Source organism: Streptomyces pinistramenti, from assembly GCF_020564935.1.
In the GTDB taxonomy this organism is placed as follows: domain Bacteria; phylum Actinomycetota; class Actinomycetes; order Streptomycetales; family Streptomycetaceae; genus Streptomyces; species Streptomyces pinistramenti.
Window position 1 is genome coordinate 1 of record NZ_JAJCXB010000046.1, and the last position, 57,288, is coordinate 57,288.

56 protein-coding genes (1 of these 56 only partly in view) are annotated in these 57,288 nt (G+C 71.6%); 46 read left to right on the forward strand and 10 right to left on the reverse strand.

All coding sequences use genetic code 11. From position 1 onward, the window contains the following. Positions 1-46: 46 nt before the first annotated feature. Positions 47-763, reverse strand: coding sequence for an IclR family transcriptional regulator NdgR (ndgR, locus tag LIU39_RS25785; protein WP_227049296.1), 717 nt, complete (start codon positions 761-763; stop codon positions 47-49). 171 nt (positions 764-934) lie between these two features. On the opposite strand from ndgR, the gene leuC reads away from it, so the two are divergent. The 5 genes from leuC to LIU39_RS25810 all read left to right on the forward strand — a co-directional run bounded on the left by leuC (position 935) and on the right by LIU39_RS25810 (position 4,516). Further along, the gene (leuC, locus tag LIU39_RS25790) at positions 935-2,371 is read left to right on the forward strand and encodes a 3-isopropylmalate dehydratase large subunit (protein WP_227049297.1); all 1,437 of its coding nucleotides are present in this window, start codon (positions 935-937) and stop codon (positions 2,369-2,371) included. A 2-nt stretch (positions 2,372-2,373) separates the two neighbouring features. Next, positions 2,374-2,967 (forward strand): 3-isopropylmalate dehydratase small subunit, encoded by a 594-nt coding sequence (gene leuD, locus LIU39_RS25795; protein WP_227049298.1) that lies wholly within the window; start codon positions 2,374-2,376, stop codon positions 2,965-2,967. 135 nt (positions 2,968-3,102) lie between these two features. Then, on the forward strand, positions 3,103-3,348 hold the full coding sequence (locus tag LIU39_RS25800; protein WP_227049299.1) for an SCO5555 family protein: 246 nt from the start codon (positions 3,103-3,105) through the stop codon (positions 3,346-3,348). Positions 3,349-3,473: 125 nt separating this feature from the next. After that, positions 3,474-4,166 carry an HU family DNA-binding protein gene (locus LIU39_RS25805; RefSeq protein WP_227049300.1) on the forward strand — a complete coding sequence of 231 codons (693 nt, stop codon included), beginning with the start codon at positions 3,474-3,476 and terminating at the stop codon, positions 4,164-4,166. Positions 4,167-4,312: 146 nt separating this feature from the next. After that, entirely contained in the window at positions 4,313-4,516 is a 204-nt protein-coding gene (locus tag LIU39_RS25810) for a hypothetical protein (protein ID WP_227049301.1), read from the forward strand. On the opposite strand, the gene cofC is transcribed toward LIU39_RS25810, so the two are convergent. Next, the gene (cofC, locus tag LIU39_RS25815; protein ID WP_227049302.1) at positions 4,497-5,201 is read right to left on the reverse strand and encodes a 2-phospho-L-lactate guanylyltransferase; all 705 of its coding nucleotides are present in this window, start codon (positions 5,199-5,201) and stop codon (positions 4,497-4,499) included. The two genes, LIU39_RS25810 and cofC, sit on opposite strands and share 20 nt — an antisense overlap. Positions 5,202-5,342: 141 nt before the next feature. Between cofC and LIU39_RS25820 the strand changes: the two genes are divergently transcribed. The 3 genes from LIU39_RS25820 to LIU39_RS25830 all read left to right on the forward strand — a co-directional run bounded on the left by LIU39_RS25820 (position 5,343) and on the right by LIU39_RS25830 (position 8,450). Further along, positions 5,343-6,185: a lysophospholipid acyltransferase family protein gene (locus LIU39_RS25820; protein WP_227049303.1), complete on the forward strand. Its 843-nt coding sequence runs from the start codon at positions 5,343-5,345 to the stop codon at positions 6,183-6,185. Further along, on the forward strand, positions 6,182-7,183 hold the full coding sequence (locus LIU39_RS25825) for an NAD(P)H-dependent glycerol-3-phosphate dehydrogenase (protein WP_227049304.1): 1,002 nt from the start codon (positions 6,182-6,184) through the stop codon (positions 7,181-7,183). The genes LIU39_RS25820 and LIU39_RS25825 overlap by 4 nt, the downstream gene beginning before the upstream one ends. Before the next feature lie 130 nt (positions 7,184-7,313). Beyond that, entirely contained in the window at positions 7,314-8,450 is a 1,137-nt protein-coding gene (locus LIU39_RS25830; protein WP_227049305.1) for a D-alanine--D-alanine ligase family protein, read from the forward strand. 42 nt (positions 8,451-8,492) lie between these two features. On the opposite strand, the gene LIU39_RS25835 is transcribed toward LIU39_RS25830, so the two are convergent. Both LIU39_RS25835 and LIU39_RS25840 read right to left on the reverse strand, forming a co-directional pair. After that, positions 8,493-8,984 carry a DUF3515 domain-containing protein gene (locus LIU39_RS25835; protein ID WP_227049306.1) on the reverse strand — a complete coding sequence of 164 codons (492 nt, stop codon included), beginning with the start codon at positions 8,982-8,984 and terminating at the stop codon, positions 8,493-8,495. 9 nt (positions 8,985-8,993) lie between these two features. After that, positions 8,994-9,227: an Lrp/AsnC family transcriptional regulator gene (locus LIU39_RS25840; RefSeq protein WP_227049307.1), complete on the reverse strand. Its 234-nt coding sequence runs from the start codon at positions 9,225-9,227 to the stop codon at positions 8,994-8,996. A 158-nt stretch (positions 9,228-9,385) separates the two neighbouring features. On the opposite strand from LIU39_RS25840, the gene LIU39_RS25845 reads away from it, so the two are divergent. Beyond that, positions 9,386-10,354 carry a thiamine-phosphate kinase gene (locus LIU39_RS25845; protein WP_227049308.1) on the forward strand — a complete coding sequence of 323 codons (969 nt, stop codon included), beginning with the start codon at positions 9,386-9,388 and terminating at the stop codon, positions 10,352-10,354. 51 nt (positions 10,355-10,405) lie between these two features. Continuing rightward, positions 10,406-11,224, forward strand: a complete 819-nt coding sequence (gene thiD, locus LIU39_RS25850; protein WP_227049309.1) for a bifunctional hydroxymethylpyrimidine kinase/phosphomethylpyrimidine kinase — start codon at positions 10,406-10,408, stop codon at positions 11,222-11,224. A 162-nt stretch (positions 11,225-11,386) separates the two neighbouring features. Here thiD and rpmB read toward each other — a convergent pair whose 3' ends face one another. Then, complete coding sequence (rpmB, locus tag LIU39_RS25855) at positions 11,387-11,572, reverse strand: 50S ribosomal protein L28 (RefSeq protein WP_030287328.1); 186 nt, start codon at positions 11,570-11,572, stop codon at positions 11,387-11,389. A 231-nt stretch (positions 11,573-11,803) separates the two neighbouring features. Between rpmB and LIU39_RS25860 the strand changes: the two genes are divergently transcribed. The 9 genes from LIU39_RS25860 (at position 11,804) to mutM (ending at position 21,230) form a co-directional block, all read left to right on the forward strand. Then, positions 11,804-13,480, forward strand: coding sequence for a DAK2 domain-containing protein (locus tag LIU39_RS25860; RefSeq protein WP_227049310.1), 1,677 nt, complete (start codon positions 11,804-11,806; stop codon positions 13,478-13,480). 163 nt (positions 13,481-13,643) lie between these two features. Beyond that, complete coding sequence (recG, locus tag LIU39_RS25865) at positions 13,644-15,878, forward strand: ATP-dependent DNA helicase RecG (RefSeq protein ID WP_227049311.1); 2,235 nt, start codon at positions 13,644-13,646, stop codon at positions 15,876-15,878. Positions 15,879-16,008: 130 nt separating this feature from the next. Then, positions 16,009-16,608, forward strand: coding sequence for a 16S rRNA (guanine(966)-N(2))-methyltransferase RsmD (gene rsmD, locus LIU39_RS25870; RefSeq protein WP_227049312.1), 600 nt, complete (start codon positions 16,009-16,011; stop codon positions 16,606-16,608). 26 nt (positions 16,609-16,634) lie between these two features. Then, on the forward strand, positions 16,635-17,114 hold the full coding sequence (coaD, locus tag LIU39_RS25875; RefSeq protein WP_227049342.1) for a pantetheine-phosphate adenylyltransferase: 480 nt from the start codon (positions 16,635-16,637) through the stop codon (positions 17,112-17,114). 130 nt (positions 17,115-17,244) lie between these two features. Further along, on the forward strand, positions 17,245-18,360 hold the full coding sequence (locus LIU39_RS25880) for an ATP synthase subunit B family protein (protein WP_227049313.1): 1,116 nt from the start codon (positions 17,245-17,247) through the stop codon (positions 18,358-18,360). Between the two features lie 150 nt (positions 18,361-18,510). Further along, the gene (locus LIU39_RS25885) at positions 18,511-19,137 is read left to right on the forward strand and encodes a YceD family protein (protein ID WP_372464042.1); all 627 of its coding nucleotides are present in this window, start codon (positions 18,511-18,513) and stop codon (positions 19,135-19,137) included. A 2-nt stretch (positions 19,138-19,139) separates the two neighbouring features. Continuing rightward, a complete protein-coding gene (rpmF, locus tag LIU39_RS25890; protein ID WP_003951102.1) occupies positions 19,140-19,313 on the forward strand; it encodes a 50S ribosomal protein L32 in 174 nt (57 codons plus the stop codon). A gap of 7 nt (positions 19,314-19,320) precedes the next feature. Further along, positions 19,321-20,193 (forward strand): ribonuclease III, encoded by an 873-nt coding sequence (rnc, locus tag LIU39_RS25895; protein WP_227049315.1) that lies wholly within the window; start codon positions 19,321-19,323, stop codon positions 20,191-20,193. A gap of 86 nt (positions 20,194-20,279) precedes the next feature. Next, the gene (mutM, locus tag LIU39_RS25900; RefSeq protein ID WP_227049316.1) at positions 20,280-21,230 is read left to right on the forward strand and encodes a bifunctional DNA-formamidopyrimidine glycosylase/DNA-(apurinic or apyrimidinic site) lyase; all 951 of its coding nucleotides are present in this window, start codon (positions 20,280-20,282) and stop codon (positions 21,228-21,230) included. A 66-nt stretch (positions 21,231-21,296) separates the two neighbouring features. On the opposite strand, the gene LIU39_RS25905 is transcribed toward mutM, so the two are convergent. Next, positions 21,297-22,226, reverse strand: coding sequence for a CAP domain-containing protein (locus tag LIU39_RS25905; protein ID WP_227049317.1), 930 nt, complete (start codon positions 22,224-22,226; stop codon positions 21,297-21,299). Between the two features lie 132 nt (positions 22,227-22,358). On the opposite strand from LIU39_RS25905, the gene LIU39_RS25910 reads away from it, so the two are divergent. From LIU39_RS25910 to LIU39_RS25930, 5 genes are all read left to right on the forward strand, one after another. Further along, positions 22,359-22,640: an acylphosphatase gene (locus tag LIU39_RS25910; RefSeq protein ID WP_227049318.1), complete on the forward strand. Its 282-nt coding sequence runs from the start codon at positions 22,359-22,361 to the stop codon at positions 22,638-22,640. Positions 22,641-23,018: 378 nt separating this feature from the next. Next, a complete protein-coding gene (locus LIU39_RS25915; RefSeq protein ID WP_227049319.1) occupies positions 23,019-23,225 on the forward strand; it encodes a hypothetical protein in 207 nt (68 codons plus the stop codon). A gap of 245 nt (positions 23,226-23,470) precedes the next feature. Beyond that, on the forward strand, positions 23,471-27,169 hold the full coding sequence (locus LIU39_RS25920) for a chromosome segregation SMC family protein (protein WP_227049320.1): 3,699 nt from the start codon (positions 23,471-23,473) through the stop codon (positions 27,167-27,169). A gap of 230 nt (positions 27,170-27,399) precedes the next feature. Then, a complete protein-coding gene (locus LIU39_RS25925; protein ID WP_227049321.1) occupies positions 27,400-28,818 on the forward strand; it encodes a sugar porter family MFS transporter in 1,419 nt (472 codons plus the stop codon). 264 nt (positions 28,819-29,082) lie between these two features. Beyond that, on the forward strand, positions 29,083-29,445 hold the full coding sequence (locus LIU39_RS25930) for a cupin domain-containing protein (RefSeq protein WP_372464041.1): 363 nt from the start codon (positions 29,083-29,085) through the stop codon (positions 29,443-29,445). Positions 29,446-29,483: 38 nt separating this feature from the next. On the opposite strand, the gene LIU39_RS25935 is transcribed toward LIU39_RS25930, so the two are convergent. Both LIU39_RS25935 and LIU39_RS25940 read right to left on the reverse strand, forming a co-directional pair. Next, positions 29,484-30,488: an LLM class flavin-dependent oxidoreductase gene (locus LIU39_RS25935; protein ID WP_227049322.1), complete on the reverse strand. Its 1,005-nt coding sequence runs from the start codon at positions 30,486-30,488 to the stop codon at positions 29,484-29,486. Positions 30,489-30,650: 162 nt separating this feature from the next. Next, positions 30,651-32,135, reverse strand: a complete 1,485-nt coding sequence (locus tag LIU39_RS25940; protein WP_227049323.1) for a purine-cytosine permease family protein — start codon at positions 32,133-32,135, stop codon at positions 30,651-30,653. 379 nt (positions 32,136-32,514) lie between these two features. On the opposite strand from LIU39_RS25940, the gene ftsY reads away from it, so the two are divergent. Next, on the forward strand, positions 32,515-33,750 hold the full coding sequence (gene ftsY / locus LIU39_RS25945) for a signal recognition particle-docking protein FtsY (protein WP_227049324.1): 1,236 nt from the start codon (positions 32,515-32,517) through the stop codon (positions 33,748-33,750). 362 nt (positions 33,751-34,112) lie between these two features. Here ftsY and LIU39_RS25950 read toward each other — a convergent pair whose 3' ends face one another. Next, positions 34,113-34,793, reverse strand: a complete 681-nt coding sequence (locus tag LIU39_RS25950) for a bifunctional DNA primase/polymerase (protein ID WP_227049325.1) — start codon at positions 34,791-34,793, stop codon at positions 34,113-34,115. 483 nt (positions 34,794-35,276) lie between these two features. Here LIU39_RS25950 and nsdA point away from each other — a divergent pair, with 483 nt between their 5' ends. From nsdA to ffh, 5 genes are all read left to right on the forward strand, one after another. Next, positions 35,277-36,746, forward strand: coding sequence for a transcriptional repressor NsdA (nsdA, locus tag LIU39_RS25955; protein ID WP_227049326.1), 1,470 nt, complete (start codon positions 35,277-35,279; stop codon positions 36,744-36,746). Positions 36,747-37,106: 360 nt separating this feature from the next. Next, positions 37,107-38,492: an ammonium transporter gene (locus LIU39_RS25960; protein WP_227049344.1), complete on the forward strand. Its 1,386-nt coding sequence runs from the start codon at positions 37,107-37,109 to the stop codon at positions 38,490-38,492. Next, positions 38,489-38,827: a P-II family nitrogen regulator gene (locus LIU39_RS25965; protein ID WP_227049327.1), complete on the forward strand. Its 339-nt coding sequence runs from the start codon at positions 38,489-38,491 to the stop codon at positions 38,825-38,827. The genes LIU39_RS25960 and LIU39_RS25965 overlap by 4 nt, the downstream gene beginning before the upstream one ends. A gap of 171 nt (positions 38,828-38,998) precedes the next feature. Further along, entirely contained in the window at positions 38,999-41,500 is a 2,502-nt protein-coding gene (locus LIU39_RS25970; RefSeq protein WP_227049328.1) for a [protein-PII] uridylyltransferase, read from the forward strand. 159 nt (positions 41,501-41,659) lie between these two features. Beyond that, a complete protein-coding gene (gene ffh / locus LIU39_RS25975; RefSeq protein WP_227049329.1) occupies positions 41,660-43,210 on the forward strand; it encodes a signal recognition particle protein in 1,551 nt (516 codons plus the stop codon). A gap of 173 nt (positions 43,211-43,383) precedes the next feature. Here the strand turns inward: ffh and LIU39_RS25980 are convergent, their stop codons facing one another. After that, positions 43,384-44,178, reverse strand: a complete 795-nt coding sequence (locus LIU39_RS25980) for an SAM-dependent methyltransferase (protein WP_227049330.1) — start codon at positions 44,176-44,178, stop codon at positions 43,384-43,386. Between the two features lie 459 nt (positions 44,179-44,637). On the opposite strand from LIU39_RS25980, the gene LIU39_RS25985 reads away from it, so the two are divergent. The 16 genes from LIU39_RS25985 to whiG form a co-directional block, all read left to right on the forward strand. After that, on the forward strand, positions 44,638-45,228 hold the full coding sequence (locus LIU39_RS25985) for a hypothetical protein (protein WP_227049331.1): 591 nt from the start codon (positions 44,638-44,640) through the stop codon (positions 45,226-45,228). Between the two features lie 156 nt (positions 45,229-45,384). After that, entirely contained in the window at positions 45,385-45,825 is a 441-nt protein-coding gene (gene rpsP, locus LIU39_RS25990; protein WP_227049332.1) for a 30S ribosomal protein S16, read from the forward strand. Between the two features lie 2 nt (positions 45,826-45,827). Further along, positions 45,828-46,067 (forward strand): RNA-binding protein, encoded by a 240-nt coding sequence (locus tag LIU39_RS25995; RefSeq protein WP_003980229.1) that lies wholly within the window; start codon positions 45,828-45,830, stop codon positions 46,065-46,067. Positions 46,068-46,305: 238 nt separating this feature from the next. Further along, the gene (gene rimM, locus LIU39_RS26000) at positions 46,306-46,851 is read left to right on the forward strand and encodes a ribosome maturation factor RimM (protein WP_227049333.1); all 546 of its coding nucleotides are present in this window, start codon (positions 46,306-46,308) and stop codon (positions 46,849-46,851) included. After that, positions 46,851-47,660 carry a tRNA (guanosine(37)-N1)-methyltransferase TrmD gene (gene trmD, locus LIU39_RS26005; protein ID WP_227049334.1) on the forward strand — a complete coding sequence of 270 codons (810 nt, stop codon included), beginning with the start codon at positions 46,851-46,853 and terminating at the stop codon, positions 47,658-47,660. Before rimM ends, trmD begins: the two co-directional genes overlap by 1 nt. A 132-nt stretch (positions 47,661-47,792) precedes the next feature. Continuing rightward, the gene (gene rplS / locus LIU39_RS26010; RefSeq protein ID WP_227049335.1) at positions 47,793-48,140 is read left to right on the forward strand and encodes a 50S ribosomal protein L19; all 348 of its coding nucleotides are present in this window, start codon (positions 47,793-47,795) and stop codon (positions 48,138-48,140) included. A gap of 96 nt (positions 48,141-48,236) precedes the next feature. Further along, a complete protein-coding gene (lepB, locus tag LIU39_RS26015; protein ID WP_227049336.1) occupies positions 48,237-49,001 on the forward strand; it encodes a signal peptidase I in 765 nt (254 codons plus the stop codon). Further along, a complete protein-coding gene (gene lepB, locus LIU39_RS26020) occupies positions 48,994-50,061 on the forward strand; it encodes a signal peptidase I (protein ID WP_227049337.1) in 1,068 nt (355 codons plus the stop codon). The genes lepB (LIU39_RS26015) and lepB (LIU39_RS26020) overlap by 8 nt, the downstream gene beginning before the upstream one ends. Further along, a complete protein-coding gene (lepB, locus tag LIU39_RS26025; protein WP_227049345.1) occupies positions 50,003-50,965 on the forward strand; it encodes a signal peptidase I in 963 nt (320 codons plus the stop codon). The genes lepB (LIU39_RS26020) and lepB (LIU39_RS26025) overlap by 59 nt, the downstream gene beginning before the upstream one ends. A gap of 52 nt (positions 50,966-51,017) precedes the next feature. Then, the gene (lepB, locus tag LIU39_RS26030) at positions 51,018-51,821 is read left to right on the forward strand and encodes a signal peptidase I (RefSeq protein WP_227049346.1); all 804 of its coding nucleotides are present in this window, start codon (positions 51,018-51,020) and stop codon (positions 51,819-51,821) included. Next, positions 51,814-52,335 (forward strand): NUDIX hydrolase, encoded by a 522-nt coding sequence (locus LIU39_RS26035; RefSeq protein ID WP_227049338.1) that lies wholly within the window; start codon positions 51,814-51,816, stop codon positions 52,333-52,335. Before lepB (LIU39_RS26030) ends, LIU39_RS26035 begins: the two co-directional genes overlap by 8 nt. Positions 52,336-52,373: 38 nt before the next feature. Beyond that, positions 52,374-52,682, forward strand: a complete 309-nt coding sequence (locus tag LIU39_RS26040) for a DUF2469 domain-containing protein (RefSeq protein WP_003980220.1) — start codon at positions 52,374-52,376, stop codon at positions 52,680-52,682. A 551-nt stretch (positions 52,683-53,233) separates the two neighbouring features. Then, entirely contained in the window at positions 53,234-53,554 is a 321-nt protein-coding gene (locus LIU39_RS26045; RefSeq protein ID WP_227049347.1) for a YraN family protein, read from the forward strand. Then, the gene (locus tag LIU39_RS26050; protein WP_227049339.1) at positions 53,554-55,164 is read left to right on the forward strand and encodes a YifB family Mg chelatase-like AAA ATPase; all 1,611 of its coding nucleotides are present in this window, start codon (positions 53,554-53,556) and stop codon (positions 55,162-55,164) included. The genes LIU39_RS26045 and LIU39_RS26050 overlap by 1 nt, the downstream gene beginning before the upstream one ends. Positions 55,165-55,311: 147 nt before the next feature. Next, positions 55,312-56,613 (forward strand): DNA-processing protein DprA, encoded by a 1,302-nt coding sequence (dprA, locus tag LIU39_RS26055; RefSeq protein ID WP_227049340.1) that lies wholly within the window; start codon positions 55,312-55,314, stop codon positions 56,611-56,613. Positions 56,614-56,963: 350 nt separating this feature from the next. After that, positions 56,964-57,288: the start of an RNA polymerase sigma factor WhiG gene (whiG, locus tag LIU39_RS26060; RefSeq protein WP_227049341.1), read on the forward strand. Its footprint extends 512 nt past the window's final position; only the first 325 of its 837 coding nucleotides appear in the window; it begins with the start codon at positions 56,964-56,966; the stop codon falls past the right edge of the window.

The window sequence follows — 57,288 nt, forward strand, 5'->3', positions numbered from 1 at the left end:
CCACTGCGGATCCGCGGGCCACGGCCCGGTCGTACGTGTGCGGGGCTCAGCCGGTGCGGCGCAGGCCCTCGGAGAGGCGGGCGGCCGCGTCGATGACCGCCTGGGCGTGCATCCGGCCCGGGTGGCGGGTCAGCCGCTCGATCGGGCCGGAGACGGACACGGAGGCCACCACGCGGTTGGAAGGGCCCCGTACGGGCGCGGAGACGGATGCCACGCCCGGTTCCCGCTCGCCGATCGACTGGGCCCAGCCGCGACGCCGTACGCCGGAGAGCGCGGTGGCGGTGAAGCGGGCGCCCTGGAGGCCGCGGTGCAGCCGCTCCGGCTCCTCCCAGGCCATCAGGATCTGGGCCGCGGAACCGGCCTTCATGGGGAGCGTGGAGCCGACCGGGACGGTGTCCCGCAGTCCGGACAGCCGTTCCGCCGCCGCCACGCAGATCCGCATCTCGCCCTGTCGCCGGTAGAGCTGGGCGCTCTCGCCCGTCACGTCGCGCAGATGCGTGAGCACCGGTCCGGCCGTGGCCAGGAGGCGGTCCTCGCCGGCCGCCGCGGCCAGTTCGGACAGCCGTGGGCCGAGGATGAACCGGCCCTGCATGTCCCTCGCCACCATCCGGTGGTGCTCCAGGGCCACGGCGAGCCGGTGTGCCGTGGGTCGTGCAAGCCCTGTCGCCGCGACCAGCCCGGCGAGGGTGGCCGGACCGGACTCCAGAGCGCTCAATACGAGAGCCGCCTTGTCGAGAACGCCGACGCCGCTAGAGTTGTCCATGCAACGATACTCGCGTCTCACAGTGTGAAACGCAAGTTCAATTTTCCTGCGAAGTCGTCAATCTGTAGATGCGGCCCTCGACCAGGGTCCGGCGAGCGGCCCGGCACGGGGGTGCGGGGTCTCGCACCAGTTCGAGTTGGGCCGGCAATGCGGCCGGCCGGAGGGAAAGCGATGGGACGGACACTCGCGGAGAAGGTCTGGGACGACCACGTCGTCCGGCGCGCGGAAGGCGAGCCCGACCTCCTCTTCATCGATCTGCACCTGCTGCACGAGGTCACCAGCCCGCAGGCGTTCGACGGCCTGCGCAAGGCCGGCCGCCAGGTGCGACGCACGGACCTGACCATCGCCACCGAGGATCACAACACCCCGACCCTCGACATCGACAAGCCGATCGCCGACCCGGTCTCGCGCACCCAGCTGGAGACGCTGCGCAAGAACTGCGCGGAGTTCGGCGTCAGACTGCACCCGCTGGGCGACGTCGAGCAGGGCGTTGTCCACGTCGTGGGACCGCAGTTGGGACTGACCCAGCCCGGCACCACCGTGGTCTGCGGTGACAGCCACACCTCCACCCACGGAGCCTTCGGCGCCCTGGCGTTCGGCATCGGCACCAGCCAGGTCGAGCACGTCCTGGCCACCCAGACGCTGCCGCTGGCCCCGTTCAAGACCATGGCGATCACCGTCGAGGGCGAGCTGCCCGACGGCGTCACCGCCAAGGACCTGATCCTGGCGATCATCGCCAGGATCGGCACCGGCGGCGGCCAGGGCTACGTCCTGGAGTACCGCGGCTCCGCCATCGAGAAGCTGTCGATGGAAGCCCGGATGACCATCTGCAACATGTCGATCGAGGCCGGTGCGCGGGCGGGCATGATCGCCCCCGACGCGACCACCTTCGACTACCTGCGCGGGCGCGACCACGCCCCTGCCGACGGCGCGGACTGGGACGCGGCCGTCGCGTACTGGAAGACGCTGCGCACCGACGACGACGCGGTCTTCGACGCCGAGGTCGTCATCGACGCCTCCGAACTGGCGCCGTTCGTCACCTGGGGCACCAACCCCGGCCAGGGCGCGCCGCTTTCCTCCAGCGTCCCCGACCCCGCTTCGTACGAGGACGTCTCGGAGCGCTTCGCCGCCGAAAAGGCCCTGGAATACATGGGGTTGACGGCAGGTCAGCCGCTGCGCGAGATCGCCGTGGACACCGTCTTCGTAGGTTCGTGCACCAACGGCCGTATCGAGGACCTGCGCTCGGCGGCCGCGACCCTGGAGGGCCGCAAGGTCGCCGACGGCGTACGGATGCTGGTCGTTCCCGGCTCGGTCAGGGTGTCGCTGGAGGCTGTGGCCGAGGGTCTGGACAAGGTGTTCACCGCGGCCGGCGCCGAGTGGCGGCACGCGGGCTGTTCGATGTGCCTGGGCATGAACCCCGACCAGCTGGCGCCGGGCGAGCGCTCCGCGTCCACCTCCAACCGCAACTTCGAGGGCCGGCAGGGCAAGGGAGGTCGTACGCACCTGGTCTCGCCCCAGGTTGCCGCCGCAACAGCGGTTCTCGGCCATCTGGCCTCACCGGCCGACCTGTCCGACGCCGATGTTCGTACGCCCGCGGGAGCCCGATAACCATGGAAGCTTTCACCACCCACACCGGCCGGGCCGTTCCGCTGCGCCGCAGCAACGTCGACACCGACCAGATCATCCCGGCGCACTGGCTGAAGAAGGTCACCCGCGACGGCTTCGAGGACGGGCTGTTCGAGGCGTGGCGCAAGGACCCCGCCTTCGTCCTCAACCAGGAGGTGTACAAGGGCGCCACGGTCCTGGTCGCGGGCCCCGACTTCGGCACCGGCTCCTCGCGCGAGCACGCCGTCTGGGCGCTCCAGAACTACGGCTTCAAGGCCGTCATCTCCTCGCGGTTCGCGGACATCTTCCGCGGCAACTCCCTCAAGAACGGGCTGCTGACGGTGGTCCTGCCGCAGGAGACCGTCGACCGGCTGCAGAAGCTCGCCGAGACCGACCCGACCGCCGAGGTGACGGTCGACCTGGTGGGCAGGCAGGTACGGGCCGAGGGCATCACCGCGGACTTCGAGTTGGACGAGAACGCCCGCTGGCGGCTGCTGGAAGGGCTGGACGACATCAGCCTCACTCTTCGGGAGGAGTCCTCCATCGTGGGGTACGAGGCGAACAGGCCGTCGTTCAAACCGCGTACAGTGGAGGTCTGACCTCGGGCTTTTGGCTCAAAGACATATTGCGTACGATGCGCCCCCTGTGAAGTTGGCAGGGGGCGCATCGGCTTGTCGAGGCCGCTGTTGAGGCCCCGTGAAGCGACAACTCGCCGCAGATGGCACAATTAGCGCATGGAACGCGACGGCCAACTCAAGCTCTACGGTCACGTCGCCGACCGGCTCAAGGACGCACACGCAAGAGTGCGGACACTGCAAGTCCCGGAGGGCGTACGGATGGCGCTGACCCGGAAGCTGCTCGTCATCACGTCCGCGGCAAAACACGATCTTGCGGACGCGGCAAGGCGTCTGGAGTGGTTCATGGCCGACCTCGATGAAGGTCGTTATCCCGAAGACGTGCACACCGACGGAAGTACGTGAGGTTCGAGTTCGTTGCGGCACAAGGGTGATTAGCCCGTTTCGTGTTTGATTTGCGGTATATATCTGCCTAACGTGCGAAAAAGCTTGGAATCTTTCGTTCCAGCAATGTCTCCGAAGGGGAAGACGTGAACAAGGCGCAGCTCGTAGAAGCCATTGCCGACAAGCTCGGCGGCCGCCAGAACGCCGCGGACGCGGTGGACGCCGTACTGGACGCAGTCGTCCGTGCAGTTGTCTCCGGCGACCGCGTTTCGGTCACCGGATTCGGCTCGTTCGAAAAGGTCGACCGCCCGGCCCGCTACGCCCGCAACCCGCAGACCGGTGAGCGGGTGCGGGTCAAGAAGACCTCCGTGCCGCGTTTCCGCGCGGGCCAGGGCTTCAAGGACCTGGTGAGCGGCTCCAAGAAGCTCCCGAAGAACGACGTGGCCGTCAAGAAGGCCCCCAAGGGCAGCCTTTCGGGCGGTACTTCCACCCGTACGACGGTGAAGAAGGCCGCCGCGAAGAAGGCCACCACCGCCAAGAAGGCCGCGGCGAAGAAGACCACGGCCACCGCCAAGAAGGCGACGGCGAAGAAGACCACCGCCAAGAAGGCGGCGCCGGCGAAGAAGGCGGCCGCCACCGCCACGGCCAAGAAGGCGGCGGCGAAGAAGGCCACCACCGCCAAGAAGGCGGCGCCGGCGAAGAAGGCCACGGCCACCGCCAAGAAGGCCACCGTCAAGAAGACCGCCCCCGCCAAGAAGGCGACGGCGAAGAAGGCTCCGGCCAAGAAGGCCACGGCGCGCAAGACCACCGCCAAGAAGACCACCGCCCGCAAGCGGTAATTCCAGCAGCGGCGACGCCTCGCGTCGGGCCGGTCTCCCTTCGGGGAGCCCGGCCCGCGGCGCGTTTCGGGGACGGTTCGCCGCGGACCGCACCACCTTTCGGGCGGCCGGCCGGCCCCGGAGCGCGCTGCTTTAGGCTCTGTCCCATGCAGGCCACCGCGTACACCTACGACTCCGCCTCCCGCTCCGGCAGCGTGCTGCTGGACGACGGCACCCCGGTCCCCTTCGACGCCGCCGCCTTCGACGCGGGCGGACTGCGCCTGTTGCGCCCCGGTCAGCGGGTACGGATCGAGGTCACCGGCGAGGGCGAGGCCCGCCGGATCGTGCTCGTCACCCTTCAGACGCTCTGAGACGGACACACAGCCCGCTGCGGCCCACGTCCCCGGCACTCCCTCCGGCACCGGCCAGCAATGCGGTGTGCGCCCCCACGCCGAGCGCCAGCGCCGCCCGCAGATCCTCGCCGGTGTCCACGTCCCTGCGGACCGAATCGGCGCCCGCCGCAATGATCTCGCGCGCACCCGACGCGAGATGACGCGCCCGTGAGCAGCCACCGAATGCCGGTGCCAATTCCACGCCGGAACTCGCGGTGAGAAGTGTGGTGCCGATATCCGCGGCATCGGTGAGAAATGCGCGGGGAAATAGCGCGGCGTAACGGAGTACCCGTTCCAGTTCGGCGGTCCGCAGTGCCGGGAGATCCGCGTTCAGGGCGGCGACCGCGGCGTCCGGGCGGCGGGCCCTCACCGCACTCGCGCCATGGGCCAGCGCGGCGTTGAGCCCGCGGCCCGGTGCGTCCGGCACGATGCGCGCCCCGAGCGCCGCCAGCCGCTCAGCGGCCAGCGGATCGTCCGTGACAACCGCCACATCCGCGACGTCCGCGCAGGCCAGCGCGGCGGTCACGGTGTCCAGTGCGAAAGCGAGCGCCAACCGCGGCCGGAACTCCTCACCGGCGGCCCGGGAAAGCCTGCTCTTGGCCCGCACCAGCGGTTTCAGTGGCACGACCAGGCTCCAGACCACATCCGCTCCGTCTCTTCGCATCGGCTTCATTTTCCCCTGCTGCCGCAGCTCTCCGGGAGCCGCGGGGTTACGGTGTTCTCGACATAGCGGGTACCTGGGGCGACACTTGTGCGGCTGCCGGCTCGCAGCAGCTCAGCAGGTCCCCACAAGGAGGGTGTCCCAGTGTCCCGCCGCAGAATCGGCTTCTGGTACCGCTTGGCCGCGGTCATCTGCAAACCGCCGCTCTTGGTTCTGTTCAAGCGGGACTGGCACGGAATGGAGAACATTCCGGCCGACGGCGGATTTATCACCGCGGTCAACCACAACTCGTATCTTGATCCGCTGTCGTATGCGCACTATCAGTACAACACCGGGCGGGTTCCCCGATTCCTGGCCAAGGCGGGGCTCTTTCGCAGCGGCTTTGTCGGCCTGATGATGCGCGGCACCGGACAGATCCCCGTCTACCGCGAAACCACCGACGCCGCCACCGCCTTCCGCGCCGCGGTCGCCGCCATCGAGAAGGGCGAATGCGTCGCCTTCTATCCCGAGGGCACCCTGACCCGCGACCCCGCGATGTGGCCGATGCAGGGCAAAACCGGTGCCGCGCGAGTGGCGTTGCTCACCAAGGCGCCGGTGATTCCCGTCGCACAGTGGGGCGCCAACGACGCGATGCCGCCGTACGCCAAGGAGAAGAAGCTCCGCCTCCTGCCGCGCAAGACGCTGCGGGTGCAGGCGGGGCCGCCGGTCGACCTGAGCGCGTACTACGGCAAGGAGCCGACGGCCGAGGTGCTGCGCGAGGTCACCGACGTGATCATGGCCGCGATCACCGTGCAACTGGCGGAGGTTCGCGGCGAGGACGTGCCCGCCGAACCGTACGACCACCGCAAGACCATCGCCCGCGAGCGCCGCGCCGCCCGCGAGGCCGCGAAGGCCGAGAAGGCGGCGGCGACGGCCGCCACGGAACCGGCCGCCGCACCGCAGCCGACCCGAAGCACCCAGCAGGCACAGGAGGATGAAGGCAAGTGACGCGCTGCGCCGTCTTTGGCACGGGGTCCTGGGGCACCGCATTCGCGATGGTGCTCGCCGACGCGGGCTGCGAGGTGACCTTGTGGGGACGCCGCCCCGGCATCGTCGACGCCGTCAACAACGGCCGGACGAACCCCGACTACCTGCCGGGGGTCGAGCTGCCCGCATCCGTACGGGCCACCACCGATCCGGCGGAAGCGGCCGCGGGCGCGGACTTCACCGTCCTCGCCATTCCCTCCCAGACGCTGCGCGCCAACCTCGCCGACTGGGCGCCGTTGCTGCCCGCCGACACGGTTCTGGTCTCCCTGATGAAGGGCGTCGAACTGGGCACGGCCAAGCGGATGAGCGAGGTCATCGAGGAGGTCGCCAAGGCCCCGGCGGAGCGCGTCGCGGTGCTCACAGGTCCCAACCTCGCCAAGGAGATCGCCGCCCGGCAGCCCGCCGCTGCCGTCGTCGCCTGCGCCGACGAAGCGGTCGCCCGCCGGCTCCAGACCGCCTGCCACACCCCGTACTTCCGCCCGTACACCAACACCGACGTGATCGGCTGTGAACTGGGCGGCGCCGTCAAGAACGTCATCGCGCTCGCCGTCGGCATCGCGGCAGGAATGGGGCTCGGCGACAACGCCAAGGCTTCGCTGATCACCCGCGGCCTCGCGGAGACCACCCGGCTCGGCCTCGCCATGGGAGCCGACGCGCACACCTTCGCCGGGCTCGCCGGCATGGGCGACCTCGTCGCCACCTGCTCGTCGCCGCTGTCGCGCAACAACACCTTCGGCCGCAACCTCGGCCGCGGTATGTCGCTGGCGGAGACCATCGCGGTCACCAAGCAGACCGCCGAAGGCGTCAAGTCCTGTGAATCCGTGCAGGATCTGGCCCGCAGGCACGGCGTCGAGATGCCGCTGACCGACACGGTCGTCGACATCGTGCACGAGGGCAAGCCGCCGCTGGTCGCCCTCAAGGATCTGATGTCGCGCAGCGCCAAGCCCGAGCGGCACTGACGGCGCACCGCGCTCACCCGGCCCGGCGGGCGGCCCGGACACCGGGCCCCGGCCGGCGGGCGGACACGGTGCCACCAACGGCCGCCGCAGCGCTGACTCCCTGACTGCCAGCAGGTACCCTCAACCCGATATGAGCAGCCAGACCCCTCCCCACAAGCCCCGTGTCGCCGTCGTGTTCGGCGGCCGCAGCTCCGAGCACGCCATCTCCGTGGTCACCGCGGGAGCCGTCCTGCGCGCCATCGACCGTGAGAAGTACGACGTGCTGCCCATCGGCATCACCGTCGACGGCCGCTGGGCGCTGACCGCCGACGACCCCGAGCGGATGGCCATCGCGGACCGGAAGCTGCCGAGCGTCGCCGAACTCGCCGAGTCCACCGAAGGCGGCGTCGTGCTGCCGGTCGACCCGACCAACCGCGAAATCGTCTACAGCGAACCCGGCTCGGTGCCCAAGGCGCTCGGCGAGGTCGACGTCGTCTTCCCCGTCCTGCACGGCCCGTACGGCGAGGACGGCACGCTCCAGGGCCTGCTGGAGCTGTCCGGCGTCCCCTACGTCGGCTCGGGCGTGCTCGCCTCGGCCGTCGGCCAGGACAAGGACTACATGAAGCGGGTGTTCACCTCCTTCGGGCTGCCGGTCGGCCCGTACGAGGTCATCCGCCCGCGGGAGTGGGAGCAGAATCCCGCGGTGGCCCGCAAGAAGATCGTGGACTTCGCCGCCGAGCACGGCTGGCCGCTGTTCGTGAAGCCCGCCCGCGCCGGCTCATCGATGGGCATCACCAAGGTCGACGGTCTCGACGGCCTGGACGAGGCGATCGAGGAGGCGCGCCGCCACGACCCCAAGATCCTGGTCGAGTCGCTGCTGCGCGGCCGCGAGATCGAGTGCGGGGTCCTGGAGTTCGATGACGGGCCGCGGGCCAGCGTGCCGGCCGAGATCCCGCCGGTCACCGCGCACGACTTCTACGACTTCGAGGCGAAGTACATCGACTCGGCCGCCGGTCTCGTGCCGGCGCCGCTGAGCGCCGATGAGACCGCCGAGGTCCAGGAGCTGGCCGTCGCGGCGTTCGAAGCGGCGTCCTGCGAGGGCCTGGTCCGTGCGGACTTCTTCCTGCAGGACAACGGCGAGTTCGTGATCAACGAGATCAACACGCTGCCCGGCTTCACGCCCATCTCGATGTACCCGCGGATGTGGCAGGAGAGCGGAGTGGACTACGCCGAGCTGATCGACCGGCTGCTCCAGGCGGCACTGCGCCGCTCCACCGGCCTGCGCTGAAACCGCCGGTCCGACGCCGGGCCCCGAGGACGGGGGCCCGGCTCAGACCCCTTCGGGGACGGTCTTCTTCACCGCCGCGGCGAGATCGGTGAGCACGTTGACCTCGGGGGCGTACTTCCCGGGAACGTCCACCTCGACGTAGGTCTTCCGCAGCACCGTCGTGAAGCGGTACCCGTCGTCCTGCTTCTCGAAAAACCATTTGACGCCGTTGACTTCCGCGGCAGTGGAGTCGGGGTTGTAATGTTCACTCCCGGGCGTCAAGGCATTGGGCTTCGGCACCCCGCAGCGCAGTTGCACGGCAGGATCGCCCCATGCGGCAGTGAAGTCCGACTCGGGCTCTGCGCTCGTCCGCGTCAGCCCGTCGATGGTCTGCGGCAACTCCTTGTGGAGGGCCCGGCAGTGCCGGACGGACGCGCCTTCGGGCGTGGGAGGTGTGACCTCGGCCGCAGCGGAACAGCCCACCGCGCAGCACAGCACGGTGAGCGAGGGCAGAACCAGGGACCAGCGGCGCGAAGAGATCACCCGGCCGAGCATACGGGGGAGCTAGATATGGACGACCGGGCAGGTCAGGGTGCGCGTGATGCCGTCCACCCGCTGCACGTTGGCCACGACCATGCGGCCCAGCTCGTCGACGGTGTCGGCCTGTGCACGCACGATGACGTCGTAGGGACCGGTCACGTCCTCGGCCTGGATCACTCCGGGGATCTTCGCGATCACGTCGGCAACCGCCGAAGCTTGGCCGACCTCGGTCTGGATCAGGATGTACGCCTGTACCACGGCACCTCCAGGGCGGCTACGAGGATCATGTGGGAAGAAGGGACGCCACGGTACCGCGTCACCGGGCGGAGCGGGGAGACCCGCGCGGTGAACACGGCAGGTGCGGCGCAGTCGTCAGCGGAGTACGGACCGTCCGTACGCATGAGAAGGGCAACAGCATGAAGGGCACCGTGGGCGAGCTGGGGGAATTCGGGCTGATCAGGGAGCTGACCTCCCGGCTCACCTCCACTCCGGCGGTACGGATCGGACCGGGCGACGACGCCGCCGTGGTCACCGCGCCCGACCGGAGGGTCGTGGCCAGCACCGACATCCTGCTGGAGGGCCGGCACTTCCGCCGTGACTGGTCCACCGCGTACGACGTCGGCCGCAAGGCCGCCGCCCAGAACCTCGCCGACATCGCGGCCATGGGCGCGGTGCCCACCGCGATCCTGCTGGGCCTGGTCGTCCCCGCCGAACTCCCCGCCACCTGGGCCACCGAGCTGATGGACGGGCTGCGCGACGAATGCCAGGTCGCGGGCGCCGCGGTGGTCGGCGGCGACGTCGTACGCGGCGACACGATCACCGTCTCGGTCACCGCGCTCGGGGATCTGCGCAACGCCGAACCGGTGACCCGCGCGGGCGCCCAGCCCGGCGATGTGGTCGCGGTGACCGGCTGGTTGGGCTGGTCCGCCGCCGGGTTCGCGGTCCTCTCCCGCGGCTTCCGTTCCCCGCGCGCCTTCGTGGAGGCGCACCGCCGCCCCGAACCGCCGTACCACGCGGGCCCCGCGGCCGCCGGGCTCGGCGCCACCGCCATGACCGACGTCAGCGACGGCCTCGTCGCCGACCTCGGGCACATCGCCGAGGCCAGCAAGGTCCGTATCGACCTGCGCTCCGCGAAGATCGACATCCCCTCGCAGATGTCCGACATCGGCACGGCCGTCGGCGTCGACCCCATGCAGTGGGTGCTCAACGGCGGCGAGGACCACGCGATCGTCGCCACCTTCCCCGCCGACGTGAAGCTGCCCGCCCGCTGGAAGGTCATCGGCGAGGTGCTGCACCCCTCCGCGCTGCCGCAGGTGACGGTGGACGGCGCGCCCTGGGCCAAGGCCGGCTGGGACCACTTCGGGGACAACGGCGACGCCGAATAGGCCGCAGGGGCGGGCCCGTCCCGCGCGCAACAGGCTTGTAGATTCGGCGGTATGCAGACCCCACCACGTGTGCTGACCATCGCCGGCTCCGACTCCGGAGGAGGCGCGGGCATCCAGGCCGACCTGAAGACGATGCTCGCGCTGGGCACGCACGGCATGAGTGTGGTCACCGCCGTCACCGCGCAGAACTCGCTCGGCGTGCAGGGCGCGTGGGAGCTGCCGGCCGAGGCGGTACGGGCCCAGTTCCGCAGCGTCGTCGACGACATCGGGACGCAGGCCGTGAAGACCGGGATGCTCTCCTCGCCCGAACTGGTGGAGACCGTCGCCGGGCTGCTCGCCGAACTCGATGTGCCCGTCGTCGTCGACCCGGTGGGCGTCTCCAAGCACGGCGACGCGCTGCTCGCCGCCACCGCCCTGGACGCGGTCCGCACCAAGCTGCTGCCGACCGCGACCGTCGCCACCCCCAACCTCGACGAGGTCGCCCAGCTCACCGGCATCCGCGTCCAGGAGGAAGCCGGCATGCGGCGGGCGGCCGACGCGATCCTCGGCTTCGGCCCGCGCTGGGCACTCATCAAGGGCGGCCACCTGCCGACGGATCCGGGCGACGCGGGCGGCAGCGCCGTCGACCTGCTCACCGACGGCAGCGAGGAACACTGGCTGCGCGCCCCACGGCACGACAACCGGCACACGCACGGCACCGGCTGCACCCTCGCCGGCGCCGTCGCCGCCCGCCTCGCCCACGGCGACACCGTCCCGCAGGCGGTCGCCGCCGCCAAGGACTACGTCACCGGCGCCCTCGCGGCAGGCTTCCGGCTCGGCGCCGGCATCGGGCCGGTGGACCACGGCTGGCGGCTGCGCGGCGACGGCTGAGGCCGCGACGGCAAGGGGCGGGCCCCGGCGACGGCTTTCACATCACCGGGGCCCGCCCCTTTTCGGCTCCCCGAAGGAATGCGGAAAAGGCGAAAGCCGGTCCACCTTTCGGTGGACCGGCTTTCGCCAAGCAACCGGCTTGGCTGCGCTACGGCTAAGACGTCAGCGCGAGACCTTGCCGGCCTTGATGCACGAGGTGCAGACGTTGAGCCGCTTCGGCGTACGCTCGACCACTGCACGAACCGTCTGGATGTTGGGGTTCCAACGACGGTTGGTACGGCGGTGCGAGTGCGAGACACTCTTGCCGAAGCCCGGCCCCTTGCCGCAGACGTCGCAGTTGGCAGCCACGGGTCACTCCAAAGACTTCAGATGCACTTACGGTGAATCCCGACGAGCCGAGTGCATTGACCGACCGGCATCGCCAGGAGAGGAATGGCCCGACTCTCATCGGGCAACCGGAGCAGCATACAACGGCCGCTCCCGTAGAACGAAACTACCACGGTCGCCCCGGCCCCCGCCCCGGCCTCCCGGTGTGACCGCGGCTACTGTGCGGGACAGCCCAAGCCCCAGGAGGACGCTGTGCCGCACCCGCTCGACGCCGCCGCGGTCCGCGCCTGGTGCGGACTGGCCCTGGAGGCGCTCGGCAGAGAGCGGGCACGGATCGACGCGATCAACGTGTACCCCGTGGCGGACGGCGACACCGGCACCAACCTCTACCTGACCCTCGAATCCGCGGCCCGCGCCGTGGAGGCCGCCTTCGACGGCCACGGCTCGGCCGGCACCGCGCCCTGCCTCGCCGACGCCATCGGCGCCATGGCACACGGCGCCCTGATAGGAGCCCGCGGCAACTCCGGCACGATCCTCGCGCAGCTGCTGCGCGGCATGACGGAAGTGCTGGCCGCCGACGAGCCCGCGAGCCCCGCCCGTGGCTGCCCGCCCGCCACCCTGCGCCGGGCGCTGCGCAGGGCCGCCGCCGCCACGTACGAAGCCGTCGCACACCCCGTCGAGGGCACCGTGCTGACCGTCGCGACCGCCGCTGCCGACGCCGCCGACCGGGCCGCGGACGCCGCCCCGGACGTCGCCGCAGTGGCGCGAGCCGCCCACGACGGCGCCCGCGCCGCGCTGCGGGCCACCCCCGGGCAGCTCGCCGTGCTGGGCAGGGCCGGTGTCGTGGACGCCGGCGGCTGCGGCCTGGTCGCACTCCTGGGCGCGCTCGCCGACGCACTGTCCGGAGAGGTGACCGCCGTGCCGGTGGTGGTACGGGCGGACGCGCCGCTCCCCGAGGCGGCCGGCGCCGCCACGGCGGCCGACGGCTGCCCCACCGCCGAGCACGCGCACGCACCGGGGCCCGCCTTCGAAGTGATCTACCTCCTGGAGGCCGGCGACGCCGAGGTGGCCCGGCTGCGCGCCCGGCTCGACGGGCTCGGCGACTCCTTGGTGGTGGTCGGCGGGGACGGCCTGTGGCACGTCCACGTCCACGTCGACGACGCGGGCGCCGCCGTCGAGGCCGGCATCGATGCGGGCCGCCCGTACCGGATCCGCATCACCCACTTCGACGGCACCGGGGGCGCCCGGCCCGCCGCGCCCGCGATGGCGGCCCGCGCGGTGGTCGCCGTGGTGTCGGGGGAGGGCCTCGCCGGACTGTGCGAGGAGGCCGGGGCGCGGGCCGTCTCCGTGCGCCCGGGGGAGCCGCCCGCATCGGGCGAACTCGTGCAGGCCATCCGCCAGGCGCACGCCCGCGAGGTGATGCTGCTGCCCAACGACCCCGAACTGCGGCACACCGCTGCCGCCGCTGCCGAAGCGGCCCGCACCGAGGGCGTACGGGTCGCGCTCATCCCCACCCGCTCCGCGGTCCAGGGCATCGCGGCGCTCGCCGTCCACGAGCCGGACCGCAGCTTCGACGAGGACGCCGTGGCGATGACCTCGGCCGCCGGCGCCACCCGCTACGCCGAACTCGCCGTCGCCGAGCGGCAGGCATGGACGATGGCCGGCGTCTGCCAGGCCGGCGATGTCCTCGGCCTGATCGACGGCGACGTGGCGGTGATCGGCGACGACCTGACGCGGACCGCGCTCACGGTGCTCGACCGGATGCTGTCGGCGGGCGGCGAAATGGTCACCCTGGTACTCGGCGCACACGCTCCCGACGGGCTCGCCGAGCGGCTTGAGCGCCACGTACGCGAGCGTTTTCTCGCCGTGGACACCGTCGTCTACGAGGGCGGCCGGTACGCGCCGCCGCTGCTCATCGGCGTCGAATAGCGGCGGGGAACGGCGCCGTCGGACGGCGGCGGTGAAGGCCGTGCGCACGCTCCCGGCATTCCGCGCCGCCTGCATTTCCCGCGTATTCCGCCGGCATTCCGTCCGCATTCCGCGGCGTGCGAGGCGGCGGCGAGGTGGTCCGTTGTCAGAGGCATGGTGTGCAATGGATCCCGTGGCCGCGCTCGACGAATCCCTGAAGAAATCCCTCGGTGGCACCACCGCGAAGGTGCTCGCCGAGCATCTCGGCCTGCACACCGTCGGCGATCTCCTGCATCACTACCCCCGCCGCTATGCCGAACGCGGCGAACTGACCCGCCTCGCCGACCTCCCGCTGGACGAACACGTCACGGTCGTCGCCCAGGTGTCCGACGCCCGCGTGCTGACGTTCAACGGCGGCCGGGGCCGGCGCCTGGAAGTCACGCTGACCGACGGCAGCGGGCGGCTCCAACTGGTCTTCTTCGGAAAGGGCATCCACAAACCGCACAAGGAACTGGTGCCCGGCCGCCGCGCGATGTTCGCGGGCAAGGTCTCGGTCTTCAACCGCAAACTCCAGCTCGCCCACCCCGAATACGCACTCCTCGACCAGGAGGCGGGCAGCGAGGCCGTCGACGCCTTCGCCGGGCAGCTCATGCCGATCTACCCGGCCTGCCAGCAGATGGCGTCCTGGAAGCTCGCCAAGGCCGTCGACGCGGTGCTGCCCAGCGCGCAGGAGGCCGTCGACCCGCTCCCCGACGCGCTGCGCGAGGGCCGGGCACTGGTGCCGCTGCCCGAAGCGCTGCTCAAGATCCACCGGCCCGGCACCAAGGCCGACATCGCGGGCGCGCGCGCCCGGCTGAAGTGGGACGAGGCGTTCGTCCTCCAGGTCGCGCTGGCCAGACGCCGCCTCGCCGAGACCCAACTCCCCGCCGTGCCCCGCCCGTTGACCGAAGGCGGCATCCTCGACGCGTTCGACGCCAAGCTGCCGTTCACCCTCACCGAAGGCCAGCAGAAGGTCAGCCGGGAGATCTTCGACGACCTGGCGACCGACCATCCGATGCACCGCCTCCTCCAGGGCGAGGTGGGTTCGGGCAAGACCATGGTGGCGCTGCGCGCGATGCTCGGCGTGGTCGACAGCGGCGGGCAGGCAGCGATGCTCGCGCCCACCGAAGTGCTCGCCCAGCAGCACCACCGCTCGATCACCGAGATGATGGGGGAGCTGGCCGAAGGCGGCATGCTGGGCGGCGCCGAGCACGGCACCAAAGTGGTGCTGCTCACCGGCTCCATGGGGACGGCCGCCCGCCGCCAGGCCCTGCTCGACCTCGTCACGGGCGAGGCCGGCATCGTCATCGGGACGCACGCCCTGATCGAGGACAAGGTGCAGTTCCAGGACCTCGGCCTGGTGGTCGTCGACGAACAGCACCGCTTCGGCGTGGAGCAGCGGGACGCGCTGCGCGGCAAGGGCAACTCCCAGGGGGAGAAGCGCACGCCGCACCTCCTGGTGATGACCGCGACCCCCATCCCGCGCACGGTCGCCATGACCGTGTTCGGCGATCTGGAGACCTCCGTCCTGGACCAACTCCCCGCGGGCCGCTCGCCGATCGCCAGCCACGTCGTGCCCGCCAAGGACAAGCCGCACTTCCTCGCGCGGGCCTGGGAACGGGTCCGCGAAGAGGTGGCGGCAGGGCACCAGGGCTACGTCGTGTGCCCGCGCATCGGTGACGAGGAAGAGCCGGCCAAGGGCAGCGGGAAGGCCGCCAAGAGCGCGGCGGGCAAGGAGGATGCACCGCCGGACGGCGAGGAGAAGCGTCCCCCGCTCGCGGTGCTCGACATCGCCGCGCAGCTCACCGCGGGCCCGCTGGCCGGCCTGCGGGTGGCGGTGCTGCACGGCCGGATGGCGCCCGACGACAAGGACGACGTGATGCGCAGATTCGCCGCGGGCGCGCTGGACGTCCTGGTCGCCACCACCGTCATCGAGGTCGGCGTGAACGTCCCGAACGCCACCGCCATGGTGATCATGGACGCCGACCGCTTCGGCGTCTCCCAGCTGCACCAGCTGCGCGGCCGGGTCGGCCGTGGCGCGGCGCCCGGACTGTGCCTGCTGGTGAGCGAGATGCCCGAGGCGAGCCCGGCGCGCGCCCGGCTCGCCGCCGTCGCCGGCACCCTCGACGGCTTCGAGCTCTCCCGTATCGACCTCGAACAGCGCCGCGAGGGCGACGTCCTGGGGCAGGCCCAGTCCGGCGTCCGCTCCTCGCTGCGGATGCTCTCGGTCATCGACGACGAGGAAGTGATCGCGGCCGCCCGCGAGGAGGCCACCGCCGTCGTCACCGCCGACCCCGCGCTGGACGGCCATCCGGAACTGCGGATCGCGCTGTCCGCGCTGCTGGACGCCGAGCGGGAGGAGTACCTCGACAAGGGCTGAGTGCCCGGGAGGGCGGTCGGAGGGTGAGGGCCGCGGAGCCCGGCGGGCCCGGCGGGAATATCGTGGGGGAGCGGAGCCGCACTCCGGCTGCCGCCCCACCATCGCCCCCGCACCACGTAAGGACGGGCCCATGACCCGCGTGATCGCCGGCTCGGCCGGCGGCCGCCGCCTGGCCGTACCGCCAGGAACCGGCACCCGCCCGACCTCCGACCGCGCGCGCGAGGGTCTCTTCTCCACCTGGGAGTCGCTGGACGGCCCGCTGGCCGGCGCCCGGGTACTGGACCTCTACGGTGGCTCCGGCGCCGTCGGCCTGGAGGCACTGTCCCGCGGTGCCGCGCACGTCCTGCTCGTCGAGGCCGACCCGCGCGCCGTCCGCACCCTTCGCGAGAACGTCCGCACGGTCGGCCTCCCGGGCGCCGAAGTCCGTTCCGGCAAGGCCGAACAGACCGCCGCGGCCCCGCCGCCCGGCGACCCGTACGACATCGCCTTCCTCGACCCGCCGTACGCCGTCACCGACGCCGAGCTGTGCGAGATCCTGATCACACTCCGTGGTCAGGGCTGGTTTGTCGACGACGCACTCGTCACCGTGGAACGGAGCACCAGAGGCGGCGCGTTCCCCTGGCCGGACGGATTCGAAGCGATCAAGGCCCGTCGCTACGGCGAAGGGACGCTTTGGTACGGTCGCGCCGCTCCGGCGTCCGCTGACGAGACGGCGGAACGCGTGTCATGAACGCATCGGAGAGCGAGGAACCAGAGTTGCGCCGCGCCGTCTGTCCGGGGTCCTTCGACCCCATCACCAATGGGCACCTGGACATCATCGCCCGTGCCTCCAAGCTGTACGACGTCGTCCACGTCGCCGTGATGATCAACCAGTCCAAGCAGGGGCTGTTCACGGTCGAGGAGCGGATGGAGCTGATCCGCCGGGCCACCGCCGAATACGGCAACGTCGAGGTCGAGTCGTTCCACGGGCTGCTCGTGGACTTCTGCAAGCAGCGCGACATCCCCGCGATCGTCAAGGGGCTGCGCGCGGTCAGCGACTTCGACTACGAGCTGCAGATGGCCCAGATGAACAACGGGCTCTCCGGAGTGGAGACCCTGTTCGTCCCCACCAACCCCACCTACAGCTTCCTCTCCTCCAGCCTCGTCAAGGAGGTTGCGGCCTGGGGCGGCGACGTCGCCCACCTCGTTCCGGGGTTCGTTCTCGAAGCGCTGACCGAGCGGCTCCGGCAGAAGTGAGACCGCGGCGCGCGCCGCACCGGCCGTGACGAAGGGCTGACGGGGCGTCAGTAGGTGTCGGACCGGCGGTCCGTGGCCGTACAGTCGTCCCGTCCCTCGTTCCATCCCTTCAGAGAGTGGCGAGTCCAAGGTGGACGTGCAGAAGAAGCTCGACGAGATCGTCGAGGCCATCGGCAGCGCCCGTTCCGTGCCCATGTCGGCGTCCTGCGTGGTCAACCGCGCCGAGTTGCTCGCCCTGCTGGAAGAGGTGCGCGGCGCGCTGCCCGGATCGCTCGCGCAGGCGCAGGAGTTGCTCGGCGGGCGGGAGCAGATGGTCGAGGAGGCCCGCGCCGAGGCGGAGCGGATCATCGAGTCCGCACACGCCCACCGCGGCTCGCTGATCTCCGACACCGAGGTCGCCCGGCAGTCCCAGGACGAGGCCGACCGCATCCTGTCCGAGGCCCGCAGGGAGGCCGAGGAGATCCGCGCCGAGGCCGACGACTACGTCGACAGCAAGCTCGCCAACTTCGAGGTCGTCCTCACCAAGACCATCGGATCCGTCGACCGCGGCCGCGAGAAGCTGCTCGGCAGGGGCCCCGGGCTCGACGAACAGGGCTACGCGGACAGCGAGGCGCCCGAGCGCAGCGCCGACCCGGCGACCCTCACCCAGCGCGCCGACGCCTATGTGGACGCCAAGTTCGGCGCGTTCCAGGCCGTGCTGACCAAGACGCTCGAAGCGGTCGGCCGCGGCCGCGACAAGCTCCAGGGCGCACGGGCGATCGACGAACTCGGCGCTCACCTGGCGGCCCAGGACGAGGCGCAGGCCGCGGGCCACCAGGCCGATGCGGACTACCTCGCCGGGCTCGCCGGAATCGCGCCCGCGGACGCGCCGCAGCAGGCACCCGCCCCGCCCCAGGCGCCGCAGCAGGAACAGCAGCCCCAGCAGCCGTACCCGTCCCAGCTCCAGCCGCAGCAGGGCTACTACCAGGACCAGGGCTACGCCCAGCAGCAGGAGGCGTACGCCTACCAGCAGGCGCAGTACGCCCAGCAGCAGGACCCGTACGGCTACGGCTGGCAGCAGCCCCAGCAGCAGGGTTACGACCCCCAGGCCGGCTACGTCCCGCAGCAGGCCCCGCCGCAGCCCCAGCAGGACCACACCGCGCAGGCGCACGCCCCGCAGGCCGGCGCCCTGGACGAGACCAGCCTCTTCGACACCAGCATGATCAACCTCGACCAGCTGCGACAGTACGAAGAGGGCCGCCAGTAGCGGGCCGGACGGCCGAAGGGGAGCGGATTGGGCCTATCGGGGCCCTTCCAGTATCCTGGCTGTTCGGTCGCGTGTACGTCCGCGATTGCTGCTGCCCACTCACCGATCCGGTGACGGGTGGCTCCTCCGCAGTACAGAAAGCAGGAAGCCATCAACGCCCGCCTCGACCACCGTTCCCCGCTTGTGTTCGACACACGCGAGCTGGGGCGTCGTCCCGGCGCGCTCAAGCGGCTCTCCCGCACCGTCGAGGCCCCCAGGGACCTCGGCAACGAGGTGATCGGAGTGCCCGAGGGCGCCCCGGTCGTCATCGAACTCCGCCAGGAATCGGTCATGGACGGGGTGCTTGTCACAGGCACCGCCCGTGCAACCGTGAAGGGGGAGTGCGTAAGGTGTCTGGAGCCGCTGGAGCGAGAGCTCGAAGCGGACTTCCAGGAGATGTTCGCCTACCCCGACGCCGACGCCCGGACCCGCCCCGCGGAATCCGGCGACGACGCCGAGGACGAGGAGGACACCCTCTCCCTTGAGGACGACATGTTCGACCTCGAACCCGTGCTGCGGGACGCGGTGGTGCTCGCACTGCCGTTGCAGCCGGTGTGCCAGGACGACTGCCCGGGTCTGTGCTCCGAATGCGGAGTGCGGCTCGCGGACGACCCGGACCACCACCACGATGCCGTCGACATTCGTTGGGCGGCACTGCAGGGACTCGCCGGGACCGACCAGGACGGCGAGATCGACAATGACCCCCGCGTCGGCGGGGTTGAACCTCAGGAGAAGTAGCCGTGGCTGTTCCGAAGCGGAAGATGTCGCGCAGCAACACGCGCCACCGCCGGTCGCAGTGGAAGGCTGCGGTCCCCACCCTGGTGGCGTGCGAGCGCTGCCACGAGCCGAAGCAGCAGCACATCGCGTGCCCGAGCTGCGGCACCTACAACAAGCGCCAGGTCCTCGAGGTCTGAGCGGCTGGTGACAGGCACTGTGTCTAGCCCCAAAAAGGCGGAAGACGCCCATTCGTCGTCCCATAAGCGGGATGAACCGACTCCGGCGGACACGGCCTCGTCCCACATGCTTCTGGAAGGGCGGCTCGGGTACCACCTCGAGTCCGCCCTTCTGGTGCGTGCGCTGACGCACCGCTCGTACGCATACGAGAACGGCGGTCTGCCCACCAACGAGCGGCTCGAATTCCTCGGGGATTCGGTGCTCGGCCTGGTGGTCACGGACACGCTGTACCGCATCCACCCCGACCTCCCGGAAGGCCAGTTGGCCAAGCTCCGGGCCGCGGTGGTCAACTCGCGTGCACTCGCCGAGGTGGGCCGCGGCCTCGACCTCGGCGCCTTCATCCGCCTCGGACGGGGCGAAGAAGGTACGGGCGGCAGGGACAAGGCATCGATCCTCGCCGACACCCTCGAAGCGGTGATCGGCGCGGTCTATCTCGATCAGGGACTCGACGCGGCAGGCGAGCTGGTGCACCGGCTCTTCGACCCGCTCATCGAGAAGTCCTCCAGCCTGGGCGCCGGCCTCGACTGGAAGACGAGCCTCCAGGAGCTCACCGCGACCGAAGGTCTCGGCGTTCCGGAGTACCTGGTCAGTGAGACCGGCCCCGACCACGAGAAGACGTTCACTGCTGCTGCCCGCGTCGGTGGTGTCTCGTACGGCACCGGCACCGGCCGCAGCAAGAAGGAAGCCGAACAGCAGGCGGCGGAGTCCGCGTGGCGTGCCATTCACGCCGCGGCGGAGGAGGCGGCCAAGGCCGAGGAAGCGGCTCCCGCCGGCGATCCGTCGCCGGACGCCGCCGACGAGGCCCCGGCTTCCGGCGACTCCGCGTCGTCGGCAGGCTGAACCCCCTTTCTTCTGACCCCGTCCGGCGCGGTACCGCCGCTCCGGACGGGGTCAGAAGTCTTTCCCGAGGACCGTGAGGAGCCCCTGTGCCCGAGTTGCCCGAGGTCGAGGTCGTACGCCGCGGACTGGAGCGCTGGGTCAGCGGCCGCACCGTCGGCACCGTCGAAGTGCTGCATCCGCGCGCCATCCGTCGGCACACCGCGGGCGCGGCCGACTTCGCGGCCCGGCTCCGTGGGCTGCGCATCGGCGTCGCGCGCCGCCGCGGCAAGTACCTCTGGCTGCCGGTGACCGGCGGCGGCCCCGCCGCGCAGACCGCCGCCGAGGGCATCGCGCCGACGGTCACGACCTCCGTCACCCACGGCCTCGCCGTCCTCGCCCACCTCGGCATGAGCGGCCAGCTGCTGGTCCAGCCGCAGGACGCCCCCGACGAGAAGCACCTGCGCATCCGGATCCGCTTCGACGACACGGACACCCCGGTGCCCGACGAGGCGGCCGGCACCGAACTCCGCTTCGTCGACCAGCGCACCTTCGGCGGCCTCTCGCTGCACGACACCGTCCCCGGCGACGCCGACCAGCTCCCGGACGCCATCGCACACATCGCCCGCGACCCGCTCGACCCGGCCTTCGACGACGACGCCTTCCACGACGCGCTGCGTCGCAAGCGCACCACCATCAAGCGCGCCCTGCTCGACCAGACGCTGATCAGCGGTGTGGGCAACATCTACGCCGACGAGGCGCTGTGGCGCTCGCGCCTGCACTACGAGCGGCCGACCGCCCCCTTCACCCGCCCCCGCGCCGCCGAACTCCTCGGCCACGTACGGGGGGTGATGGCCGCCGCCCTCGACGTCGGCGGCACGAGCTTCGACAGTCTCTACGTCAACGTCAACGGTGAATCGGGCTACTTCGAGCGCTCCCTGGACGCGTACGGCCGTGAGGACGAGCCCTGCCGCCGCTGCGGCACCCCGATCCGCCGCCGCCCCTGGATGAACCGCTCCAGCTACTTCTGCCCCCGCTGCCAACGGCCGCCGCGGCCGTGACTTCCGCCGTGTCTGGCCCTGTCCGATGCGGCGCCAGGAGGCGGGTCCGGATCCCGTTCGGCCCGGTCAGAAGCCGAAGTCCTGCGTCCACCAGGGGCCGCCGGGGCCGGTGTGGACGCCGACGCCGAGGGTCCGGTAGTCGCAGTTGAGGATGTTGGCGCGGTGCCCCGGGCTGTTCATCCAGGACTTCATCACCGCGCGGGCGTCGGACTGGCCGCGGGCGATGTTCTCGCCGCCGAGGTCGGAGATGCCGGCCTTGCGGGCGCGGTCCCACGGGCTCGCGCCGTCCGGGTCGGTGTGGTCGAAGAAGTCGCGCGCGGCCATGTCGTCGCTGAACGCCTGCGCGAGAGAGGCCAGTTCACCGTCCGCGCGGACCGGGGAGCAGCCCGCGTCGGCACGCTCCTGATTGACCAGGGACAGCACCTGCGCCTGCGTGGACGTCCCGGCGGCCGGTGCTTTCCTCGGGCTCGCGGATGCGGTGGACCCGGGCGTCGCGGAGGCGGTGCCCGCGGAGTCCGCGCCGTGCCGTCCGGCCTGCGGCGTGCTGTCCCGGGCCGGCGCCGAGGAGGCGGACCGGCCGGGCGACGGGGTCGCGGACGGGGCGACGGCGGAGGACGGGCGGCCGGTGCCGGGGGCGGCCGGACGGGTACCGGCGCGGCTCGCGGGGTCCGTGGCGCGCTCGGCGGGTGCCGCCGACCCGGTGCCCTGCGGCCCGGTGTCCGGCAGCGCGTCGGCACGTACCCGCTCGGCGCGGTCGCCGCCGCTCACATCGAACGGGCCGCCCCCGGGGAGCAGCCCGGAGGCGACCGCCACGGTGCCCATGGCGACCGCGGCGGAGGCGCCGAGCAGCCCGGTGCGCACCGGTGCGCCGCGACGGCCGCGCGCCGCACGGTGGCCGCGCGACTGCGCCACGGGCTCGGCCGGGTGCGGCGCTCCAACAGGCGGCGCCCCCACGGGTTCCGGGGCGTGGGGAGCAGAGCGTCGATGGCGGCCCATCCGCTGACTTCCTTCCGTCCTCAGCGTCAACATGGTTCACCCATAAGGGTGAACGCGATTGCCGGGCGACTGTACGCCATGGGCCTCGGAGGCGATGTGCTCGGCGGGCAATTGGCCGGTTACCGTGCACACATGAACGAAGATGTCCGTCTGACCGCCTGGGTCCGGGGTCAGGTCCAAGGCGTCGGGTTCCGCTGGTTCACCCGCGCCAACGCCCTGCGCATCGGCGGCCTCGCCGGATTCGCGCTGAATCTCGGGGACGGACGCGTCCAGGTCGTCGCCGAAGGACCCAAGGACCATTGCGAGCAGCTGCTGGAATGGCTGCGGACCGGGGACACGCCCGGCAGGGTCGACGGTGTCACTGAGATATGGGACACCCCGCGCGGGGGTTACGACGGCTTCGCGATCCGCTGAGCGATCCCCGGAATCCCTCCGCGCCATCGCAAAAGGTGATCTTCGCGGCCCGCCTCCGGTGCCTGCTGACCGGAGATATCGCCTGGTGGTTGCCAACTCGGCCGACCCGTGCGAGGCTGCCGCTGTACGGATGATCTCCACACCCGGCGGGACCTTTCTGGAGAGTCGGCGCCATGCCTTCGAGGCAGCGCACTCTCGGGCGCCCGTGGATACGCGGTGTGATCGTGTTGACCGTCAAAACTTTTGGTGAGACTCTGGAATCCCCGCGCACCTTAGCTGTTTGGCATTCAGAACCCCATAAATGACAAGCACCGCGGGTGCGAATCCCTCACGACCCAACCGCTTCGGTCGGTCACTCATTGTGGAGGACCATCCATCATGGCAAAGGCGCTTCTCGGTTACGTCGGCGGCTCCGACCCCCGAGTCCTCTCCGAGATGCGACGGCTTCAGCAGCGCGTTCAGGACCTGGAATCCGAACTGATCCGGATGCAGGCCGAAAACGACATGCTGTCCGCTGCCGCACGTCACGACGGCTCGATGCTCGACGGCATCGACGTACCCCAGGCGGAGCCCGCGCTCACCTGACCCCGTCCTCAGGGCGGGCGAGTCGCACCAGCCGCCTGAGGCAGTAACTCAGCAAGATCTGCAAGGGACGCTTCGGCGTCCCTTCGTCGTTTCCGCTCTCCCCGGTCCGGCCCTCCCTTATCGCATGGTGTGCCCTGCGCCACACTCGGTGAAACCGAAAGGGGATGGCGGCCGGGTACGCGGCGGTCGCCGGCGGCGGAATGTTGGGACGGGCCGCCCGGAGGTGGCCGGTAGAGTCCAACGGCGTGCATCTCAAGAGTCTGACCCTGCGGGGATTCAAATCCTTCGCCTCCGCCACGACACTCCGGTTCGAACCGGGCATCACCTGCGTCGTGGGGCCCAACGGCTCCGGCAAGTCCAATGTCGTGGACGCGCTGTCCTGGGTCATGGGCGAGCAGGGCGCCAAGTCGCTGCGCGGCGGCAAGATGGAAGACGTCATCTTCGCGGGCACGACCGGACGGCTGCCGTTGGGCCGCGCCGAGGTCTCGCTGACCATCGACAACTCCGATGACGCGCTGCCCATCGAGTACGCCGAAGTCACCCTCACCCGGATCATGTTCCGCAACGGCGGCAGCGAATACCAGATCAACGGTGACACCTGCCGGCTGCTCGACATCCAGGAGCTGCTCAGCGACTCCGGCATCGGCCGCGAGATGCATGTGATCGTCGGCCAGGGCCAGCTGGACGGGGTGCTGCACGCCGACCCGATGGGGCGCAGGGCGTTCATCGAGGAGGCGGCCGGCGTCCTCAAGCACCGTAAGCGCAAGGAGAAGGCGCTGCGGAAGCTGGAGGCGATGCAGGCCAACCTCGCCCGCGTCCAGGACCTGACCGACGAGCTGCGCCGCCAGCTCAAGCCGCTCGGCAGGCAGGCTGCGGTCGCCCGGCGGGCCGCCGTGATCCAGGCCGACCTGCGCGACACCCGGCTGCGGCTGCTCGCCGACGACCTCGTCACGCTGCGCCGCGCGCTGCACGCCGAGATCGCGGACGAGGCGGCGCTCAAGCAGCGCAAGGAGGAGGCCGAGGCCCGGCTGCGGGTCGCGCAGCGGCGCGAGGCGGTGCTGGAGGACGAGGTCCGTACGCTGGCGCCGCGGGTGCAGCGGGCGCAGCAGACCTGGTACGAGCTGTCGCAGTTCGCGGAGCGGGTGCGCGGCACGGTCTCGCTGGCCGAGGCCCGCGTCGCCAGCGCGTCGGCGGTGCCGCCGGACGAGCGGCGCGGGCGTGACCCGGAGGACATGGAGCGCGAGGCGGCCCGGATCCGGGAGCAGGAGGCGGAGTTGACGGCCGCGCTGGAGGCGGCGAGCCGGGCCCTTGAGGACACCGTCGAGCACCGTGCCGGACTGGAGCGGCAGTTGGCGGACGAGGAGCGGCGGCTGCGGGACGTGGCACGCGCCATCGCCGACCGGCGCGAGGGGCTGGCCCGGCTCAGCGGGCAGGTCAGCGCGGCGCGCGGCCGGGCCGCTTCGGCGCAGGCGGAGATCGGCCGGCTCGTCGAGGCCAGGGACGACGCGCGGCAGCGGGCGGCTGCGGCCCAGGAGGAGTACGAGCAGCTTCAGGCGGAGGTGGGCTCGGCGGGCGCGGGTCAGGCGGAGCCGGCCGAGCGGTACGAGGCGGCACGGCGGGAGCTGGCCGCGGCGGAGAGCGCGCTGAGCGGTGCCCGTGAGGCACTGACCGCGGCCGAGCGGCAGCGGGCCGCGACCTCGGCCCGGCACGACGCGCTGGCGCTCGGCCTGCGCCGCAAGGACGGCAGCGGCGCCCTGCTCGCCGCTGCCGGAACGCTGACCGGCCTGCTCGGTCCCGCGGCCGAACTGCTCACCATCGCGCCCGGTTTCGAGATCCCGGTCGCCGCCGCGCTCGGCGTCGCCGCCGACGCCGTCGCGGTCACCGGTCCTGCTGCCGCGGCCGGCGCCATCCGGCTGCTGCGCGAGCAGGACGCGGGCCGGGCGGCGCTGCTGCTCGGTGCCGTATCCGGGGACGAGGTGCGGTACGCCGTGCCCGCGGGGGCGGCGTCGGGGCAGGAGACCGCGTCCGCCCGTACCGACGGGGGCGCGGGGCCGCAGGACGCCCCGCGGGTACCGGGGCCTGCCCGGCCGTCCGGTATGGGGCGGGACGCGGCGGCGCATCGGGTGCCGGGGCCCCGGGGTGCGCCGGTGCGGGCCGCCGAACTCGTCGGCGGGCCCGCGGAGTTGACGGATGCGGCGCGCCGGCTGCTGCGGGACGTGGTGGTCGTCGGGACGCTGGAGGACGCCGAGGGGCTGGTCGCCGCGCGGCCGGAGCTGACGGCGGTCACCGGCGAGGGCGACGTGCTCGGCGCGCACTTCGCGCACGGCGGGTCGGCCGGTGCGCCGAGCCTGCTGGAGGTGCAGGCGTCCGTCGACGAGGCGGCGGCCGAACTGGCGGAACTGGCCACCCGCTGTGCGTCGCTGGCGCAGGAGCAGCGGGCGGCCGCCGAGCGGCACGCCGCGGCCGCAGCGCAGGTCGAGGAGGCCGATGCCGGGCGGCGGGCGGCCGACCGGGAGAAGTCGCGGGTCGCCGGGGACCTGGGGCGGCTCGGTGGGCAGGCCAGGGCGGCGGCGGGCGAGGCGGAGCGGTCCGCCACGGCGGCGGCGAAGGCCGAGAAGGCGCTGCTGCGGGCCACCGAGGAGGCCGAGGAGCTGGCCGAGCGGCTGGCCGTCGCCGAGGAGGAGCCGGGCGAGGAGGAGCCGGACACCTCCGTACGGGACCGGCTGGCCGCGGACGGGGCCAACGCGCGGCAGACGGAGATGGAGGCGCGGCTCCAGGCGCGTACGCACGAGGAGCGGGTGAAGGCGCTCGCCGGGCGCGCGGACGTGCTGGACCGCGGGGCGCGGGCGGAGCGCGAGGCGCGGGCGCGGGCCGAGCAGCGGCGCGCCCGGCTGCGGTACGAGGCGGAGGTGGCCGCCGCGGTCGCCTCCGGCGCGCGGCAGCTGCTGGCGCACGTCGAGGTGTCGGTCGTGCGGGCCGAGGAGGAGCGGGCGGCGGCGGACCGGGCGAAGGGGGAGCGCGAGCAGGCCCTGGTGGCGGAGCGCGGCCGGGGCCGGGAGCTGGCGTCCGAGCTGGACAAGCTGACGGACTCGGTGCACCGCGGCGAGGTGCTGGGCGCCGAAAAGCGGATGCGGATCGAGCAGCTGGAGGCCAAGGCGCTGGAGGAGCTGGGGGTGGAGCCGGCCGGGCTGGTCGCGGAGTACGGCCCCGACCAGCCGGTGCCGGCGTCGCCCGCCGCCGACGGCGAGGAGCTGCCCGACGATCCGGAGCATCCCCGGAACCGGCCGGTGGCCTACGTACGGGCCGAACAGGAGAAACGGCTGAAGGCGGCCGAGCGGGCGTACCAGCAGCTCGGGAAGGTGAACCCGCTGGCGCTTGAGGAGTTCGCGGCGCTGGAGGAGCGGCACCGGTTCCTCAGTGAACAGCTTGAAGACTTGAAGAAGACCAGGGCCGACCTGATGCAGGTGGTCAGGGAGGTGGACGAGCGGGTCGAGCAGGTCTTCACCGAGGCGTACGAGGACACCGCGCGGGAATTCGAGGGGGTCTTCGCGCGGCTCTTCCCGGGCGGCGAGGGCCGGTTGGTGCTGACCGATCCGGGCAACATGCTGACCACCGGCGTGGACGTGGAGGCGCGCCCGCCGGGAAAGAAGGTCAAGCGGCTCTCGCTGCTGTCCGGCGGCGAGCGCTCGCTGACGGCCGTGGCGCTGCTGGTGTCGATCTTCAAGGCGCGGCCCAGTCCGTTCTACGTGATGGACGAGGTCGAGGCGGCGCTGGACGACACCAATCTCCAGCGGCTGATCGGGATCATGGAAGAGCTGCAGGAAAGCTCCCAGCTGATCGTGATCACGCACCAGAAGCGGACGATGGAGGTCGCCGACGCCCTCTACGGCGTCTCGATGCAGGGCGACGGGGTTTCCAAGGTCATCAGCCAGCGGCTGCGCTGAGGCCGCGCGGGCCTTTGCTGAGGTCAGCCACCGTCTCTTCAAAACTTGAATGAAGTGAGCCTTGTGCTGCCGTGAAACAAATCCATCACGCCCTATTGACTTAGAAACTTGAAGGCATAGTCTCGGCAACGTTGTTTTTACCTTCACGTGGTGGGTGTCCCCAACGTATGCGCCACTGGAAGGGCCAGTCCCCTACGCCCGGCAGCGCAGCCGGGCCACTGGAGTACACGTTGACCAGCACCGCGCAGCCGGCGGTTCCGGAAGGCCGCAAGGCTCAGCCGGAACACCTCGGCCATGTCATCTTCATCACCGCGGCTGCCGCGATGGGCGGCTTCCTCTTCGGCTACGACAGCTCCGTGATCAACGGCGCCGTCGAGGCGATCCGCGGGCGCTACGAGGTCGGGTCCGCCATCCTGGCCCAGGTGATCGCCATCGCGCTGATCGGCTGCGCCATCGGTGCGGCCACGGCCGGCCGGATCGCGGACCGCATCGGCCGCATCCGCGTGATGCAGATCGCCGCGGTGCTGTTCATCATCAGTGCGGTCGGCTCCGCCCTCCCGTTCGCCCTCTGGGACCTGGCCATGTGGCGGGTGTTGGGCGGCATCGCGATCGGTATGGCCTCGGTCATCGGCCCGGCCTACATCGCCGAGGTGTCGCCGCCCGCCTACCGCGGCCGGCTCGGCTCCTTCCAGCAGGCCGCGATCGTCGTCGGCATCGCCATCTCCCAGCTCGTCAACTGGGGCATCCTCAACCTCGCCGACGGCAACCAGCGCGGCAAGCTCGCCGGTTTCGAGGCGTGGCAGTGGATGCTCGGCGTGATGGTCGTCCCGGCGCTCGTCTACGGCCTGCTCTCCTTCGTGATTCCCGAGTCGCCGCGCTTCCTGATCTCCGTCGGCAAGGTCGCCAAGGCCAAGAAGGTGCTGGCCGACGTCGAGGGCGAGGCGGTCGATCTCGATGCCCGGGTTGCCGAGATCGAGGAGGCGATGCACCGCGAGCACAAGTCGAAGTTCACGGACCTGTTCGGCGGCAGGAGGGGCTTCCTGCCGATCGTCTGGGTCGGCATCGGCCTGTCGGTGTTCCAGCAACTGGTCGGCATCAACGTCGCGTTCTACTACTCCTCGACGCTGTGGCAGTCCGTCGGCATCGACCCGAGCAGCTCGTTCTTCTACAGCTTCACGACCTCGATCATCAACATCATCGGCACCGTGATCGCGATGATCTTCGTCGACCGGATCGGCCGCCGCCCGCTGGCGCTCATCGGCTCGGCCGGTATGGCCGTCGCGCTCGCCCTGGAGGCATGGGCCTTCTCGGCCAAGACCGCGGCCGGCACGCTGCCTTCCACCGAGGGCACCGTCGCGCTGATCGCCGCCCACGGGTTCGTGCTCTTCTTCGCCCTCTCCTGGGGCGTCGTGGTCTGGGTCTTCCTCGGCGAGATGTTCCCCAACCGCATCCGTGCCGCCGCGCTGGGTGTCGCCGCCTCCGCGCAGTGGATCGCCAACTGGGCCATCACGGCGAGCTTCCCGAGCCTGTCGGACTGGAACCTCTCCGGCACCTACGTGATCTACATGTTCTTCGCCCTGCTCTCGATCCCCTTCGTGCTGAAGTTCGTGAAGGAGACCAAGGGCAAGGCGTTGGAGGAGATGGGCTAACCCCCCGCCAGTCCGTCTCCTCGGAAGTGGACGCTGCCCCGGCTCATTCGGAGAGCCGGGGCAGCGCCGCGTTCCGGAGGCGTCAACTCCGATACCGATCGCCACGCCGGGGCGCCGGAGCCGTGGATATCCCTCGTGATACCCGACAAGATCAGCGCTACGGGGGCGGATATCGAGAAGACGATGGGTATGACAAGGGATATGGACAGGGACATGGATACGGATACGCGTGGGGCTTCGGAGGCAGGCGCGACGGCAACGGCCGTGAACGGCGCTCCGCGGCTGCCCAGTCAGGGCGGTGCAGTCGGTGGTACGGCCGGATATCTGCACCGTGCGGTGGCCGATGCCCCCGTGCAGGAGGTGTTCCCCGGCATCCGCTGCAGGCCACTGTGGACGGGCGAGAACGGCGCCAGCGCCATGGTCGTGGAGCTGGATCCGGGCAGTTGCTGGGAGGGCGTCGATCTGCACGAGCCGGGACCGGAGGAAGTCTTCGTGGTCGACGGGGTGTTCCACGACGGGGACCGCGCGCACCCCGCAGGGACGTTCATCCACGCACCGGCCGGTTCCTGGCACATTCCGCAGTCGGCTCAGGGCTGCACCCTGTTCGTCTTCTATCCGGAGGGCTGAGCAGCGGGCGGCGGCCGGCTCCCGGGCCGGCCGTCGTCTCACCCCGCGCCGCCGGCCCCCGGCCCGATCCGCGGCAGCACCTGCTCGGCGAACAGGTGCAGCGAGCGCCAGCCCTCGTCCACCGGCATCCCGCCGCACAGCGGATGCAGGATCAACGAGCCCTGTGGGCCCGCCTCTTCGGCCATCCGCACGCACTCGTCGGGGGTGACCACGCGGTAGACGCCTTCCGTGCGCAGCTCCGCCACATCCCGCGCGCCGGAGCGTACGGCCGAGCGGATATCGGCGGACTGCCAGGACGCGTAGGTGCGGGCCTCGTGCAGGAGATGGGCCCCGTACGCGGCCCAGGTGCGGTCCGGGTCGTCGGATACGTGCAACAGGCAGGTGCGGGTGGCCGGTTGCAGCACCCAGCCCTCGGTGCCGTACGCGGCGCGCCGCTCGTGGTAGTACGCCTCCAGCTCGGGCAGATGGGCGCTGGGGAAGAGTGGGAGGCCCAGCCGGGCGGCGCGGCGGGCCGCGGCCCGGGAACTGCCGCCGATCAGCAGCAGCGGATGCGGCCGGGTGTAAGGGCGCGGGGTGACCTGCACGGTGCGGCCCCGGTAGCGGAACGGCTCCCCGGTCCAGGCGGCCAGCAGCGCCGCGAGCGCCTCGTCCTGGAGCGCGCCGCGGCCCTGCCAGTCCTTGCCGTGTGCCGTGTACTCCTGCGGCCGGTAGCCGATTCCGGCGACGGTGACCAGTCGGCCGCCGCTGAGCAGGTCGAGCACGGCGATGTCCTCGGCCAGCCGCAGGGGGTCGTGCAGCGGCGTGATCAGCGCGGAGACGGTGACGTTGATCCGGCGGGTGGCGCCGAAGACCGCGCCGGCGAAGGCGAGCGGGGACGGCATCCATCCGTTGGTGGTGGCGTGGTGTTCCTCGGTCTGCACGGTGGTGAGGCCGCGGTCGTCGGCGAACGCGGCCATGTCCAGCGCGGCGCGGTAGCGCGCGCCGAGGGTCTCGGCGGTGGGGGAGGGGTCGACGAGATTGAAGCGCAGGACCGTGACGGGCATGGCGGGCGTCCCCTTCGCCGGGTGGGTGGCGCAGGGGACGCTAACTGACGTGACGTCAGATTTCTAGGGCCCGGGAGCCAACGGCGGCCGTGCGGGCGGGGGTTGGCGGCCGCCCCGGGGTGACGGTGCCGTCCCCGGGGCGGTGGCCGACGTGCGGCTCGGTCAGCCGGCCACTCCGGCCGGGCGCGGGGCCTCGGTGGGGTCGGGGGCGGGCGGGCCGCCGTCCCGGACGGTCTCCTTCGGCCGGGGGAGCAGGGCGAAGAGCGCCGCCGCGATCAGGATCGTGGCCGCCCAGCCCAGGCCGTTCGTGCCGATCCAGGTGGTGGCCAGCGGGCCGGTGAACCACTGGACCTTCGTGAAGCAGATGCCCGCGGCGAGGGCCACGGCCCAGGCCGTCATGGCCTGCCAGCAGAAGCCGCCGGTGTACCAGTAGCGGCTGCCGCGGCCGGTGTTCATCAGGCTGTCCGCGTCGTAGCGGACCGCCAGGGCGCGGCGGCGGGCCATGTCCACGCCGTAGACGCCGATCCAGGCCGAGAAGGAGACCGCGAGGAGCGTCAGGAAGGTGATGAACTGCCCGATGAAGTCCTTGGCCACCAGCATCATGAACAGGCCGCCGACGAGGCTGATGACGGCGTTGATGCTCACCGCCAGGGCCCGCGGCAGCTTGACGCCCATGGTCTGCGCCGTGAAGCCCGCGGAGTACATCGAGAGGCTGTTGATCAGCACCATCCCGACCAGCGCGGTGATCAGGTACGGCACCGCGAGCCAGGTCGGCAGGATCGTGCCGAGGAATGACATCGGGTCGGTGTTCCGGCCGGCCAGCTTCGGGTTGGACACCGCCATGACGCCGCCCATCAGCACCATCGGGAGCAGCACCAGGGCCGCACCGGAGACGGTGGTGCCGACGATCTTGCGGCCGGACGCGGAGTGCGGCAGGTAGCGCGCGAAGTCGGGGCCTGTGGGCACCCAGCTGATGCCGCCCGCCGCGATCGTGCCGATGCCGGCGATCACCATCGCGGTGGTGCCCGCCTTCTTGGTGAAGATCGCGTGCCAGTCCATCGTGGCGATCAGGTAGACCAGCACCATCACCGTGAACAGGCCGAACAGATACGTCGAGTACCGGTTGCAGATGTTCAGCGCCTTGCGGCCCATCCCGCTGACCAGGAACGTGCAGGCCACGAAGGCGAGCAGGGTGATGACGATCAGGGCGTTGTTGCTCCGGACGCCGAACAGCAGGTTCAGCACCGTCAGCACCGCGTACGCGCCGGTGACCGCGTTGATCGTCTCCCAGCCGAAGCGGGCCACCCACAGGATCGCGCCCGGGAAGTAGTTGCCGCGGACGCCGAAGGCGGCACGGGAGAGCATCGCGCCGGGTGCGCCGCCCCACTTGCCGGACACCGAGAGCACGCCGACCATGCCGAACGCGATCGACACGGCGATGGCCGCCACCAGCAGGACCTGCCAGAAGTTCAGCCCGTTGTTGACCACCAGGGAGGCCCCCATGGTGAGCAGCAGCACGCTGATGTTGGCCGCGACCCACGTGGGGAAGAGCTCGCGGACGCGGCCGTGGCGTTCGCTGTCGGGTACGGGCTCGATGCCTCGTGTCTCGACGGCGCCGTCGGTTTCAGGAGCGGACGTGGTGCCCATGTACAGGTGTCTCCGTGCGCGGGATCTGGGAGGCACCTCCGGGAGGGGAGGCGCCAAGGCAGCGGCTGTGGTGCCCGGCCAGCTTCGGTCGGCAGGACTCTACGCGCGTTGCGTAGCCGTCCACCATCGTACTTTGGTCCAACTTCATGCCGTACGTCCCCTTGGATTCCCCGACGAGTGTGCATCACGGCCACTCCCGGCAAAAGACCGAAAAGGGTCGCCCGCACGCGTCTGACCAGCAGTTTTCGGCCAGCATCCGGGGCTTCTTCGGCCCCGCGCGCGCCTCGGACCGAACCGCCGAACCGGATCGGGACGCGGGGCCCATGGGTTCGGCGCGTGCGGCCACGAGGAGCGGTGCGTGGCTGATACTGGGGGGGTTATGGAAATCGTCATCCTTGCTGTAATCATCGCCGTGGTCGCGCTCGGCGCGATCAGCGGGCTCGTCGTCAGCAGCCGCAAGAAGAAGCAGCTGCCGCCGTCCCCGCCGGCCGCCTCCGCTACGCCTTCCGTCACCGCGCCGCCTGCAGAACCGCAGGTCGGTGAGGAAGCCGAGACCCCACGCGACGAACCCCGTCGCACCATCGAAGAAGTCGGCCTGCCGGTCGCCGAAGCCCCCGTGGCCGAGGCGCCCGTCGCCGAGCCCGAGGCGCCCGCCGCCCCGGAGATCGAGATCCCCGAGCCGACCGCGGGCCGCCTGGTGCGGCTGCGCGCCCGGCTCTCGCGTTCGCAGAACACCCTGGGCAAGGGCCTGCTGACGCTGCTCTCCCGGGAGCACCTCGACGAGGACACCTGGGAGGAGATCGAGGACACCCTGCTCACCGCGGACGTCGGCGTCGCCCCCACCCAGGAGCTGGTCGACCGGCTGCGCGAGCGGGTCAAGGTCCTCGGCACCCGTACGCCCGAGGGGCTGCGCGAGCTGCTGCGCGAGGAGCTGCTCACCCTCATCGGCACCGAAGCCGACCGCTCCGTGCACACCGGCAACGGCATCGGCAGCGGCGGCGGCGAGATCCCCGGTGTCGTGATGGTCGTCGGCGTCAACGGCACCGGCAAGACCACCACCACCGGCAAGCTCGCCCGGGTCCTGGTCGCCGACGGCAAGTCCGTCGTGCTCGGCGCCGCCGACACCTTCCGCGCGGCGGCCGCCGACCAGCTGCAGACCTGGGGCGAGCGGGTCGGCGCCCGTACGGTCCGCGGCCCCGAGGGCGGCGACCCGGCCTCCATCGCCTTCGACGCGGTGAAGGAGGGCATTGCCGAGAGCGCCGACGTCGTCCTCATCGACACCGCCGGCCGGCTGCACACCAAGACCGGTCTGATGGACGAGCTGGGCAAGGTCAAGCGGGTCGTGGAGAAGCACGGCCCGGTCGGCGAGGTGCTGCTCGTCCTGGACGCCACCACCGGGCAGAACGGCCTGGTGCAGGCGCGGGTCTTCGCCGAGGTCGTGGACATCACCGGCGTGGTGCTGACCAAGCTCGACGGCACCGCCAAGGGCGGCATCATCGTCGCGGTCCAGCGGGAGCTGGGAGTGCCGGTCAAGCTCGTCGGCCTCGGCGAGGGCGCCGACGACCTGGCGCCGTTCGAGCCGGAGGCATTCGTCGACGCGCTGATCGGCGACTGACTCCCCGCACCGGGAGCGGAAGACCGCTCCTCGGGCCCGGAATGCACCGGCCTCCGTCACCCGCCAGGAGCGGGCGGCGGAGGCCGGTGCCGTTGTGTGGGTGTGGTCGGTCCGACGGGGCCGTGCGGGCGGCGAACGCAGTGGCGCGGAACATGGTTTCGGACATATGTGAGGGGGAATTACGGGCCGCCGAACGCCGTGGACACGCTGTTGCGGCCCCCGCGCCCGGCGCACGAGCGCCACGCCTCACGCAGTGGTCCACGCCCGGCGCACGCCCCTGCCACCGGCGCGCGCTCCGGCTCCCGTCCCACGGCGCCCGTCGTCCCGCCCGGCCGCCGGACGGCCCCGCGGCGCTCGGCGTTTCAGCGCGCCGTGCGGTGCCCCGACCGATGGCAGGCATACGCGAGCGTGCCCAGCAGCAGCCGGGCCCGCGGCGGACGGCCCGCGGTCTCCAGGGCGGGCGGGCGCAGCCAGCGCACCGGGCCGAGCGCGCCGAGGTCGGACGGGGGAGCGGTGAGGTGGTCGCCGTCGCCCAGCGGGCGCAGGTCGAGCGCCGCGTCGTCCCAGCCCATCCGGTAGAGCAGGCCGGGCAGCCCGGCGGCGGCACCGGGCGCGACGAAGAACCACGCACGCCCGGTGGGGGCCAGCGCCACCGGGCCGAGCGGCAGCCCCATCCGTTCCAGGCGCGCCAGCGCGCACCGGCCCGCGTCCTCCGGGACGTCGAGCACGTCGAACGACCGCCCCACCGGGAGGAGCACGGCCGCCCCCGGGGTCCGCGACCAGGCGTCGGCGGCGCTCTCCAGGGTGGCCCCGGCGGGGACCTCACGGCCGAAGGGCAGCGGATGCGCGCCGGGTGCCGGGCAGTCGGCGGCGCCGCAGGAGCAGTCCGTACGGCCGCTGCCGGTGCGTGCCGCGCGGGCGCCGGGGACGACGTCCCAGCCCCACAGGCCGGTGTACTCGGCGACTGCCGTGCTCTCGGGCGAGCGGGCGCGGCGCCGCGAGCCGGACCGAATCTCCCGGATGCCGCCGATCGTGAAGCCCATGCCCCCTCCTACGGGTGGTGCGTGCGTGACAGTGGTGACGAGCCGGCGGGTGGTGTGCAAGTGCCTTGCGGTGACGCTCCGTTGGCGAGCCGCCGTCCCGGCCGGGCCTCGGGCCCCGGGCGTCGCGCCCGGGGTGGTGCGCCGGAGTGCGGGCGCCGCTGCGGACCCCGCTCCGCCCGACCGTGCTCGACCTGTGTCAAGTCAATCGTGCGGGGCAGCCGGGGAGTTCACGCGAAGGGGTGGCGAATGGTGGCGTTTCCGCAAGCGCCCTCGCGGGGAGCGTGATCGCCGGATTACGTTCAGTACACGAACCCGGAAGAGGCATCGTTCGCACGGGTATGCCGGTGGCAACGACCTCATCGTCTTTGGCCCGAGGAGGTGGCCGGATTCAGTGGTCGGGCAGAGGTGCCCGGGGAAGATGCGGCAACAGGCGGCCCCCTGTGGAGGGTTCGCGGCGGGCGACAACAGTTTGGGGGCGTTCCAGTGGGCGGCAACGGCAGCGGCACCGCCGAAAAGCGTCCCAACGCGCAGTTGGGATCATGGTTTGTGCGCAGCGGCTGGTCCAAGGGCGAACTGGCGCGGCAGGTCAACCGCAGAGCCCGGCAGATGGGCGCGCACCACATCAGCACCGACACCTCACGCGTCCGCCGCTGGCTGGACGGTGAACAGCCGCGCGAGCCGATCCCCCGGATCCTGTCGGAGCTGTTCTCCGAACGCTTCGGCTGTGTCGTCGGCATCGAGGATCTGGGTCTGCGCTCCGCACGCCAGTCCCCGTCCGTCTCCGGCGTCGACCTGCCCTGGGCCGGGCCGCAGACCGTCACCCTCATCAGCGAGTTCTCCCGCAGCGACCTGATGCTGGCACGCCGCGGATTCCTCGGCACCTCCCTCACGCTGGCCGCCGGGCCCACCCTCATCGAGCCGATGCAGCGCTGGCTGGTGCCGGTTCCGGCCGCGCAGGCCGGGCACGACGCCGAGCCCGGCCAAGAACGCGGCAGGCGCCCGGCGCGGCTGTCGGAGCCGGAACTGGACCTGCTGGAGCAGACCACCGCGATGTTCCGGCAGTGGGACGCGCAGTGCGGGGGCGGGCTGCGGCGCAAGGCCGTCGTCGGCCAACTGCACGAGGTCACCGACCTCCTCCAGGAACCGCAGCCCGAGCACATCGCCAAGCGGCTCTTCAACGTCGCCGCCGAACTGGCCGAACTGGCCGGCTGGATGAGCTACGACATCGGGCTCCAGCCCACCGCCCAGAAGTACTTCGTGCTCGCGCTGCACGCCGCCAAGGAAGCCGGCGACCGTCCGCTCGGCTCGTACATCCTCTCCAGCATGAGCCGGCAGATGATCCACCTCGGCCGGCCGGACGACGCGCTGGAGCTGATCCACCTCGCCCAGTACGGCAGCCGCGAGACGGCTACCGCGCGCACCCAGGCGATGCTGTACGCGATGGAGGCGCGCGCGTACGCGGGGATGGGCCAGCCCAGCAAGGTCAAGCGGGCGGTACGGATGGCCGAGGACACCTTCTCCGACACGGTGCCGGGCGAGCCGGAGCCGGACTGGATCCGCTTCTTCTCCGAGGCCGAACTGAACGCCGAGAACGCCCACTCCTACCGCGACCTCGCCTACGTGGCGGGCCGCAGCCCCACCTACGCCTCGCTCGCCGAGCCGATCATGGAGCGCGCGGTCGAACTCTTCGGCAAGGACCCCGAGCACCAGCGGTCGTATGCACTCAACCTCATCGGGATGGCCTCCGTGCATCTGCTCCAGCGGGAGCCCGAGCGGTGCGCCGCGCTGGCGCAGCGGGCGATCCCGTTCGCCCAGCAGGTCCGCTCGGAGCGGGTCAACACCCGGCTGCGGAAGACCGTGGACAGCGCGGTCCGGGAGTACGACGGCGTCGCCGATGTGATCCGGCTCGGTGACGAACTGGCCAGGCAGCTGCCGGAATCGGAGGCCGTCTGACGGCATCCGCCCTCCAGCACCCGGCCGCGGCCACCACCCCGTACAGTCCGACTCGGCTTCCCCACGCCAGGTCACACGGGTGGCGACCGCGGCCGGGCCGTGTCGTGCGGCGGAAGCGGCGGCGGCCTTGCGGGGGCGGGCGGCCGCCGTCGGGTGTCACGGCAGGCGTGGGGAGCTGAACGGCGGGTTTGCCCGACAGGCCCGGGAGTTCACCCGGGCGTAACACCGGCGCGGTGTTCGTCACGGTGGCGAAACACCGGCGCGTGGTGGCCGAAACCGCGCTGCGCCAGCCTCGTGACGAACGACGGCCCGCCCTGGCACGGCACCCGCACGGGCCGCATCGACGACGAGGAGACGCCGATGCCCCCAGGCATCCTGACGCTCGCAGACGGCCTCGCGGCCGGCAAGGCCACGCTGAGCCCGGCCAACACCGGGTTCCTGCTGATCTGTTCGGCACTCGTGATGATCATGACGCCCGGCCTCGCCTTCTTCTACGGCGGCATGGTCCGGGTCAAGAGCGTGCTCAACATGCTGATGATGAGCTTCATCAGCCTGGGCATCGTCACCGTCCTCTGGGTCCTGTACGGCTTCGGCCTCGCCTTCGGATCCGACAGCGGCGGTGTCATCGGCTGGGACGGCGACTTCGCCGGGCTCAGCGGCATCGGCCTGACCGAACTGTGGGGCTCGACCACCGTCCCGGTCTACGTCTTCGCCGTCTTCCAGCTGATGTTCGCGGTGATCACCCCCGCCCTGATCAGCGGGGCGCTCGCCGACCGCGTCAAGTTCACCGCCTGGGCGCTCTTCACCGCCCTGTGGGTCACCGTCGTCTACTTCCCCGTCGCCCACTGGGTGTGGGGCGAGGGCGGCTGGCTCTTCAAGCTGGGAGTCATCGACTTCGCCGGCGGCACCGCCGTGCACATCAACGCGGGCGCGGCGGCGCTCGGCGTCCTCCTGGTCGTCGGCAAGCGCATCGGCTTCAAGAAGGACCCGATGCGGCCGCACAGCCTGCCCCTGGTGATGCTCGGCGCCGGCCTGCTCTGGTTCGGCTGGTTCGGCTTCAACGCCGGGTCCTGGCTGGGCAACGACGACGGCGTCGGCGCCGTCGCCTTCGTCAACACCCAGGCCGCCACCGCCGCCGCGATGCTCGGCTGGCTCGCCTACGAAAAGCTGCGGCACGGCGCGTTCACCACCCTGGGCGCGGCCTCCGGTGCGGTCGCAGGACTGGTCGCGATCACCCCGGCCTGTGGTGCGGTCAGCCCGCTGGGCGCCCTCGCCGTCGGCGTCATCGCCGGTGTGCTGTGCGCGATGGCGGTCGGCCTGAAATACCGGTTCGGCTACGACGACTCCCTCGACGTCATCGGCGTCCACCTCGTCGGCGGCATCGCGGGATCGCTGCTGGTGGGCCTGTTCGCGACCGGCGGCGTACAGAGCAGGGCCAAGGGCCTCTTCTACGGCGGCGGCCTCGAACAGCTCGGCAAGCAGGCCGTCGGCGTGCTCTGCGTCCTGCTGTACTCGCTGGTCGTCAGCTACCTCCTTGCCAAGGCCATCGACCGGGTGATGGGCTTCCGGATCGCCGAGGACGAGGAGATCACCGGCGTCGACCAGGCCGCGCACGCAGAGACGGCGTACGACCTCACCGGCGCGGGCGGCGGCGCGATGGCCCGCAGGCCCACCGCGGCCCCGGCACACCCGCAGGGCACGGACCGGGGCACGGGCCCGGACACGGCGAAGAAGGTGGACGCATGAAGCTCATCACGGCAGTCATCAAGCCGCACCGCCTCGACGAGGTGAAGGAAGCACTCCAGTCGTTCGGCGTGCACGGCCTGACCGTCACCGAGGCCAGCGGCTACGGCAGGCAGCACGGCCACACCGAGGTCTACCGCGGCGCCGAGTACACCGTCGACCTGGTGCCGAAGATCCGCATCGAGGTCCTGGTGGCGGACGCCGACGCCGAACAGCTGGTGGAGATCGTCGTCAGGGCCGCCCGCACCGGCAAGATCGGCGACGGGAAGGTGTGGAGCATCCCCGTCGACGACGCGGTACGGGTACGCACCGGCGAGCGCGGGCCCGACGCCCTGTGACGACGGCGGAGGACGCCCCGGCCGGGCCCGGCCCTGGACGCGCACCCGTCACCGGGCGGCGGGCGACCGATCGCCGACCACGGCACCGGAGCCCACACTGAATCCGGGGCGGGCCACCAGGTGACGGCGGGGGAACCACGCGGGGGACCACACGACCAAGGAGCACCCGAGTTGACCGAAAGCGCCGAGGACACGGCACGGCCCGCCGCCCCACCGGCACCGCACCCCGCCCCCGCGGACGGCGGCTACCCGGGCGCCCGGCTGCGGCTCCTCCAGGACACCGCACGGCGCGGCCCGGACCGCCGCGCCGCCCTCGCCCGGCTCACCGACGACTGGCTGGCCGCCCTGCTGACCGCGGCGTCCGCCGCCTCCGGCGTGCCCGGCGCCGCCCTCGTCGCGGTCGGCGGCTACGGCCGCGGCGAACTCTCCCCGCGCAGCGACCTCGACCTGCTGCTGCTCCACGACGGCCGGGCCGCACCCGCCGCCGTCGCCGCCCTCGCCGACCAGCTCTGGTACCCCGTCTGGGACCTGGGCATCGACCTCGACCACTCCGTCCGCACCCCCGCACAGGCCCGCAAGGCGGCACGCGACGATCTGAAGGTGCAGCTCGGCCTGCTCGACGCCCGACACCTCGCAGGCGACCCCACGCTCACCGCCGCACTGCGCACCACCGCCTACGCCGACTGGAGAGAGAGCGCCCCCAGGCGGCTGCCCGAACTCCACGACCTGTGGCGCGAACGCACCGACCGGCAGGGCGAACTCCAATACCTCCTCGAACCCGACCTCAAGGAGGCCCGCGGCGGACTGCGCGACGCCACCGCACTCCGCGCCATCGCCGCCTCCTGGCTCGCCGACGCCCCGCGCGACGGCCTCGAAACCGCCCGCACCCGCCTCCTCGACACCCGCGACGCGCTCCACCTGGTCACCGGCCGCGCCACCGACCGGCTCACCCTCCAGGAACAGGACCAGGTCGCCGCCGCCCTCGGCCTCCTCGACGCCGACACCCTGCTGCGGCAGACCTACGAAGCCGCCCGCACCATCTCCTACGCCACCGACATCACCTGGCGCGAGGCCGGCCGGGTCCTGCGCGCCCGGTCCGTCCGGCCGCTGCTGCGCGGCCTGCTCAGCGGCAGCCGCACCGCGGGCAAGGGCGAACGCTCCCCGCTCGCCGAAGGCGTCGTCGAACTCGACGGGGAAGCCGTGCTGGCCCGCACCGCACGGCCCGAACGCGACCCGGCCCTGATCCTGCGCGCCGCGGCCGCCGCCGCCCAGGCCCAGCTGCCGCTCTCGCTGCACGCCGTCCGCCGCTGCGCCGCCGCCGGGGCCGCCCGCCCGCTGCCCGTACCGTGGCCCGCCGAGGCCCGCGAAGCGCTGGTGACCCTCCTCGGCGCGGGCGCCCCCACCGTGCCCGTGTGGGAATCCCTGGAAGCCGAGGGCATCATCACGCGGCTGCTGCCCGACTGGGAACGGGTCCGCTGCCGCCCGCAGCGCAACGCCGTCCACACCTGGACCGTCGACCGCCACCTCGTCGAAACCGCCGTCAGGGCCGCCGCCCTCACCCGCCGCGTGCACCGCCCCGACCTGCTGCTCATCGCCGCCCTGCTGCACGACATCGGCAAGGGCTGGCCCGGCGACCACTCCGAGGCGGGCGAGACCATCGCCCGCGACACGGCCGCCAGGCTCGGCTTCGACAGCCGCGACACCGCCGTCATCGCCACCCTCGTACGGCACCACCTGCTGCTCATCGAGACCGCCACCCGGCGTGACCTGGACGACCCCGAAACCCTCACCGCCGTCGCCACCGCCGTCGGCAGCACCGGCACCCTGGAACTGCTGCACGCCCTCACCGAGGCCGACGCGCTCGCCACCGGGCCCGCCGCCTGGAGCGCCTGGCGCGGCGACCTCGTCGCCGACCTCGTCCGGCGCGTCGCGGCGCATCTCGCGGGCGAGGACGTACCGGAGACCTGGGGCACGGACGAGCCGACGGCCGAACAGGAGCGGCTGGCCATCGAAGCCGCCCGGATCGGAGAACCCGTCCTCGCCCTGCACCCCCGCGTTGACACACCCGCCGCCGCACCGCACGACGAGGCCGCCGCGCCCGAGCCCGTCGGCGTCGAACTGCTCATGGCCGTCCCCGACCGGCCGCGCGTGCTCGCCGCCGCCACCGGCGTCCTGGCCCTGCACCGCCTCACCGTCCGCGCCGCCGACCTGCGCACCCTCGGCCCCGTCGGCGAAGGCCATGCCCATGTCCTGCTCCTCAGCTGGCGGGTGGCCGCCGAATACGGCTCACTGCCGCAGGCCGCCCGGCTGCGCGCCGATCTCGTACGGGCCCTCGACGGCTCCCTCGACATCCCCGCCCGCCTCGCCGAACGCGAACGCGCCTACGCCCGCCGCTCCCGCGCGGCCCTCGCCCCGCCGCCCCGGGTCATCGCCGTCCCCGGCAGCTCCCGCACTGCCACCGTCATCGAGGTCCGCGCGCACGACACCCACGGCCTGCTGCACCGCATCGGATGCGCCCTGGACGCGGCCGGGGTGCGGGTACGCAGTGCGCACGTGAGCACCCTGGGCGCGGACGCGGTCGACACGGTCTACGTCACACGCGAGGACGGCTCGCTGCTGACGGACGCCGCCGCGGGCGCGTTGGCGGAGGCGCTGGAGGACGCCCTGCGGTGACGGCGTGACCTGCGGTGGCGGCGGGGGAGCGCGGCCCGCGGGCGCGGGGGTGCCTTCCCCGTCCGGGCGAATCCGACCGGCCAGGGCGGCATGCTTGCCGGGCCGGATACCCTAGGAGGCGATTGTCTCCGCCCCCGACCCCGAGGATCGACGACCGCCGTGTTCGATACGCTTTCCGACCGCTTGGCGAGTACCTTCAAAAACCTTCGGGGCAAGGGCCGCCTCTCCGAGGCGGACATCGACGCCACGGCGCGCGAGATCCGTATCGCCCTCCTTGAAGCCGACGTCGCGCTGCCCGTCGTCCGCGCCTTCATCAAGCAGGTCAAGGAGCGCGCCGGCGGTTCCGAGGTCTCCCAGGCGCTGAACCCCGCCCAGCAGGTCATCAAGATCGTCAACGAGGAGCTCGTCGGCATCCTCGGCGGCGAGACCCGCCGGCTGCGCTTCGCCAAGACCCCGCCGACCGTCATCATGCTGGCCGGTCTGCAGGGTGCGGGTAAGACCACCCTCGCCGGCAAGCTCGGCCGCTGGCTCAAGACCCAGGGCCACACCCCGCTGCTGGTCGCCTGCGACCTCCAGCGCCCCAACGCCGTCAACCAGCTCTCCGTCGTCGCCGAGCGCGCGGGCATCGCGGTCTACGCGCCCGAGCCGGGCAACGGCGTCGGCGACCCGGTCAAGGTCGCCCAGGACTCCATCGAGTTCGCCCGCGGCAAGCAGCACGACGTGGTCATCGTCGACACCGCAGGCCGCCTGGGCATCGACCAGGAACTGATGCAGCAGGCCGCGGACATCCGCGACGCGGTCAGCCCGGACGAGATCCTCTTCGTCGTCGACGCGATGATCGGCCAGGACGCGGTCAACACCGCCGAGGCGTTCCGCGACGGCGTCGGCTTCGACGGCGTGGTGCTCTCCAAGCTCGACGGCGATGCCCGCGGCGGTGCCGCGCTCTCCATCGCGCACGTCACCGGCAAGCAGATCATGTTTGCCTCCAACGGCGAGAAGCTGGACGACTTCGACGCGTTCCACCCGGACCGCATGGCGTCCCGCATCCTCGGCATGGGCGACATGCTGTCGCTCATCGAGAAGGCCGAGCAGACCTTCAGCCAGGCCGAGGCCGAGAAGATGGCGGCCAAGCTCCAGAAGGGGCCGAAGGAGTTCACGCTCGACGACTTCCTGGCCCAGATGGAACAGGTCCGCAAGATGGGCTCCATCTCGAAGCTGCTCGGCATGCTGCCCGGCATGGGCCAGATGAAGGACCAGATCAACAACCTCGACGAGCGCGAGGTCGACCGCACGGCCGCCATCATCAAGTCGATGACCCCGGCCGAGCGCCACGAGCCGACGATCATCAACGGCTCCCGCCGCGCCCGCATCGCCAAGGGCTCCGGCGTCGACGTCAGCTCCGTCAAGAACCTCGTCGAGCGGTTCTTCGATGCCCGCAAGATGATGTCGAAGATGGCTCAGGGCGGCGGCATGCCGGGCATGCCGGGGATGCCCGGCATGGGTGGCGGCGGCGCCAAGAAGAAGAAGCAGATCAAGCAGGCCAAGGGCAAGCGCAAGAGCGGTAACCCGATGAAGCGCAAGGCCGATGAGGCGGCGGCCGCGGCCCGCCGCGAGGCCGCCCAGGCCGGCAACCCGCTGGGCCTGCCGCAGGGCGACCAGGACCCGCAGAACTTCGAACTCCCCGAGGAGTTCAAGAAGTTCATGGGCTGAGCCGCACCCCGGCCCCTGCCGTCACACCGCCGCCCGCCGCCGGGTGACGCCAGGAGCACAGCCGCACGGAACGCCGCGCCCGCGAGCCCCCGCCGGACCCCCGGCCGGGGGCTCGCCCGCTTCCCGCGGCCGCCCGTTGCCCCGTCCGGCCACCGGGGCACCGCCCGCGCACATCACGGCGTCCGCGCGATCAGATACCGGAACACATTCGGCAGCCACACCGAGCCGTCCGCCCGCAGATACGGACGCAGCGCCGCCCGCAGCCCCTCGTCCAAGGGCTCCCGCCCCCCGTCGTCCGCCCCCATGGACAGCAGCCCGCACACCGCGCTCGCCAGGTCCGGGTAACCGAACGGGCAGGCCACCCGGCCCGAACCGTCAAGGCGCAGCCCCGCCCGCTCCGCCAGTTCCTCCAGATCGTCCCGCCGGCTCGGCCGCCATGCGCCGCTGCCCGCCGTACGCCGCGCCGCTCCCAGTACCCCCGCGGCGGCACACCGTTCCGCAGGCCCCCAGCCCCCCAGTACCACCGCACCGCCGCGCTCGGCCAGCCCGGCCGCCGCCCGCAGCACGGCCGCCGCGTCCTCGGCACCGCCCAGCGGATGGAACGCCGTCACCACGGTGAACGGCCCGTCACCGGCCACCGAATCCGGGCCGCCGCACGCGACCCTGACGGCCGGTGCCGCACCCTCCGCGGCCGCCCGCTCGTGCGCCGCCTCCGCGTCCACCCCGCTCACCAGCGCACCGCGCGAGGCGGCCAGCCCCAGCGCCAGGCCGCCGCGGCAGCCGAGCCCGAGCAGCCGGGTACCGGGCCCGACCCCCAGCCGCGCGTACACCGCTTCGTACAGCGGCGTCAGCATCCGCTCCGGTATCCCGGAACGGTCCAGGGCGCGCTCCGGTGGAGCGTCGGGCGGCGGCCCGGAATCCGTGGACGGGGAGTCCGCGAGCTGCTGCCGGACAAGCGTGAGTGACATCGAAAGAGCCCCTGTTCGCCGAAATCCCGAAGCCGGTCTGTCCCGCACCACCCGTGCGTCCGCATGCGGTGCGCCCCGCTGCCGGAGGGCTTCCGCGCGCCCGCGCAGGGCCGGGCCCGCCCCCGCAGTGCCGGAGCGCCGTTCCAGCGTGCCCCGGCCCGCGCCGATCCGCCACGGCAGTGCCGCCCGCCCCCGCCCCCGGTCCCTCCCGCCGTTCACGTCGGCCCTACGGTGTGTACGGGACGATGGCGACCACGCCGCGCGACCGGCGTGCGCCCCGGATACGCCGCGTGGTGTACGCGGGGTTACGTACCGGCTTGAGGCGCCGTGCGCGCCTTGCGTGCAGATCGAGGCACCCGCCCCCGGCGCGCCCCTTCACCAGAAACTGACTGGTACGTGCAAATTATTTGGGATGGCCCGGAATCGGAACACTGGGAGACCCCGGCTCGTTGTCACGACGTGAGCACGACACCGCCTGTTCTCGCCGCCGAGCTGGCACTCGCCTGGGCCGATATTCAACGGCACCACCCCGAGCTGCCGGACCTGGCCGCGCCCGAATCCCTGATCGGAGAGTCCTCGTCCGCCTGTGGCGCCGAACTCTCCTTCGAACGGCTGCTCCATGAGGCAGTCCACGGCATCGCCGCAGCCCGCGGCATCCGCGACACCTCCCGTGCAGGCCGCTACCACAACCGCCGGTTCCTGACGATCGCCGAGGAGCTGGGCCTGGACCACGTCGACGAACCGCATCCCAGCAGCGGATTCTCCCTGGTCACGCTCAACCCCGAGGCCAGGCGCCGCTACCGGCCCACCATCGAGCGGCTCGCCAGAGCCCTCAAGGCGCACACCATGGCGACCGCCACGGACAGCGCCCGCAGTTTCCGCGGCCCGGCCGCACGCCACGGCTCCTCCGGAGGCGGCGTACGCGTCAAGGCAGTCTGCGACTGCGGACGCAACGTCCGGGTCGTTCCGTCCGTGCTGGCCCAGGCGCCCATCGTCTGCGGCGGCTGCGGCAAGCCCTTCCGGATCCCCGAGGTGGCCGCGGTCGGCTGACCCGAGGGCGTGTGGCACAATGGTCAGCTGTACTCGACAGTCGCACAGGACCCCTCTCTCCTCCGGCTGACGCGTCCATCGGGCATACCGAGTACCGCAACCCCACGTGGCATCCCGTTGTGCCCAACCACGTCAAGACCAGGAGACACCACTTCCGTGGCAGTCAAGATCAAGCTGAAGCGTCTGGGCAAGATCCGCGCGCCTCACTACCGCATCATCATCGCCGACTCCCGCACCCGCCGTGACGGCCGGGCCATCGAGGAGATCGGCCTGTACCACCCGGTGCAGAACCCCTCGCGCATCGAGGTCGACTCCGAGCGTGTCCAGTACTGGCTGGGTGTCGGCGCGCAGCCGACCGAGCCCGTCATGGCCATCCTCAAGGTCACCGGCGACTGGCAGAAGTTCAAGGGCCTGCCGGCCCCGGCGCCGATGAAGGTCGCCGAGCCGAAGGTCGACAAGCGCGCCCTCTTCGAGGCCGCTGCCAAGGACTCCGGCAACGAGCCCAAGGGTGAGGCCATCACCCCGAAGGCGAAGAAGGCTGACAAGAAGGCGGACGAGGCTGCGGCCGAGTCCACCTCCGAGTCGACCGAGGCCTGAGCATGCTCGAGGAGGCCCTCGAGCACCTCGTCAAGGGCATCGTCGACAACCCCGATGACGTGCAGGTAGCCTCGCGCACCCTGCGCCGCGGACGCGTGCTGGAGGTCCGGGTTCACCCCGACGACCTCGGCAAGGTGATCGGCCGTAACGGCCGTACCGCCCGCGCGCTGCGGACCGTCGTGGGCGCCATCGGCGGGCGGGGCATCCGCGTCGACCTCGTCGACGTGGACCAGGTCCGCTGAAGAAGTTGAGCACCGGCTCGGGCCGGGGAAGGCTTTCGAGCCGTCCCCGGCCTTTGTCGTCCGCGAGGCGCGGTCCGCGCCCGCCGTGACGACGGGTGGCCCGTGCCGTACGCGCCCCGTCGGCCGCCGCCATCCGCCATCACCACCGAATCTCCGCCACCATTACATCGAGGAACTCTCACGTTCCTCGGCCGCCCCCGCGAGAGCGCCGGCGGCTCAGCCGCAAAGAGGGAGCAGCGTGCAGCTGGTAGTCGCGCGGATCGGCCGCGCCCACGGCATCAAGGGCGAGGTCACCGTCGAGGTACGCACCGACGAGCCGGAGCTGCGGCTCGGGCCGGGAGCCGTCCTGGCCACCGAACCGGCCTCCGCCGGACCGCTGACCATCGAGACCGGCCGGGTGCACAGCGGCCGGCTGCTGCTGCGCTTCGAGGGCGTACGGGACCGCACGGCCGCCGAGGCGCTGCGCAACATCCTGCTCATCGCCGAGGTCGACCCGGAAGAGGTCCCGGAGGACCCCGAGGAGTTCTACGACCACCAGCTGATCGACCTCGACGTCGTCACCCGCGACGGCACGGCCGTCGGCCGGATCGCCGAGGTCTCCCACCTGCCGTACCAGGACCTGCTGATCGTCAAGCGGTCCGACGGCAGCGAGGTCATGGTGCCCTTCGTCACCGAGATCGTGCCGGAGATCGACCTGGAGGAGCAGCGTGCGGTCATCGACCCGCCGCCCGGCCTCCTGGACGACAGCCAGGCCGAGATCGCATCGAACCGCGAGGACAGCTGATGCGGCTCGACGTCGTCACGATCTTCCCCGAGTACCTCGAACCGCTGAACGTCTCGCTCGTCGGCAAGGCCCGCGCACGCGGACAGCTCGACGTCCGCATCCACGACCTGCGGGACTGGGCGCACGACAAGCACAACACCGTCGACGACACCCCCTACGGCGGCGGGCCCGGCATGGTCATGAAGCCGGAGCCCTGGGGCGAGGCGCTGGACGAGGTCCTCGCCTCCGGTGACGGCGAGCCGGTCATCGTCGTCCCCACCCCGAGCGGCGAACCGTTCACCCAGCAGCTCGCCGTCGAACTCTCCGCCAAGCCCTGGCTGGTGTTCACCCCGGCCCGCTACGAAGGCATCGACCGCCGCGTCATCGACGAGTACGGCGACCGTGTCGACGTCCGCGAGGTGTCCATCGGCGACTACGTCCTGGCCGGCGGTGAGGCACCCGTCCTCGTCATGGTCGAGGCCATCGCCCGGCTGCTCCCCGGAGTGCTCGGCAACGCCGCGTCCCATCAGGACGACTCGTTCGCCCCCGGTGCGATGACCGACCTCCTGGAGGGGCCCGTCTACACCAAGCCCCCGGAGTGGCGCGGCCGCGGCATCCCCGACGTGCTGATCAGCGGCCACCACGGCAAGATCGCCCGCTGGCGCCGCGACGAGGCATTCCGCCGTACCGACCGCAACCGTCCCGACCTGATCGAGCGCGCCGACCCCGCCGCCTTCGACAAGAAGGACCGCGCGATCCTTGCCGCACTGGGCTGGGCGCCGGGCGAGGACGGCCGATTTGGGCGGACCGGCGAGGCCGTGGAAGAATAGGCCGCTGCTGTGTGCGTCCGGCGCGCGCCCCTGCCACAGGGGGAACGACGCCCGCCCGACGGAACGGCATCCGAACATCATCTTCGATATCCCGTTGATGACCTGTGGCATCAACGAAGAAAGCAGTAGGTCATGCACCTTCTCGATTCCGTCGACTCCGCGTCGCTGCGCAGCGACATCCCGGCCTTCCGCCCGGGTGACACCGTCAACGTCCACGTCCGCGTCATCGAGGGCAACCGCTCCCGTGTGCAGCAGTTCAAGGGCGTTGTCATCCGCCGTCAGGGCGCCGGCGTGCGCGAGACCTTCACGGTCCGCAAGGTCAGCTTCTCCGTCGGCGTCGAGCGCACCTTCCCCGTGCACACCCCGATCGTCGAGAAGATCGAGCTCGTGACCCGCGGTGACGTCCGTCGCGCCAAGCTGTACTACCTCCGTGAGCTGCGCGGCAAGGCCGCGAAGATCAAGGAGAAGCGCGACAACTGAGTCGTGCCGCCGGGGGCCGCGGAATTCCGCGCCCCGGCATCGCATCATCGGGCTCACGTACGGCGCCCGGACCCGGCCGGATAGGCTCAGGGTCCGATGGACACCGACGCACAGCTCTCGGAGCGCGACCGCTCTCCCGCCCCCGACCAGGGGCCGGAGCACCGGTCGCGCTCCGCGCGTTTTCTGGCCGCCCTGGCCGGGCTCCGCTTCCGGCCGGTCACCCTCTTCGGGATCTGCCTGGCCTTCCTCCTGCTGCTGAGCGCCTTCGTCGTCCAGCCTTTTCTGATCCCCAGCTCCTCCATGGAGAACACCCTGCAGATCGGGGACAGAGTGCTGGTCAACAAGCTGGCATACCGCTTCGGCGGCGAGCCGCGCAGGGGCGATGTGATCGTCTTCGACGGCACGGGGTCTTTCGTTCACAGGGAGTCGGAGGAGAATCCCGTCGCGGGGCTGCTGCGCGGAGCCGGCGCGGCGCTGGGACTGGCCCGGCCTGCCGACACCGACTACGTCAAGCGCGTGATCGGCATCGGAGGGGACCGGGTGACCTGCTGCGACAAACGGGGGCGGATCGAAGTGAACGGCAAGCCCGTCACGGAGGGCTATGTGTACCCGGGGAACGCGGCGTCCTCGGCGCCCTTCGACATCGTGGTGCCACAGGGGAAGCTGTGGGTCATGGGGGACCACCGGGCACGGTCCCGGGACTCCCGTGACCACCTGGGCGAAGCGGGCGGCGGCACCGTCCCCGTCGACAAGGTGATCGGCAGGGCGGACTGGATCAGCTGGCCGTTCCGCCGCTGGACCGGCCTCGACCGTCCGCCCGCCTTCGACGCGGTACCGGCCCCGGCAGGCCCGCATGGGTAGCCGGGGGCGTCCGCGGCACGGACTTCAGGAGGCCGACGACGGCGAGCAGGACGAGGGCGGGCACGAGGGCGGCGGAGCGCACGGCGGGAGCGGGCACAGACCGGGCGGGCGGGGCACCGGCGGACGTGCCGAGCGGCGGCGCCAGGCGCGGCGCATCAAACGCCGCAGACAGCGCTCGTACCTCAAGGAAATCCCCATACTCATCGCGGTGGCCCTGGCCATCGCGCTGGTCCTGAAGACCTTCCTGGTCCAGGCGTTCGTGATCCCGTCGGGCTCCATGGAGCAGACGATCCGCATCGGCGACCGGGTGCTGGTCGACAAGCTCACCCCGTGGTTCGGATCCAAGCCGGAGCGCGGCGACGTCGTCGTCTTCAAGGACCCCGGTGGCTGGCTCAAGAAGGACGAGCAGCAGAAGACCGCCCCGGATCCGGCGGGGGTCAAGCAGTTCAAGGAATTCATGACCTTCATCGGCCTGTTGCCGTCGGCCGATGAACAAGATTTGATCAAGCGTGTGGTCGGTGTTGGTGGCGATACCGTCAAATGCTGTGACAAACAAGGCAAACTTACGGTCAACGGAACTCCGCTCACCGAGCCGTACGTGCACCCCGGAAACCCGCCCTCCCAGCTGAAGTTCACGGTGAACGTTCCCACTGGGCGGGTCTTCGTCATGGGTGACCACCGTTCCAACTCGGCGGATTCGCGCTACCACCTGGACGAGCCCGACCACGGCACGGTTTCCGAGGACAACGTCGTCGGACGGGCCGTGGTGATCGCCTGGCCGTTCAAGCACTGGCGCAAACTCGAAGAGCCCGACACCTTCGCGAACGTGCACGACGCGCCGGGTGCGGGGGCATCGGCCGCGGCAGGCCCGCATAGGGTGTTGCCCGAGTCTTTGACCGAACTCCCGACCCCTGCGGAACTCCCGCTCGTTATGGGAGTGGTGGGCCTGCACCGGCTGACGGGTGGGCGAGAGCGTGGAGTAAGGAGTGGATGTGGGGGACTTGGCGGTCGGCGCGCGGTCCGGAACCGAAGGGCCCGAAGAACCGGAGGAAAGCGGTGAGACCGCGCAGACGGCAGCGAGTTCCGTGCATCTGTCGAAGCCGGAGGCACAGTCACAGCACACAGCGCAGGGGCCGGAACGGCGCCCGGCGGACGGTGAGGAGAGCGACGGCGTGAAAGGCGGGAAGGGCACGAAGAGTGCCAAGAAGCCGCGTGCCTTCTGGAAAGAGCTGCCGATTCTCGTCGGCATCGCCCTGATCCTCGCCCTGTTGATCAAGACGTTCCTGGTGCAGGCGTTCTCCATCCCGTCCGACTCCATGCAGGACACCCTGCAGCGGGGCGACCGGGTGCTGGTCGACAAGCTCACCCCGTGGTTCGGCTCCAAGCCGCAGCGCGGCGAGGTTGTCGTCTTCCACGACCCGGGCGGCTGGCTCAACGAAACGCCGACCCCTGAGCCCAACCCCGTTCAGAAGGTCCTCAGTTTCATCGGCCTGATGCCGTCTGCCGAGGAGAAGGACCTGATCAAGCGGGTCATCGCGGTCGGCGGCGACACCGTCGAATGCCATGGCACGGGGCCGGTCAAGGTCAACGGCAAGGCGCTCAAGGAGGATTCGTTCATCTTCCCGGGCAACACCCCTTGCGGCGACCGGGCGTTCGGCCCGATCCACGTCCCCAAGGACCGGATCTGGGTCATGGGCGATCACCGTGACGACTCCCTCGACTCGCGCTACCACCAGAACCTCAAGGGCAACGGCACGGTTTCGGTCGACGAGGTCGTCGGCCGCGCCTTCACCGTCGCCTGGCCGATCAACCGCTGGTCGACGCTGCCCGTGCCGGACACCTTCGACCAGGCAGGACTGAACAAGGCGATGGCCGCGACACCGGCCGCGTTCGGCCTCGTCGGCGCCGTCCCGATCGTTCTGTGGCGTCGCAAGAGGCTGACCAAGGAACGTACCCCCAGGTAGGGTGCCGTCCCAGATCTTCGACGCGGGCCGCGCCCGCGGGGTGGGAGCTGGGATGGTCAGCGGTACGGAAGACAGGACCGACGGCCACGGCCGGACCAAGGGCAGCATGTTGTCCGGTCTGGCCGTGGCCGTCGGCTGTGTGCTGTTCCTGGGTGGCTTCCTCTGGGCGGCCGTGATCTACCGCCCCTATACGGTGCCGACCGACTCGATGTCCCCGACGATCGCGCCGGGCGCCCGCGTCCTGGCCGAGAAGGTCGACGGGGCACAGATCCGCCGCGGCGACGTCGTCGTGTTCAAGGACGCGGTGTGGGGCGACCTGCCGATGGTCAAGCGGGTGGTCGGCGTGAGCGGCGACAACGTCGCCTGCTGCACCAAGGGTCGGCTGACGGTCAACGGCACGCCGATCGAGGAACCGTATCTGCAGAACGAAAACCTCGCCTCGCCCACCGGCTTCACCGCCAAGGTCCCCGACGGACAGCTCTTCCTCCTCGGCGATCACCGCAACGACTCCCTCGACTCCCGCTCCCACGTCACCGACGGCGACCACGGATCCGTCCCGCGCAGCGCCGTACAGGCCCGCGTGGACGGCCTCGCCTGGCCCCTGGGCAGCATCGGCATGCTCGACCGGCCCACGGCCTTCGCCGGCCTGCCCGGAGGCGCGTCGGAGCCCGGCCCGCTGCGGCCCCTGACGTACGCCGTCATCGCCGGCGCGGTGCTCATCCTGGGCGGCGCCGCCTACGGGCCCCTCGCACGCCGAGCGGGACGCAAGGGACGTTCGGGCGGCAGCGCGGGGAGTGACGGGAGCGTCGGTGGCGGCGCGGGACGGCCGGTGAGCGAGGGCCGCGCCCGTGACTGACCAGGAACGGCGGGCGGCCGACGGCGGGGCCGCCGACGTGCGCCAGGCGTCCCGGGTCATCCTGCTCGACCCCGACGACCGGATCCTCCTGCTGCACGGCTTCGAACCCGAGCGCCCCACCGAGACCTGGTGGTTCACACCGGGCGGCGGCCTGGAAGGCACCGAGACCCACGAGGAGGCCGCCCGCCGCGAACTGGCCGAGGAAACCGGCATCACCGACGCGGAACTCGGCCCCGTCCTGTGGAAACGCCGCTGCTCGTTCCCGTTCGACGGGCGCCGCTGGGAGCAGGACGAGTGGTACTTCCTCGGACGCACCGACCGGACGGCGACCGACACCGGCGGGCAGACCGACCTGGAACGACGCAGCGTCTCGGGACTGCGGTGGTGGACCGTGGAGGAACTGTCGGCGTCGCATGAGACGGTGTACCCGACCAGACTCGCCGGGCTGCTGCGCACGCTGCTCGACGAAGGGCCCCCCAGTGCGCCGCTGGCCCTGGAGACGGAGCGAGCCTGACGCACAATAGGGGGACGCACGGCTGAAGGGGATCTGCCATGAGCGCCGAGGACCTCGAGAAGTACGAGACCGAGATGGAGCTGAAGCTCTACCGGGAGTACCGCGACGTCGTCGGGCTGTTCAAGTACGTGATCGAGACGGAGCGGCGCTTCTACCTCACCAACGACTACGAGATGCAGGTGCACTCCGTCCAGGGTGAGGTCTTCTTCGAGGTGTCAATGGCGGACGCCTGGGTCTGGGACATGTACCGGCCCGCCCGCTTCGTCAAGCAGGTCCGCGTCCTGACCTTCAAGGACGTGAACATCGAGGAGCTCAACAAGAGCGATCTGGATCTTCCGGGTAGTTGACACCCGTGGGGCGCGGGGCGGCTCTGCAGGCTGCTGATGCCCGTGATCGGTACCCGATCGGGTGAGCGAGTTATCCACAGCTGAGCGGTTATCCACCAAGATCCAATAGATCCGGGCGGAAGCGTCACAGTCGGTGCCGGAGGTGGTACCGCATGAACGCCATGCAGCCCGGCAGGCCGACCGCAGACCCGATGAACGCACGACCGGCAGCCCCTGTCCGCATCGCCGAACCCGCCGCTCCGAGGGGGCCCGCGGAACCCCCGGCACTCCCGGGACCGGCCGGTGCCGTAGATGCTGTCGACCCCGTACCGGCCGGCCGCAGCGCGGGCCGGGGGAGCGGGGCGAAGTCCGGCGGGGCCCGGCGCAGGCGCGCGGCGCCCGGCGGGAGAAGGCCGGGCCCGCCGGTCACCGCCGCGGCGACAGCCCGCCGACGCGCGCCTCGTACGACGGGAACCACCCGGGACCGGCGTCCGCGCACCGGGGGCACACCCGACACCGTCGCCCCCGTCACCACCGACCCCCGGCGCGCACTCGGGCGCTACGGAGAAGACCTGGCGGCCCGCCGCCTCACCGAAAGCGGCATGCGCATCCTGAGCCGCAACTGGCGCTGCCGCGAGGGCGAGATCGATATCGTGGCCGCGGACGCCGACGCCCTCGTGATCTGCGAGGTGAAGACCCGCCGCGCCGCCGCGTACGAACACCCCATGGCCGCGGTACGCGCCGCCAAGACCCGGCGGCTGCGACTCCTCGCGGAACGCTGGCTCGAACGGCACGGCGGACCACCGCCAGGAGGCGTCCGCATCGACGTGATCGGCGTGCTCCTGCCGGCCCGCGGTGCTCCGGTCGTCCAGCACGTCCGAGGGGTGGCGTGATGGCCTTCGCCCGTACCTGCTCGGTCGCTCTGGTCGGCGTCGAAGGCGTGGTCGTCGAGGTCCAGGCGGACCTGGAACCGGGCGTCGCGGCCTTCACCCTCGTCGGCCTGCCCGACAAGAGCCTCGTCGAGTCCAAGGACCGAGTGCGCGCCGCCGTGGTCAACTCCGGCGCCGAGTGGCCCCAGAAGAAGCTCACCGTCGGCCTCAGCCCCGCCTCCGTCCCCAAGAGCGGCAGCGGCTTCGACCTGGCCGTCGCCTGCGCCGTCCTCGGCGCCGCCGAACGCCTCGATCCCCGCGAGCTGACCGACCTGATGATGATCGGCGAACTCGGACTCGACGGCCGCGTCCGGCCCGTACGCGGCGTGCTGCCCGCCGTCCTGGCAGCCGCCGACGCCGGATACCGCCAGGTCGTCGTACCGGAACGGACGGCCGCCGAAGCCTCGCTCGTCCCGGGCGTCTCGGTACTCGGCGTCCGCAGCCTGCGCCAGCTCATCGCCGTCCTCGCCGACGAACCGGTACCCGAAGAGGACGCGATGCCGCAGGAAGGCCGCCCCGATCCCCTGCTGGCCGGTCTCGTCGTCCCCGGCACCGGCGTCGGGTCCGGGCTGCCGTCCGGCGACCACACCCCCGACCTCGCGGACGTCGCAGGGCAGCACACCGCACGCCGGGCCCTGGAGGTGGCCGCCGCCGGACGCCACCACATTTTCCTGAAGGGCCCGCCAGGAGCAGGCAAAACCATGCTTGCCGAACGCCTCCCCGGCCTGCTGCCGCCCCTGTCCCCCAAGGAGTCACTGGAAGTCACGGCGGTCCACTCGGTCGCCGGCACCCTCCCACCGGGCCAGCCACTGGTCGACCGCCCGCCCTACTGCGCACCCCACCACTCCGCGACCATGGCCTCCCTCGTCGGCGGCGGCACCGGACTGCCCCGCCCCGGTGCCGTGTCCCTTGCTCACAGGGGTGTGCTCTTCCTGGACGAAGCCGCCGAATGCAGCGCCCGAGTCCTGGACGCGCTGCGCCAGCCCCTGGAAGCCGGCCATGTCATCGTCGCCCGCGCCTCCGGCATGATGCGGATGCCCGCGCACTTCCTGCTCGCGCTCGCCGCGAACCCCTGCCCCTGCGGGCAGCACGGCACCACCAGCGGCGGCTGCGAATGCCGGCCGTCCTCCATCCGGCGCTACCGGGCCCGCCTCTCCGGGCCCCTGATGGACCGCGTCGACCTGCGCATCACGGTGGAACCTGTCGCCCGTTCCGAACTCGTCGCCCTGGGCCGCGGCGCCGAGCCCAGCGCCACGGTGGCCGAGCGGGTTCGCGCCGCCCGCGAACGCGCCGCCGACCGGTTCACCGGCACCCCGTGGCACACCAACAGCGACGTCCCCGGCCACGAACTGCGGACCCGATGGCAGGTGACCCCCGGCGCGCTGGCCCAAGCAGAACGCGATCTGGAATGCGGGCTGCTCACCGCCCGCGGCCTCGACCGCGTCCTACGCGTCGCCTGGACGGCCGCCGACCTCGCCGGCCGCGACCGCCCCACCGCGGAGGACGTCAACTGGGCCCTGGAACTCCGCACGGGCGTGCGGCGCGGCGTACCGGCGACCACGACAACGCCATGAACCGGGCGTGCCGCCACGTCCATGCTCCCGTCGCGCCGCCGCCGTTACCGGGGCGACAGGCGAGCCACGGGAGGTAGCTGTCCCCATGGCGGCAGACGACGCATGAGGAACGCACGTCAGGAGGAACGAGCGATGAAGGGGGACGCAATGACCACCACAGACGAGCGAGGGAATCCGAGCCGACCACCCGGCGCGCAGCACCCCGCCCACCACGACCCGTGCCGGAACCACCCCGCACCACCCACCACGAACGACCACCCGGCGCCCCAACGCAGCAACCCGGCGCGGCACGACCCGGACGCTGCCCACGACCCCCAACGCCTCGCCCGCGCCGCCCTCACCCGCATCATCGAACCGGGCGACGAGACGGCAGGGGGCTGGCTGCGCGAACTCGGCCCCGCAGCCCTGTGGCGCGTGCTGTCCGGTGACGGGCCACCACCGCACCGCGCGAGCAAGAACAAACTCGCCGGCCTACGGCTCCGCGCCACACGCGCCGACCCCGCAGCGGACCTCGCCACCATCCACGCGCTCGGCGGCCGTTTCGTCTGCCCGGACGACGCGGAATGGCCCGGCCAGCTCAACGACCTGGGCGACGCCCGCCCCATCGGCCTCTGGGTGCGCGGCACCGCCAACCTCCGCCTGTGGGCACTGCGCTCCGTCGCCCTCGTCGGTGCCCGCGCCTGCACCGAATACGGCGCGCACCTCGCCGCCACCCTCGGTGCCGGCCTGGCCGACCGCGGCTGGACAGTCGTCTCCGGGGCCGCGTACGGCGTCGACGGCGCAGCCCACAGAGGCGCGATGGCAGGGGACGGCGCGACCATCGCCGTTCTCGCCTCAGGCGTCGACCGCGCCTACCCCAGGGGGCACGCCGAGTTGATCGGACGCATCGCCGAACAGGGCCTGACCGTGGCCGAGTTACCGCCGGGCGACCATCCCACCCGCAGCCGCTTCATCCAACGCAACCGCGTCATCGCCGCCCTCACCCGGGGCACCGTCGTCGTGGAAGCCGAACGCCGCAGCGGCTCCCTGGTCACCGCCCGGCGTGCGCAGGCAATGGGGCGCTTCACGATGGGCGTACCGGGCCCCGTCACCAGCGCACTGTCCGCCGGTGTGCACCAACTCCTGCGTGGCGAGGCCACGGTGGTCACCAACGCCGACGAGATCGTCGAACTCGTCGGCAGTATCGGCGACCTGGCCCCCGACATCCGCGGACCGGTCCACCCCCACGATCTCCTGGAGCCCGTCGCCGCCCGGGTACTGGAGGCCCTCCCCGCCCGCGACGGTGCGGACATCACCCAGATCGCCCGCGAATCGGGCACACCTCGTGACGTCACGCACGGCAGGCTCCTGGAGCTGCAATCCCTCGGGTTCGTTCAAAGGTCCGGTGATCGCTGGGAGTTGGTGCGACGAGCAGAGAGCTCCGAAGGTTCCCGGCGAGGCGGTACTTGACCTGGGGCGAACGGGTGAAAGGGTGAGGGGAATGACCGCAGAATCCAGGTTTGCCTTGCTTCGGCATGCGGAGTCGACCCGTTGGGAGAGGCCAATGTGGCGTAAGGGGCACGCGGGATACCGTCCGCCGCGTCGTCGCAGCCGGCCGCACGAACCTCCTGCGTGCCGCGCCCGGCGCCCGGCCCGGCTGTCGACCTGCCGCGCGGGGTAACCCTGCGGTGCGGGCAGCGGAACGTATCTGCCCACCCTCCCTTGCGCACCGCGACAGCGCAGTCACGCTACGCTCACAATCGGTTCAATTGTCATACATCCCCCCACCCGTGTCTCGGCAGAACGGCTCAAGGCGACGAATGCCCCAGCACACCTCCGGGTCTGACCGCGCGGCAGTACCACCCGCCGCGCGCGGCAGCGTGCGCCCCGCCGCGCCCAGTTCGGTCGACGAGCTGTGGCGCTCCTACAAGGCATCGGGCGACGGGCGACTGCGGGAACAGCTGATCCTGCACTACTCCCCACTGGTCAAATACGTCGCCGGCCGGGTCAGCGTCGGCCTGCCCTCCAACGTCGAACAGGCCGACTTCGTCTCCTCGGGAGTCTTCGGGCTGATCGACGCCATCGAGAAATTCGAGCCGGAACGCTCCATCAAGTTCGAGACCTACGCGATCACCCGCATTCGCG

Excerpts from the sequence above, each read along its gene's own strand:
- rsmD (WP_227049312.1), top strand. The coding sequence starts at position 16,009 with ATGACCCGCGTGATCGCCGGCTCGGCCGGCGGCCGCCGCCTGGCCGTA.
- LIU39_RS26040 (WP_003980220.1), top strand. The coding sequence starts at position 52,374 with ATGAGCGCCGAGGACCTCGAGAAGTACGAGACCGAGATGGAGCTGAAG.
- rplS (WP_227049335.1), top strand. The coding sequence starts at position 47,793 with ATGCACCTTCTCGATTCCGTCGACTCCGCGTCGCTGCGCAGCGACATC.
- lepB (WP_227049336.1), top strand. The coding sequence starts at position 48,237 with ATGGACACCGACGCACAGCTCTCGGAGCGCGACCGCTCTCCCGCCCCC.
- LIU39_RS25995 (WP_003980229.1), top strand. The coding sequence starts at position 45,828 with ATGCTCGAGGAGGCCCTCGAGCACCTCGTCAAGGGCATCGTCGACAAC.
- lepB (WP_227049346.1), top strand. The coding sequence starts at position 51,018 with ATGGTCAGCGGTACGGAAGACAGGACCGACGGCCACGGCCGGACCAAG.
- LIU39_RS25835 (WP_227049306.1), bottom strand. The coding sequence starts at position 8,984 with ATGCTCGGCCGGGTGATCTCTTCGCGCCGCTGGTCCCTGGTTCTGCCC.
- dprA (WP_227049340.1), top strand. The coding sequence starts at position 55,312 with ATGACCACCACAGACGAGCGAGGGAATCCGAGCCGACCACCCGGCGCG.
- LIU39_RS25830 (WP_227049305.1), top strand. The coding sequence starts at position 7,314 with ATGAGCAGCCAGACCCCTCCCCACAAGCCCCGTGTCGCCGTCGTGTTC.
- LIU39_RS25905 (WP_227049317.1), bottom strand. The coding sequence starts at position 22,226 with ATGGGCCGCCATCGACGCTCTGCTCCCCACGCCCCGGAACCCGTGGGG.
- ndgR (WP_227049296.1), bottom strand. The coding sequence starts at position 763 with ATGGACAACTCTAGCGGCGTCGGCGTTCTCGACAAGGCGGCTCTCGTA.
- ftsY (WP_227049324.1), top strand. The coding sequence starts at position 32,515 with ATGGAAATCGTCATCCTTGCTGTAATCATCGCCGTGGTCGCGCTCGGC.
- LIU39_RS25910 (WP_227049318.1), top strand. The coding sequence starts at position 22,359 with ATGAACGAAGATGTCCGTCTGACCGCCTGGGTCCGGGGTCAGGTCCAA.
- cofC (WP_227049302.1), bottom strand. The coding sequence starts at position 5,201 with ATGCGAAGAGACGGAGCGGATGTGGTCTGGAGCCTGGTCGTGCCACTG.
- LIU39_RS25950 (WP_227049325.1), bottom strand. The coding sequence starts at position 34,793 with ATGGGCTTCACGATCGGCGGCATCCGGGAGATTCGGTCCGGCTCGCGG.
- trmD (WP_227049334.1), top strand. The coding sequence starts at position 46,851 with ATGCGGCTCGACGTCGTCACGATCTTCCCCGAGTACCTCGAACCGCTG.
- LIU39_RS25965 (WP_227049327.1), top strand. The coding sequence starts at position 38,489 with ATGAAGCTCATCACGGCAGTCATCAAGCCGCACCGCCTCGACGAGGTG.
- LIU39_RS25810 (WP_227049301.1), top strand. The coding sequence starts at position 4,313 with ATGCAGGCCACCGCGTACACCTACGACTCCGCCTCCCGCTCCGGCAGC.
- leuD (WP_227049298.1), top strand. The coding sequence starts at position 2,374 with ATGGAAGCTTTCACCACCCACACCGGCCGGGCCGTTCCGCTGCGCCGC.
- lepB (WP_227049337.1), top strand. The coding sequence starts at position 48,994 with ATGGGTAGCCGGGGGCGTCCGCGGCACGGACTTCAGGAGGCCGACGAC.
- thiD (WP_227049309.1), top strand. The coding sequence starts at position 10,406 with ATGCAGACCCCACCACGTGTGCTGACCATCGCCGGCTCCGACTCCGGA.
- LIU39_RS25915 (WP_227049319.1), top strand. The coding sequence starts at position 23,019 with ATGGCAAAGGCGCTTCTCGGTTACGTCGGCGGCTCCGACCCCCGAGTC.
- leuC (WP_227049297.1), top strand. The coding sequence starts at position 935 with ATGGGACGGACACTCGCGGAGAAGGTCTGGGACGACCACGTCGTCCGG.
- LIU39_RS26050 (WP_227049339.1), top strand. The coding sequence starts at position 53,554 with ATGGCCTTCGCCCGTACCTGCTCGGTCGCTCTGGTCGGCGTCGAAGGC.
- LIU39_RS25845 (WP_227049308.1), top strand. The coding sequence starts at position 9,386 with ATGAAGGGCACCGTGGGCGAGCTGGGGGAATTCGGGCTGATCAGGGAG.
- LIU39_RS25940 (WP_227049323.1), bottom strand. The coding sequence starts at position 32,135 with ATGGGCACCACGTCCGCTCCTGAAACCGACGGCGCCGTCGAGACACGA.
- recG (WP_227049311.1), top strand. The coding sequence starts at position 13,644 with ATGGATCCCGTGGCCGCGCTCGACGAATCCCTGAAGAAATCCCTCGGT.
- LIU39_RS25800 (WP_227049299.1), top strand. The coding sequence starts at position 3,103 with ATGGAACGCGACGGCCAACTCAAGCTCTACGGTCACGTCGCCGACCGG.
- LIU39_RS25960 (WP_227049344.1), top strand. The coding sequence starts at position 37,107 with ATGCCCCCAGGCATCCTGACGCTCGCAGACGGCCTCGCGGCCGGCAAG.
- LIU39_RS25935 (WP_227049322.1), bottom strand. The coding sequence starts at position 30,488 with ATGCCCGTCACGGTCCTGCGCTTCAATCTCGTCGACCCCTCCCCCACC.
- LIU39_RS25980 (WP_227049330.1), bottom strand. The coding sequence starts at position 44,178 with ATGTCACTCACGCTTGTCCGGCAGCAGCTCGCGGACTCCCCGTCCACG.